A 56,565-nucleotide genomic window follows, 5' to 3' on the forward strand; every position below is an offset into this window, starting at 1 on the left:
GTGGACCACGCCGGTCCCCGGCCCCACTGAACTGGCCTACTCCTATGACGGGGCCGAGGCCCCTGCTGAACTCCCGGCCGTGTGGCGGTGCAGCTGCGGCTTCCAGCTCGACTCCCAGGTGCACCTGTCCCCGGTGCACCTGGCGGCCATAGCCTAACGGCGCACCAGCGTCCGCAGGAGCTTGAGTGCCACGGAGATCGAGTGGATGTCAGTCTGTCCGGGCCGGGTTGCTTCGGCGAACGTGTCCTTGATCCGCACGAGCTGCTCCTGATGGCCGCGTTCCCAAGCTACGATGCGCTCAACGGAATCAGCCGCGCTGAAGTCCGGACCCTGCGTCATCTCCATCACCGAGGCCGTCATGTCCGCTACGGCCGAGTACACATCATCACGCAGCGCGGCGCGGGCAAGGGCCTCCCACCGGCTCTGGCGCGGCAGGTCGGTGATGCTCAGCAGCAGGTTCGCGGCGCCGATCCGCTGGAAGACCGCGTAATACAGGTCGGCGATCGTGGCGACGGGTTCATGCACCCGCTCCGAAACGAGCGAGATGTCCAGCAGCCCGAAACTCTCCAACAGTCCCGCGGCGCGAAGGCCCAGCTCCCGGGGCATCGCGACGTCGTCCCAGTGCGCCAGCCGGTCCTGCACGCGGTCCAGGTCCGAGCCGCGAAAGTAGTCCATGGTGTGCTCGCGGAGCAGTTCCAGCGTTGGCAGGATCCTGGCCAGGGCCTCGGTCACTGGCTGGTCCCGGTGGTCGTGCGTCACGTACCACCTGGTGGCACGATCGAGGACCCTGCGCATGTGCAGGGTTGCCTGCGCAGCGTGTTCACTCGGATACGCGGCGGGGAGGTCGGCCAGCGTGTTGACGATCCACGGCAGGTCGAACGCTTCGCGTGCCACCACGAAGGCCTTGGCAACTGCGGCCGCGGTGGCTGTCGTCTCCTCGATGGCACGGAAGGCGAAGGTGATACCGCCCAGATTGATCATGTCATTGGCCACCACCGTGCAGATGATCTGGCGGCGGAGCGGGTGGGAGTCCAGATCGGCGTCGAATCGCTCGGACAGCTGCCGGGGAAAGTAGCCTCTGAGGACGCGCCGGAACCACGGGTCGTCCGCCAGATCGCTGTTGGTGAGCTCGGTGGCCAGTTGGATCTTGGCATAGGCGGCCAGCACGGACAGTTCGGGCGAGGTGAGCCCTTCTCCGGACCGCAGCCGTTCCTTGAGCTCGGCGCTGCTCGGCAGCCCTTCCAGCCGGCGGTCCAGGTCCGTGGCATTCTCGAGCCAGTCCATCATCCGTTCGAAGCCGGGACTCCACTCCCGCACCAGGTGCCGGTCGTTGAAGAGCAGGACATTCTGGTCCGCGTTGTTGGCCAGCACCAATCGGGCCACGTCATCGGTGAGGGAGTGCAGGAAAGCTGCGCGTTCCTCCGCGGGCATCTTTTCGGCGGAAATCATCCGGTCCAGGAAAATCTTGATGTTCACCTCGTGGTCCGAGCAGTCCACCCCGGCGGAGTTGTCGATGGCATCGGTGTTCAGCAGGATGCCGGACAGCGCGGCCTCGATCCGTCCGAGCTGCGTGACTCCCAGGTTCCCGCCCTCGGCGATGATCTTCGCCCGCACCTCCTTGCCGTTGACCCGGATGGGGTCGTTGGCCTTGTCGCCCACCTCTGAATGGCTCTCGGAGGAGGACTTGATGTAGGTGCCGATGCCGCCGTTGTAGAGCAGGTCCACGGGTGCCCGGAGGATGGCCTGGAGGAGGGCGTGAGGCGGCAGCGACACCGTGCCCGGGTCCAGGCCGAGAGAGTGCCTGACCTGTTCCGTAATGGGGAGGGCCTTGGTCCGGCGGGAATGAACACCGCCGCCCTCGCTGATCAGGGCGGGATTGTAGTCCGCCCAGGACGAGCGTGGCAGGGCAAAGAGCCGCCGTCGTTCCTCGAAGGACGCTTTGGCATCGGGATCCGGGTCGAGGAAGATGTGCCGGTGGTCGAACGCCGCCACCAGCCGGATGTGGCGGGAGAGGAGCATTCCGTTGCCAAAGACATCCCCGCTCATATCCCCGATGCCGGTGGCCGTGAAGTCCTCCCGCTGGCAGTCGACGCCGAGCTCGCGGAAATGGTGCTTCACCGATTCCCAGGCACCGCGGGCAGTGATGCCCATCTGTTTGTGGTCATAGCCCACGGACCCGCCCGACGCGAAGGCGTCGCCCAGCCAGAAGCCGTACTCCCGGGCCACCGCGTTGGCAGCGTCCGAAAACGCGGCGGTGCCCTTGTCAGCCGCCACCACGAGGTAGTAATCGTCGACGTCGTGACGCACCACGCGCTCCGGCGGCACCACGGTTTCGCCGTGCACAGTGGTGGTCAGGTTGTCGGTCAGGTCCAGCAGGCCGCGGACGAAAACGCGGTAGCACTCCAGGCCCTCGGCCAGCCAGGTCTCACGGTCGGCGGCAGGATCCGGCAACTGCTTGGGATAGAAACCGCCTTTGGCGCCGGTGGGCACGATCACGGAGTTCTTTACGTTCTGGGCCTTGACCAGGCCCAGGATCTCGGTGCGGAAATCCTCGCTGCGGTCGGACCAGCGCAGTCCGCCCCGGGCCAGTGCCCCGAAGCGCAGGTGGACGCCTTCCACGCGCGGCGAATAGACCCAGATTTCGTACTTCGGCCGGGGGAAGGGCGCGTTGGCGATTGCCGCGGGATTCAGTTTGAAGCTGAGGTGCGGCTTGTCCTGGAAGTAGTTGGTGCGGAGCGTGGATTCCACCAGGTTCATCAGCGTCCGCAGCAGGCGGTCGGCGTCGAGGACCGGAATGTCCTCGATCGCGGCGAGCAGTTCCTTGCGGACAGCGTCGGTGTCCCTGAACCGGTCGGGAACGTCAAGGGCGGGATCAAACTTCGCCTCGAAGAGCGCCAGGAGGGCGTGGGTGGCCCGGACATTGGCCAGCAGCGCATCCGCCATAAAGCCGTACGAGTGCGTGGTCCCCAGCTGCTGCAGATACTTGGCATAGCTGCGCAGGATGGACGCCTGCCGCCACTCGATGCCTTCCCGGAGCACCAGGCCGTCAAACCTGTCCGATTCCGTGTCCCCGCGCATGGCTGCGCTGAAGGCATCCGCCAGGAGTCCGCTGGTTCCGGCGGGGTCAATGCCCGCGGGGTACCTAACCCCGAGGTCGTACAGGAACAAGCGCCGGCCGGTCCCTCGCACCAGGTCGAACGGCCGTTGGTTCAGCACCTCCAGGCCGAGGTTGTGGAAGAACGGCAGGATCCGTGTCAGGCTCTGGGCGCTGGTGAGGTAGAGCCGGATCCGGGCGTCCCCGGCCAGTGTCGGGGACGTACCGGCGGGGAAGTACACCGCCAGCTGCGGGTCGTTCACGTCCCGGCCGCCCGCGCCGTCGAGGTCGTACTGCTCAAACCGCCTGATGTCCTCCACCGCATCCTCGACCTCGAAGTCTGCGCGGTAGCTGGCGGGGAAGGCGGCGGACCAGAGTGCCGACAGCCGGCCGGCCTCAGTGGGCGGCAGCTTGTCCCGGAGCGCTTCGTCCAGTCCTTCCGCCCACGTCCGCGTTGCGCTGACCAGGCTACGCTCCACCGCAGCGTGATCGACGTTGGGCACGCCGCTCGCGGGCAGCAGGATCCGGAAGAAGACGCGGGCCATGGGTGATTCACTCAGCCGGACCTCGAACTCCAGGGAGGAAGACTTGAAGGCCTGCTTGAGCTCCTGTTCGATCCTGAGCCGGACGACAGTGCTGTACCTGTGGCGGGGGAGGAACACCAGGGCCGACATAAAGCGGCCGTACCTGTCGGCGCGCAGGAACACCCGCGTTTGGTGATGGGCCTGCAGGAGCAGGATCTCACGCGACAGCCTCGCTAGTTCGTCCAGGTCCAGATGGAAGAGCTCATCCAGGGGGAAGGACTCAAGGACGGCCAGCAGCTGCTTGCCCGGGTGGGAGGCTTCATCGAAACCGAAGCGTTCCTGGACGGCCCGGACCTTGTCCCGGATGACCGGGATGCGGCGGACCGAGCGGCCTGTTGCACCTGGCACGAACAAACCCTGGAACCGTATTTCGCCTTGTGCCGTTCCGGCGTCGAAGATCCGGACGTGGATTTCATCCGGGTAGGCCGGGCGCGGGACGGATGACCTCAGGTCCGAGATGGAAAGCACGAACACTTCGGAGTGGGGGAGGGTGGCCGATGATTGTGCGGCCCCGGCCCCGGCCCCGTTCCCGTTCTCCCGGAGCAGGCCCAGCCCGGTTCCGGGCCGCAACTTCAGGGCCGCCGGGCCGCCATCGTCAGGACTGCCGTATTCGTAGTCGTATTCGCGGGATCCCAGGAACATGAAGTTGCCGCTGTCCAGCCAGCGCAGGAGTTCTGCTAGCTGCGCGGGAGGAGGTGAAGTGTTCCCGGCCTGTCGGCTGGCGGCCTGAGTGCCCTTTGACTGGAGGGCGTGCGCGAGCCTTTCCATCGAGCCGATGGCGTGAGCCAGCTGCGAATGCATGGCCGGGGTGTCGTCCGCCACGAGTTGCACGTCGGCCAGGACGCGCTGCACGTTGGCGATCAGTTCACGGATACCGTGTGTTCCCGGCAGGCGGCCGATCTCCGCGGCCACCCACGATTCCGACGACCAGCCCGGCGGCTCCCGGGATATGCCGGGCGGCGCAACGGCTGCTGCTCCCGCAATGCTTGGGGGCAGTCCGGATTGCGGCGAACCCGGCCGTACCTCCAGCAGCCGGTGCGTTTCCGGCTCCCGGCGGACCAGGAACGTGGGATGGACCAGCAGCCGGATGGATTCGTTTTGGCGGCCAAGCTCGGCCGTCAGCGAATGGAGCAGGTGCGGCATGGCGTCCGCGACCACCAGCAGGACACTGGCGTCACCTTCATTGAGGACGTCGACGGCGGCAGTACCGGGCGGGCGCTTGGCCGCCAGTTTTCTGTGGGCTTCGGCCCGCTGCTCCAGGTTTTCCGGGCTGTAGCTTTGCAGGTCCTCCGGCGCCACGTGCTCATAGTAGGCCGCCAGGAACGGCTGGTCGGGTCCGGGGAGGTCGGATGCCGGCACACCGTCCCTGGGTACCGCCTTGCCTGACATGCCACTGCGCCTCCACACGCAGGGAGCCACCGCACGCCGCGGCCGACAATCCTGTCCCCACGCCTGCTTTCATCATGGCTGGCTTCCGGGAAGCAGTCCAGTGCAGCGCGGCAGGCGCAGCCGCTAGGCCGGCTTGCCCGTGGGGTCTTCGGCCGTGGGGTCGGCCAGAGCCAGGCCGCCCACGGGACTGTCGTCCCAGTGGATGAGGTTCCAGCCGCCGTCGGGATCTCCTTCCAACGCCACAATGCCCGTGTTGGCGAGGACATGCCGCCTGGCAAATTCGGGTTCGATGTTGCCTGCCCGCAGCCCTGCCCACACGCGGATGGCCGCCCCGTGGCTGACCACGGCAACGGCTCCGTCGCCGTTCGCCGCGCTGTTTGCCCGTTCCACTACCTTGGTGATCGCGGCGTCGTAGCGGTTGAAGAAGTCCCGGCCGTTGGAACCGGCGGGCATCCGACGGTCCAGATCGCCGTCGGCCCAGGAAAATATGGTTCCCAGGTAACGTTTGTGCGATTCGTGGTCGGTCAGCTTCTCCAGTGCTCCGGCTTCGATCTCCTGAATGCCCTCAAGCACCTCGGTCTCGAGCCCGTGCACGCGCCCCAGGGGAGCAGCCGTGATCTGCGTACGGATCAGCGTGGAGGCGTAGAGGGCGTGGATCCGCTCATTCGCCAGCGAACGGGACAGCGCCTCGGCCTGGCGTTCGCCGAGTTCCGTCAGTCCCGGCCCCGGGTGCGCGGTGTCCAGCTGGCCCAGGACGTTGCCCGGGGTCTGGCCGTGTCGAATGAGCAGGAGCCTCATTTGAGGTGGTCCACCAGCTGGGCAGCAATGCCCGTGTACTTGCCCGGCGTCAGGGCGAGCAGGCGGGCCTCGGCGTCTGCGGAGAGTCCCAGGCCCTGCACGAATTCCTGCATGCGGGAGGAATCGACGCGCTGTCCACGGGTCAGGTCCTTGAGCCGCTCGTACGGGTTTTCCATGCCTTCCACGCCGGCGATCGCCTCGGCGCGCATCACCATCTGGATGGCCTCACCCAGGACTTCCCAGTTGGTGTCGAGGTCTTCGGCGAGGACACTCTCAGCGACGTCCAGCCGCTCCAGGCCCTTGGCAACGTTGGAGATGGCCAGCAGGGAGTGCCCGAACGCGACGCCGATGTTGCGCTGGCTGGAGGAGTCCGTAAGGTCCCGCTGCCAGCGGGACGTGACCAGGGTGGAGCCCAGCACGTCCAGCAGGCCGGAGGAGATTTCCAGGTTGGCCTCGGCGTTTTCGAAGCGGATCGGGTTGACCTTGTGCGGCATGGTGGAGGAGCCGGTGGCGCCCGCTACGGGGATCTGCGCGAAGTAGCCGATGGAGATGTAGCTCCAGATGTCGGTGCACACGTTGTGCAGGATCCGGTTGAAGCGCGCGACGTCTGCGTACAGCTCAGCTTGCCAGTCGTGGCTTTCAATCTGGGTGGTCAGCGGGTTCCAGGTCAGGCCGAGGCCCTCGACGAACGACTTCGAAACCTGCTGCCAGTCGGCGCCGGGGACGGAGGCGACGTGGGCTGCATAGGTGCCGGTGGCGCCGTTGATCTTGCCCAGGTATTCGGTCTTGGCAATGCGGTCCAGCTGTCTGTTCAGGCGGTGCGCGATGACTGCCAGTTCCTTGCCCAAAGTGGTGGGCGTGGCTGGCTGGCCGTGAGTGCGGGACAGCATGGGCACGGTGCGGTTGTCCTCGGCCATCGTGCTGATCTGGGCCACCAGGGCCTTGGCCGCGGGCAGCCAGACGTCCTCCACAGCACCCTTGACACCCAGGGCGTAGGAGAGGTTGTTGATGTCTTCGGAAGTGCAGCCGAAGTGCACCATGGCGGTCAGGCGCTCGATACCGATGGCCGGCAGCCTGCGGCCGATGTAGTACTCCACAGCCTTGACATCGTGCACTGTCACGGCCTCGATTTCGGCCAGCTCGGTGACCGAGGCGGCGTCGAATTCCGTGACTATCGCGCGGAGCTGGTCCTGCTGCTCCGGAGTGAGCGGGCCGGCACCCGGGAGGACGTTGTTGCTGGTCAGGTGGATGAGCCATTCAACTTCCACAGCCACGCGGTCCCGGTTGAGGGCCGCCTCGGACAGGTAGTCCACCAGGGGGGCGATGGCCGACTGGTACCGGCCGTCCAGGGGGCCAAGGGCGATCTTTTCCGGCGAGGCGGCTAGGGCCAGGCGTCCGGAAGGCGTACGGGTGTCAGCTGTGGCGGCAGTTTCAGGCATGTCCTGATTCTTTCACGAAGTCGCACCGCCCTTTAAGCCGGTGTCCGTGTGACTTTCCCTGCCCCGCGCCGTCCGGGGTCGCCCTCCGAATTTTCCACATAGCCGGCCCCGCTCGTTTCCCGGGGCTGTGGCGTTCCGTAGCGTCGGGAGTACTGACATGCCGGGACACACAGCCAGGGGGAAATGAGATGAGCGGCAGCATTACTGCAGCAGATGCCGACGCGTGCGGTTCGCGGAGCTTCGAAGTGCAGCAACTGGCCTGGCGGGTCGCCGACTTCGCCTACAGTGTCGATACTTCGATGCTCAGGTTCCGCCGCCTGGAGTTGGCGGAGTGGCAGTCACCGGCCGGTGAGGCCTACCGCACCGCCATCTCCTTGCAGGCCGCTGCCCTTGGACGCGCCAGGGAGCGCCTCATGGCGGCCTCCGAAGCTGTGCTTCGTCACTCCCGTGAGGTTCCGGTGTCACCGCAGAGGATGGGAGGAGGGTACTGATGGCTGAAGCCACACCCGCCGGCAGCGGCGGACCACCGGTTCCACTGGAACCGGCAACGGACGGGAACTTGCGGATCCGCGGCGGAGTGGGCGGCATCCGCTTTCAGTTTGAGGAGCTCATGGCCGGCGCGGCAGAGCTGGAGGGCTTGGCAGACGAACTCTCCGCGGTTGAAGTGGGACTCCGGCGCGTCTGGGATGAGCTTGGTCCCTATCAATACGATCCGCCGCCCAGCGGCACGGCGGCGCTCACGGCAGTAGGTGAAGGCTGCCAATCGCTGCGCGCCGTCAGGGAGCAGCTTCAGTACCTCAGCAGCCAGGTTCGGGCGAGCCACCGCGACTATGAAGTTGCAGAGTCGCGTGCAGCCGCCGGGATCCGCCCGCCCGAGGACGGCTGGATGTTTTTGCCGTCACTCTTTGTGGACCTGACCACGGATAACTACTTGAGCCGTGACGCCGCCGAGGCCGCGGCGCTGTCTGTGTCACTCGGGCTGCTGATGCAACTGGCGCCGGTGGACTTCGTACGGTTCCTCGCGGCAGAGGTGGCTGCCGGCCGGGACATCACCGCCGTCGGTCCGCTGGTTCGCAGGATCACGGAGCTGTATCTGCCGTGGCTGAAGCCGCGGCCGGTCACCGCCGTCGAGGAACTCAGCCGGGACGTCGACGTGGACACCTCGCCCGCCGGCCTCCTGGCCAGGCTGCGGGAGCTGGACGCCGACGGACACGGAAAGATCGAGGTCGTGCAGGTCGAGAACGCAGGCCGCAAGGCCTTCATCGTCATCGTCCCCGGCACTCAGCCCGCGGAGCCGCCGGGCGGTGCGAACCCGTTCGATCAGGCCGGGATCGCCGAGGCGCTCGGGTACGGCTCGGAGCAGGTGAACGCCGCCGTCCTGTCCGCACTGCAACAGGTCGGGGCGGCGAAAGGGGACGAGGTGGTGGCTGTCGGCTACAGCCAAGGCGGTGCGCACGTCATGAACCTCAGCCAGGACAAGGCCTTCCTGGCCGAATTTGATCTCAAATACGTACTGACGGCCGGATCACCGGTCGGCGGGATTACTCCGGAACCTGGGATCACGTCGCTCCATCTCGAACACCGCCAGGACTGGGTTCCCGGCAGCGACGGACTGCCGAACCCGGATACCCGCGACAGGGTTACCGTCACGCTCACCAACCGTGTGAGCACCCCTCCTGGCGGGGACCCCGGCCTCGGCCCGGGCCATAAGATCGGGGGCTACGAGGCAGGGGCGAAGGCCGTTGCGGCGAGCGAGGACCCGTCGTTGGTCGCCAACACGGCGGTCCTGGCCGGCGTTCTCGGCGCGGGCGGTGCAGGCTCAGCCACCCGCTTCGCCATGAATCGCGAGCCTCAGGCAGCGCCGGTGCGGCAGCAGGACCGGCCGCCAGCAGGTCCCGTCAGGTATGTGGGACGTTAGCCCGGCGGGGAGAACGGCAATGTACGTCAGCGTCCGCGGACGCCGGTGAGCCTGCCGGCCACGAGGGAAACCACGGTGATGATGATTGCTGCCAGGACTGCCGTCCAGAAGAAGGAGTCGATGGTGAAACGGACGGGGGTGTAGCTGCTGAGCCACGAGGTCAGGTAGAGCATTGCTGCATTAATAACGATCGTGAACAGCCCCAGCGTCAGGACCGTGATCGGCAGGGACAACAAGCTGACGATCGGCCGCACCAAGGCATTGACCAGGCCGAAGATCAGGCCAATGAACAGGTAGGCAAGGACTATACCCAACGGGTCGGCCCCTTGCGTGACCCCGCGCTGTGCAACGGCTTCCGTCGTTGCGGTGGTGGAGATGTCCAGGCCGGGCAGGATCCAGCCTGCAATCCAAAGAGCCAGACCGTTGATGAGCACCCGCACGATGAAAGAAAGCATGGCCCCATGGTTTCATACGGCGGAGGCCGGCGTCAGGAGCGGAGAAGTAGGCTAGGTGGCATGACTTCACCAGAGAACCCCGGGGGAATCAGGCCCCGCCCGGTGGTGGACAGGCTTCCCCGCTATGCCGCCGGAAAGCCTCCCGTCGCCGTCGAGGGCCTTGAAAGCTACAAGCTGTCCTCCAACGAGAACCCCTTGCCGCCCATCCCTGCGGTGCTGCAGGCAATCGCGGACCAGACCGATTTCAACCGCTACCCTGATCCCCTCAGCAGCAAACTGCGCGGTGCGTTGGCGGAGTTCCTGCATGTTCCCGCAGAAGACATCGTCACGGGTGCGGGCAGCCTGGGTGCGCTGAACCAGCTCCTGGTGACCTTCGCCGGACAGAACGACGATGGCAAGGCCGATGAGGTCATTTACGCCTGGCGGTCCTTTGAGGCCTATCCCATCTGCGTGGGCCTCGCCGGGGCGGAGAGCGTCCGGATCCCGCTGACCGCCGATGGCCGCCACGACCTCGATGCCATGGCTGCTGCCGTGACGGCGCGGACCAAAGTCATCCTGCTGTGCACGCCCAACAATCCCACCGGGCCCATCCTGGAAACGGGGGAAACCGAGCGGTTCATCCGCTCCGTCCCGGCCGACGTGGTCGTCGTCATTGATGAGGCCTACCAGGAGTTTGTGCGCGCCCAGGATGCCGTGGACGGTATCGAGATGTACCGCAAGTACCCCAACGTGGTGGTGCTGCGGACTTTCTCAAAGGCACACGGCCTTGCCGGCCTTCGAGTCGGTTACAGCATCTCCAACCCGGACCTCACCCAGCACCTTCGCGTGGCCGCCACGCCGTTCGCCGTTTCGCAGATTGCCGAACGTGCAGCCGTTACTTCCCTGCAGAACTTCGGCCAGGTTGTAGAAAGGGTACAAAGCCTGGTGGATGAGCGGGAGCGGGTCACCGCCGGGCTGCGTGACCTTGGCTGGTTCGTTCCGGCTGCCCAGGGCAACTTCGTGTGGCTCGGACTGGGCGGGGACAGTGCGGAGTTCGCTGCTCTGGCAGCGGAGCAGGCCCTCTCCGTGAGGGCGTTCGGGAATGAAGGCGTCCGGGTCAGTATCGGCGAGGTGGAAGCGAACACCCGTTTCCTCCAGCTCTGTGCGACCTATCCAAAGCCGCCACGGCGTTCCTAGCGCTTAACATAGCGCCCGCACGCCGCCTACTGCGGATAAAGTAAGGCTCAGTAAGCCAAAATATATGCCGGATCGGGAATGTATTCCTGATCGGGCATATATCCCAGCGATTGCAACGCATTAGGTGCGGCAAGCAAGGAGACGGTATGGGTGCCACACATCTGCCCGCCACCGAGTTCGACGGAACCGGGGCAGACGACCAGCTCGAGGCGGAAGCCGAGGCAGTTCTGGGCAAGCCTGCTGCCCGGATGGTCCAGCTGTTGGGGCCGGACGGCACCCTGGGCGGGGATCCCGTTTTCTCCAAGTATGCGGAGCGCCTCGACGCCGAAAAGCTGCGGGGGTTCTATGCGGACATGGCAGCCATTCGGCGGTTCGACCAGGAGGCCACCGCACTGCAGCGGCAGGGCCAGCTGGCGCTGTGGGTGCCGCTGACGGGCCAGGAGGCGGCGCAGATCGGCTCGGGACGGGCCAGCCAGCCGCAGGACTACATTTTCCCCACGTACCGTGAACACGGGGTGGCCCTGACCCGCAACGTTGACCTGGCCGAATTGCTGCGCCAGTTCCGCGGCGTGTCCAACGGCGGCTGGAACCCGAAGGACACCAACTTCCACCTCTACACCCTGGTGCTCGCCGCGCAGACCCCGCATGCTGTGGGCTATGCCATGGGGATCCAGCGCGACCAGAAGCTTGCGGCCGCCAACGCCGCGCCTGACCAGCCCCAGGAGCCCAAGGCTGCCGTGATGGTCTACTTCGGCGACGGCGCCAGCTCCGAGGGCGACGTGCACGAGTCCATGGTGTTCGCCTCGTCGTACAACGCGCCCGTGGTGTTCTTCTGCCAGAACAACCACTGGGCCATCTCCGTGCCCAGCACGGTGCAAACGCGCGTTCCGCTCGCGGACCGCGCCAAGGGCTACGGGTTCCCGGGCATCCGGGTGGACGGCAACGACGTCATCGCCGTCCACGCAGTCACGGAGTGGGCCCTGGAGCGTGCCCGGGAGGGCAAGGGCCCGGTGCTGATCGAAGCCTTCACGTACCGCGTCGGCGCGCACACCACTGCCGACGACCCCACGAAGTACCGCGGCTCCGATGAAGAGGCGCAGTGGAGGGCGAAGGACCCGCTGGAGCGGCTGGAGAAGTACCTCCGCTCCGGGGGCCTTGCGGATGAAGCCTTCTTTGCGAAGGTCAGGGCCGACGGCGATGACCTGGCCGCCTACGTCCGCAGGACCACCCATGACCTCGAAACCCCGGACATCCGGTCTGCGTTCGCCAACACGTACGCTGAGGCCCACCCGCTGGTGGCCGAGGAGCTGGCCTGGTTTGAGGAGTACAGCGCAGGATTCGCCGACGAGGCAGACGGGGCAGCCAACTGATGACCACCATGACCATCGCCAAGGCCATCAATGAAGGCCTGCGCGCAACGCTGAACAACAACCCGCGCACCCTGCTTATGGGCGAGGACATCGGCCCGCTGGGCGGCGTCTACCGGGTCACTGACGGCCTGATCGGCGAGTTCGGGGCCGACCGCGTGGTGGACACCCCGCTGGCCGAGTCGGGCATCATCGGCACGGCGATCGGACTTGCCCTCAGCGGCTACCTGCCGGTGTGCGAGATCCAGTTCGACGGCTTCGTCTTCCCGGGCTTCAACCAGATCACCACCCAGCTGGCCAAGATGCACTCGCGCAGCAACGGAAACCTCACCGTGCCTGTGGTCATCCGCATCCCGTACGGCGGCGGCATCGGCTCGATTGAACACCACTCCGAGTCCCCGGAGGCGCTGTTCGCCCATACGGCCGGCCTGCGCATCGTCACTCCGTCCAACCCGCACGATGCCTACTGGATGATCCAGCAAGCGGTCGATTGCCAGGACCCGGTGATCGTGTTTGAGCCGAAGCGCCGCTACTGGCTCAAGGGCGACGTCGATACGGAGTCACCGGGCGCCTCCGCCGACCCGTTCAAGGCGCACGTGCTGCGGGAAGGTACGGACGCGACAGTGGTGGCGTACGGCCCGCTGGTCCCGGTGGCCCTCGCGGCAGCCAACGCTGCGGCCGAGGACGGCCGCAGCGTGGAAGTGATCGACCTCCGGTCCATCTCCCCGATCGACTTCGACACCGTCACTGATTCCGTGAAGAAGACCGGCCGGCTCATCGTGGCCCATGAGGCCCCGACGTTCGGCGGCATCGGCGGCGAGATCGCGGCCCGCGTCAGCGAGCGGGCATTCCTGTCCCTGGAAGCCCCGGTGATTCGCGTGGGCGGCTTCCACATGCCCTACCCCGTGGCCAAGGTGGAAGAGGACTACCTGCCGGACATTGACCGCATCCTCGAGGCGCTGGACCGCGCCTTTGCCTACTGACGACGCCTTCCAAACCGAGGACCCCATGACTGTAAACAAGTTCAACCTGCCCGATGTGGGCGAAGGACTCACCGAGGCCGAGATCGTTTCCTGGAACGTCAAGCCCGGTGACAGCGTCGCGATCAACGACATCCTGTGCGAAATCGAAACGGCCAAGTCCCTCGTTGAACTGCCGTCACCTTTTGCCGGCACGGTCACCGAATTGCTCGTACCGGTGGGCGTGACCGTCGACGTCGGCACTCCGATCATCAGCGTGAGCGACGCCGTCTCCGGCGACCCCACGCCCGCGGATGTTCCGGCCCCGATGTATGGAAACCTCCCGGCAGGCACTGAGCCCGCTCCCGGCGGCGAAAGGTCCGATGGCGGAGCAGCAGCTGGCGGACTTGCCGCCGGTCCGCTCGTGGGTTCAGGCCCCAAGGCCGACGCCGTGAGGCGGCGCCCGCGCCGGACGCGGCCTGCGATTCCGGCAGACCCGGTCCATGGTGATCCGGAGGTCGAGCCTGCCCAACCCAGGTCTGCCGCGGCAGCGCTTTCGACCGGTGCGGACGACCGCCTGGTGTCCACAGGTTCAGCCAGCGAGGGGGTTCCTGCAGGCCCAGCCGGCGCCGAAAAACCCACCTTCGGCGGCACCATCAGCGGCATCGTCAACCGGGTCCTGGCCAAGCCTCCGGTGCGGAAGATCGCCCGGGACCTCGGGATCGACCTCGCCGACGTCGTCGCCACCGGAGCCCGCGGGGAAGTCACCCGCGAGGACCTGGTGAGCTACCAGGCCCAGCGTGACGCCGAGGTGGACAAGGCGGACACCTTCTGGGGCAAGTCCGGCCGGCCGCAGGACCAGCGCATCGAGCGCATCCCAGTCAAGGGGGTGCGCAAGGCAACGGCCAAGGCCATGGTGGAGTCGGCGTTCTCCGCTCCGCACGTCAGCATCTTTGTGGACGTCGATGCCAGCCGGACCATGGAGTTCGTCAAGCGGCTCAAGGCGTCCCGCGACTTCGAGGGTATTAAGGTCTCCCCGCTGCTGATCCTGGCCAAGGCGGTCATCTGGGCTGCGGCCCGGAACCCCTCCGTCAACGCCACCTGGGTGGACAGCACCGACGGCGATACGGCCGAGATCCACGTCAAGCACTTCATGAACCTGGGCATCGCGGCGGCCACCCCGCGCGGGCTGATGGTTCCGAACATCAAGAACGCCCAGGACCTTTCACTCAAGGAACTGGCCCTGGCACTCAATGACCTGGCCACCACTGCTCGGGCCGGGAAGACCCAGCCTGCCCAGATGCAGGGCGGCACCCTGACCGTCACCAACATCGGCGCCCTGGGCATCGACACGGGCACCCCGATCATCAACCCGGGGGAAGTGGCCATCGTGGCTTTCGGCACCATCAAGCAGAAGCCGTGGGTGCTGGACGGCGAGGTCATTCCGCGGTGGATCACCACCCTGGGCGGGTCTTTCGACCACCGCGTGGTGGACGGCGACCTCTCGGCCCGGTTCATGGCGGACGTCGCGGCGATCCTCGAGGAACCGGCGCTCCTGCTGGATTAGCTCGTGGGCGGCCTACTTGTGCGAGCCCTACTTGTCGGGGTGGCCTAGTAGGCGGGGTAGGCGGAGAGCATCTGGGCAAGGCCCGGATCGGCGGCCATTCCGCTCAGGCCGATGGCCGCTGCGATCATCGCGCCGGAGAAGCCGGTGACGCAGGCCGTAACCACGGCGAAGAACTTCCAGTCATCGCGCATGACGCTGCGGATGGTCTCCGGCAGGTCCAGGCCGGGTGCGATCAGGTTGGGGGCGGAGTCGGTGGTGCCGTCGTCGAGGAACGCAATGACGCGGTCATTGGCACGGTCCACGCGCATGGTGCTGATGTGGTTGCCGTGGCGGGCAAGAAGGATGTCGTGGCCTACGAGCTGGCGGCGCTGAAGCGTCAGCATATTGTTCCCCTGAGGTTGTTGGTACTCGGATGTCCGCACCATCGAGCACCCTCTAATTTTATCGCTGTAGACCGCGCCAATCCGCCGAAAAACAGGTGAGGCTGCCCACCCAGGGCAGTGATGCCCATCAACCCGGGAGCCCCGGATGCTTGACAGGCCGAACTAGAGTTGCACCAGCTGCCGCCGAAAATTGCCGCCAGCTGCTGAAGCGGATCAAAGGAGATGTTGCGTGTTCTCGAGCCCCTTCCCGGACGTGGTCATCCCGGACCAAAGCATTTATGAGTACCTCTTCGGCGGACTCACTGAAGCAGACCTTGACCGGACCGCCGTCGTGGACGGAACCAGTGGCGGGGAGACCAGTTACCGCCAGCTGCTGGAACAAATCGACGCCGTGGCGGGTGCGGTGTCCGCGCTGGGATTGGGACCGCACGGCGTCGCGGCGATTCTGTGCCCCAATATCCCGGCCTTCGCAGCGGTTTTCCACGGTCTGCTCCGCGCCGGTTCAACCGTCACCACCGTCAACTCCCTCTACACCGCCGATGAACTGGCGGACCAGCTTCAGGACGCCGGCGCCAGCTGGCTGTTCACGGTCTCCGCGCTGCTTCCGGGTGCGGAGGAAGCCGCGCGGCGCGTCGGAATCCCCGCGGACCGGCTGGTGGTGCTCGACGGCGCCCCGGGTCACCCCTCGCTTGGGGACCTGCTCGCTGCAGGCGCACGGGCGCCCGACGTTTCCTTTGACCCTGCGACACATGTGGCCGTGCTGCCGTACTCGTCAGGCACCACAGGGCGCCCCAAAGGCGTGATGCTCAGCCACCGCAATCTCGTGGCCAATGTGCAGCAGTCGCGCGGGCTGCTGAACGTGCGGAACCAGGACAGACTGCTCGCCCTGCTGCCCTTCTTCCACATCTACGGCCTGACTGTGCTCCTCAACATTGCCCTGCGGGAACGGGCCTGCCTCGTGACCATGCCCCGCTTCGACCTCGCCGAATTCCTGCGCATCATCCAGGACCACAAATGCACCTACCTGTTCATCGCCCCGCCGGTGGCAGTGGCCCTGGCCAAGCACCCGCTCGTGGCCGAGTACGACCTCAGTTCCGTCCACACCACCCTGTCCGGCGCCGCGCCCCTGGACGGCCAACTCGGCGCTGCGCTCGCCCAGCGGCTCCGCTGCCGAGTGCTGCAGGGGTACGGGATGACCGAGATGAGCCCGGTATCGCACCTCATCCCGGTTGACGCCACCGACGTCCCGGTCAGCTCCGTGGGGTTTACGGTGCCCAACATGGAGTGCCGGCTTGTGGACACCGAAACGGGGGAGGACATCGACCTCCCAGCGGACGGAAGCAGCGCCCCGGGTCATCTGCTCTGCCGGGGACCGAACGTCATGCTGGGCTACCTGAACCGCCCGCAGGAAACTGCCGCCACGATCGACCCGGCGGGGTTCCTGCACACCGGGGACGTCGCGACCGTCCGGTCCGACGGCGTAGTAACCATCGTGGACCGGCTCAAGGAACTCATCAAATACAAGGGGTACCAGATCGCGCCGGCCGAACTTGAAGCGCTGCTGCTGACGCATCCCGGGATCGCGGATGCTGCCGTTGTCGGGACGCCCGACGCCGACAGACAGGAAGTCCCCATGGCTTTCGTGGTGCGCCAGCCGGGCGGGCAGGGGGAGGCGCTGGACGAAGCCGGCGTGATCGAATTTGTGGCGGCCAAAGTAGCACCCTTTAAAAAGATTCGCCGGGTGGAATTCGTCGACGCTGTGCCCAAGTCCCCCTCAGGCAAGATCCTGCGCAGGCTGCTGAGGGCGGGCTAGCTGCCCAGGGCCGGCCAGCCCGCCTTTGGCGGCTACTCGGCGATGTCCGTCTTGGCGATATACACATCGCACGGCGCATTGTGCGCCACACTGTTGGCCACGCTGCCGAGGACGCGGCCAAGGCCCCGCATGCGGCGGTTGCCCACCACGATCATGCGCGCGTCGAAACGCTCGGCTTCCTTGATGAGGGCTTCCGCCGGCTTGCCGCGCGCGGAGGAATAGGTGACCTTGAGGCCCGGCGTGCCCAGCCGCGCCGCCACTCCCTTGGCCACCTCTTCGGCGTACCCGGCGTCGGAGACAATCCAGCGGTCGCTGCCGCTGCCATAGACTTCGGTGCGGTCGGTGTCGAAGGCCGTCACCACGTGGAGCGTCGCCTCCAGGGATACGGCCAGACCCTGCGCAGTTTCCGCCGCCCTCATTGCAGTCTCGCTGCCGTCAACGCCGACGACAATAATTCCGGTCATGATCCTGCTCCTAAGGGGTCGGTCAACCTGGTGAAGATGCCCAGCTACAGGCAGTGAGATTCAGGCTACAGTGCCGCGATGGCATCACGCAGTACCGGTGCCAGCCGCCGCACGCCCTCGGCGATGGCTTCAGGGGGAACGGCGCTGAACGCCAGCCGCAGCTTGTTGGACGGTTCATCCGAATGCGTGAAGGCCGCCCCCGGGATGAAGACCACACCCGCGTCGATGGCCTTCTGCAGCAGCGGATAGGTGTCCACGCCCGCGGGCAGCGTCACCCAGACGAAGAAGCCGCCTTCAGGCCGGGTCCAGCTCAGCCCCTCCGGCATGTGTTCCTCCAAGGCCGCGAGCATGGCCTGGCACCGCTCCGAATAAAGCCCCCGGTACGTCTCGATCTGCCCTTTCCAGTCGTACTCCCGCAGGTACGCCGAGGCCAGCATCTGGTTCAGGGTCGGGGGGCAGAGCGTGACGGCTTCCGACGCCAGGTAGTAGCGGCGCTGGAGGTGGGCCGGCACCAGGGCCCAGCCCAGCCTCAGCCCCGGAGCGAAGATCTTGGAGAATGACCCCATGTAAATGACGTCGTCGGGGTTGGCGGCCCGGAGCGGGGCCAGCGGCTTGCCCTCGAATCGCAGCAACCCGTAGGGGTTGTCCTCAAGCACCAGAATATTCGCCCTGCGGCATATATCGACGACTTCCTGCCGCCGGTCCCCTGCCAGGGTGATCCCGGACGGGTTGTTGAAGTTGGGGATCGTGTACAGGAACTTGATGTTCTTTCCGGCCGTCTGCAAGGCGGCGATCCTGGCTTCCAGGAGATCCGGGACCAGGCCGTGCTCATCCATGGGGACGGTGGCCACCTCCACCTGGTAGGCCTCGAACGTATTCAGGGCGCCTACATAGGTCGGGTCTTCCACCAGCACCACGTCCCCCGGGTCGCAGAACACCTTGGTCGCGACGTCCTGAGCGGACTGCGAGCCCGCAGTGACAACCACGTTCCGGGGATCCGCATCGAGGATTCCCTCTGCCGCCATCACTTCGCAGATCTGGGTACGGAGTTCCTCAGTTCCCTGGCCGGTGCCGTACTGCAAGGCAGTCAGGCCCTGTTCGGAGATGATTTTGGCCGCTGTTTGGCCCAGCCGTTCCAGCGGCAGCGATTGAAGGTACGGACTGCCGCCGGCCAGCGACACCAGGCCGGGCCGCAGGGAGATATCAAAGACGTCGCGGACGGCGGACTGCTTGATGTTGGCTGCTCGCTCCGAGAAAAGTTCATCATGGCGGTGGGCGGACGTAGCCGCGCGTTCAATAGCGTCAATGGCTTCGGCGGGGAGGACAGCGGTCGCGGCATCGAGTGTTTCGTGGGTCACACTGACAGGATACAGCCAGTTGTTATCCGTTATGCAACGTTTGTTGACTGCTTTTCCCGCGAGGCGCACACTGGGCGCGGGGCACTCCACCTGCAGCACTCCACCTGCGGTGCTTTACCTAGCGGCCCGCAGGGCATGGAATAGACAAATGACAACGCACAGTCACCTCGCACCCTTGGCCGCCTCCTTCCACGCCCTTCACTCGAACGGGGCCCCGCTGGTCCTGGTGAACGTTTGGGATGTGGCGTCGTCACGCCTGGTGGAGGAGGCCGGAGCCGCGGCGCTTGCCACCTCCAGTTCAGCAGTGTCGTGGAGCCTGGGCTTTCCTGACGGCAACCAGCTGCCGCGGGAACTCGCCATGGCGGCGCTGCAACGGATCGCTTCGTCGACTGCGCTGCCGGTTACGGCGGATATCGAAACCGGGTACGCGGGCGCTGCTGGCGCCTTCCAGGATGGCGAGCTGCGGGAAACCATCCGCAGTGTACTGGCGGCCGGGGCGGTCGGCATCAATTTCGAGGACTCCGGCGATGAGCCGCTGACGGAGGTCGACGAGCAGGCGCGCCGCATCGCCGTCGTCCGGCGTGCAGCGGAGGACGAAGGCGTGGACTTGTTCATCAACGCGCGAACCGACACCTACCTGTCCGGCCGGTTTCCGGACACCGCGTTCACTGACACCCTTCGCCGTGCCGAAGCGTACGTTGCTGCGGGCGCGAACGGCATCTTCGTGCCGGGGGTGCAGGATCTGCACGTGCTCCATGATTTGTCCCGGCGGATCGCCGCGCCCCTGAACGCACTCGCCGGGCTGGGCGCGCCTTCCGTGGGGGAACTGCACGACGCCGGTGTCCGCCGGATCAGCATCGGCGGCAACACTGCGAAGGCCGCCTATGCCACTGTGTCCCGCGTGGCCGAGGACGTCCTTGGCGACGGCAACTGGTCCGAGCTGGCCGGTTCCCGCAGCCATGCGGCCATGGATGAGCTGTTCCGCCGCAGCTGACCGGCCCGGCTGACCAGTCCGCGCGTCAGGCGCACGCGGCCGGCCCGCCTTTACCGGAGGCTAAGGACGTCCGCCAGCCGCCGCCCGTCCACGTAGATTTCCGCCCGTGCCGCGCCGACGGCGGAAACTGCGGTGTGCGTGAGCTGGGCTTCCAGGCGCGGGATGTCACAGGTGCCTCCCGGCCGGACGGTGCCGGTGAGGTTCACCACCACTGTGGTGCCGTCGAAGTAAGCGGAAACGTACTGCAGTGAGGAGCCGTGCAGTGAGTTGTACAACCCGTTGGGTGGCTCGCCGCCGCCCAGCAGGATGCCGAGGGCGGCATGGAGCGGTTCCTCCGCCCCGGCGGGGCTGTGGAAAACCGCTACCAGGCTGTCGTTGCAGCCGAACCGCACTCCGGTGCTGCCGCCGTCGTCCAGTGCAACGAAGTACACGGGGGTTCCGCCCTGCACTTGGCCGGGCGGTGCGGCCTGACCGCCTGCTGCTGGTTCCTCCGGAACGGTGAAGCTCCCCGAACCCGAGCTGCCGGTTCCGGAATTGCCCGAACTGCCTGCAGCGGGGCTGCCTGCTCCGGAACCCGCCATCCCGCCGGGAAGTTTTCCGCCGTCGGAACCGTCCGTCGTTGCGGTGCCCGCTGCGGCGTCCGCATCCGCGCCGGCCTGGGGCGCGGGGCTTCCGGCCATTCCGGGGGTCGCGGGCAGTCCGGGTCCGCCCGGGCCGGGTGCGGCCGTCGGCGGGAGTCCCGCGTCGGCATCAGCGGGGACGGTGGCCGGGAACGGTGCCGGCAAAGGCTGTGGCTCCGGCAGTTGACCGGCCCCCGCCGCCGAACCTTCGGGTGACCTGGCGCCAGGCAGCGAGCACGATCCGAGCCACAGCGGAAGCATCAGACCGGCCGCTGCCGCAGCTGCCCGGACCCCAAGCGTGAACCTCATGAACGCACCGCACTTCCAGCTCTCGCACGTCCCCGTCTCCACGTTACGGCTGTGCCGGTGCGGGCGGAATATGTGCCGAGTGACGGTTCTGCGTCAGCTCCATCACGGAATGGTGACGCGCAAAAAACGCCCCCGGCGGCTGCCGGGGGCGTTTTGGTGGAATCAGGCTGCTTCGGCTGCGCTGCCTGCGTTAGCCAGGACGCTGAAGAGGCCCTTGATCTGCTCCACGACTTCGGCGTCGTCCTTGGGGTGGACTTCGGCAAAGCGGACCATGGAACCGGGGACTGCCAGCTTGGCATCCTCGAGGACCCGGGCGCCGGCGATGCCGACGGCCTTGCGGGCTTCGTCCTGGGCCCAGACCCCGCCGTACTGGCCGAACGCGGTGCCGACGACGGCGGTCGGCTTGCCGCTGAGGGCGCCGGCGCCGAAGGGGCGGGACAGCCAGTCGATGGCGTTCTTGAGCGAGGCGGGCACGGTTCCGTTGTGCTCGGGAGTGACCAGCAGCAGGGCGTCGGCCTCGTTGGCGGCCGCGCGCAGTGCTGCGGCGGCGGCCGGGACCTGGCCCTCGACGTCGATGTCCTCGTTGTAGAACGGGATGTTGCCCAGGCTTTCATGGATGACCACCTCGACCTGCTCCGGGGCGTTCAGCTGGATGGCTTCGGCGAGCTTCTGGTTGGTGGATTCGGCGCGCAGGCTGCCGACCAATGTGAGTACGGTGCTCTTGGACATGTGAACTCCTAGTGTCTGGCCGCGGAAGGTCCGCCGGCTGGTTGGTCGCGGAGGCTTGTTGATGCCTTCACTCTGCTAAACGGACTACGGTCCGAATGTTATTCCCGGGGCTAGAATATTTCTTGTGAGCCTCATTCCAATACGCTCCGGCTCGCCGCCGGGCGGGGAGACGGAACGCAGCGACGCCGCCCGCAACCGGGAGCTGCTGCTCCGGGCTGCCCGCGAACTCATTGAGGAGCGCGGGGCGGATGGCCTCACGATGGACCGGCTCGCCGAGCGCGCCGGCGTGGGCAAAGGCACCGTCTTCCGGAGGTTCGGATCCAGGGCCGGGCTCATGATGACGCTGCTCAGCGACTCGGAGGCCGCTTTTCAGGGCCGGTTCATGTTCGGACCGCCGCCCCTGGGGCCGGGCGCACCGCCGCTGGACCGGCTGGGGGCGTTCGGTGCGGAGCGGATCGCCTACGTCATGGAGTTCGGTGAACTGGCCCGGGCCGCGGACGCGTCCGCCCACAACCGCTTCGATGTGCCCGCCGCCGTGCTCTGGCACCGTCACATCGAAATGCTTCTCCGCACGGCCGGGGTCACCGCGGACCCGTGGCTTATGGCGATGTCGCTGAGCTCCACCCTGGATCCGGAGCGGCTGCTTCATGCGGTCCGGGTGCACCATGTGACTCCGGAGCGGCTGGCGGAGTCGTGGCGGGAGCTTGTCACCCGCGTGGTCAGCTGTCCCGGCGGTGCCGCCGGTCCGCCGGAGAGGGCATAATCCCCGTAAAACCGTCCAGTATGTGGTAGTTTGCTCTGGAATGTGACCCGCAGCGTGGGGGACGACGGAAGGATCGACGGGAGACATGTTCCGCTACCTCGCCAAACGAACCGCCACGTACCTGCTTATGATCTTCCTGACCACTTCCGCGGGATATTTCCTCGCTGTCAGCACGCTTCAGCCGGCCCTCCTGGAGCAGGAACGCATTCCGCGGCCCACGCCCGAGCAGGTGGCCAACTCCTTCCGGCTTAAGGGCCTTGACCCGACGCTCAGTCCCTGGGAGCGGTACATCGACTGGCTCACGGCGATTGTCACGCGCTGGGACTGGGGGCGAAGTCCCAACGGAGCGCTTATCAACGCGGAGTTCGGCGACCGGGTGTGGATCTCCACGCGGCTGTTCCTGGCCGCCGTCGTGCTGACACTGATCATCGGTGTGGCACTTGGCGTGTACACCGCCGCCCGGCAGTACAAATTCCAGGACCGCGTTATTACCTCCTATAGCTACCTCGCATACATCATTCCGGCGCCGATTGCGTACTTCCTGGTGCAGCTCGGGGCCATCAACCTCAACGACACCGTCGGCGAACGGATCTTCTTCGTCACCGGCATTTCAACTCCCGGACTGGACGGCGGCGCCTGGGTCCGGTTCGTCGACATGCTGGCCCACTACGCAGTCCCCACGCTGGCCATCACCCTGGTGGGCTGGGGCACCTACCAGATCGCCCAGCGCCAGTACCTGCTGGACAATGTCAACGCCGACTTCGTCCGCACAGCCCGGGCCAAAGGGCTCACGCGCAACCAGGCCATCACCCGCCACGCGCTGCGTGTCTCGTTCATCCCGGTGGCGCAAAGTATCGCGTTCACCATCCCCGCCATCTTCGCCGGGGGCTTCTTCGCGGAGAAGATCTTCGCCTGGCCGGGTGTCGGTTCGTGGAGCATCGACGCCATCGCCCTGCAGGATGTCAATGCCGCCACCGCCACCCTGGCGTACGGGTCCGTGATCTTTGCGATCGGGGCCATCCTCGCGGACTTCGCCACGACCCTCGTCGACCCGAGGGTGCGGGTCCAGTAGCCATGACGAACCTGAATGCCATCGACCCGGCCGCCGTCGCGGAGGAAGCACGCATCGAGAACGACGACGTCGTGATGGCCAAGTCCGCAATCATCCTGCGGCGCTTCCTGCGGAACAAGACAGCCGTGGCCGGCCTGGTGCTCTTCCTCGCCCTGACGGTCTTCTCCTTTGCCGGCGGTTTCTTCTCCGCTTGGGACAAGGAAACCATCGACCCCTTCAACATCGGCATGCCGCCCTCCGCCGAGCACCTGCTGGGCACATCGCAGGCGGGCATCGACCTGTACGCCCTCACGGTGGAAGGCACCAGGATCTCCATTCTCATCGGCCTGGTGGTGGGCCTCGTTTCGGTGCTGATCGCCGCGGTCTACGGCTGCACCATGGCCTACTTCGGCGGCAAGGTGGACAAGGTCATGCTGTTCGTCCTGGAGGCCCTCATCATGATGCCGGCCCTCCTGGTGGTTGCCGTGGCCACCAGCGGCGGAGGAGACGGACTGCGGGAGAATGTTCCGAGCTGGCTGCTGCTGATCATTGTGCTCCTGGTCTTCAGCTGGATGGGCAGCGCCCGGCTGATCCGCTCCCTCGCGATGTCCCTTATGCAGCGCGATTTCGTCAAGGCTGCCCGGTACATGGGGGTCCCCGCGCGCCGGATCGTCTGGCGGCACTTGGTCCCGAACATCGGCTCCTTGCTGGTCCTGGACATCACCCGCGGCGTCACGGGCGCCGTCCTGGCCGAGGTGGCGTTCTCGTTCGTAGGGATCGGCATCAAGGTCCCGGACGTGAGCCTGGGCGTCCTCATCAACCAGGCGACCTCGCAGGTCCAGACGTTCCCGTGGATGTTCTGGGTCCCGCTCGTGGTGATGTTCCTGCTGACGGGTTCGCTGGCCATGATGAACGACGGCCTGCGCGATGCGTTCGACCCCGGGTCCGGCTCCGTCGGCCGCGCCAGGAGGAAGGGCAAATGAGCGGGGGCGCGAGCAATGCCGTCCTGTCCGTCCGAGACCTGAATGTCCGGTTCAATTCGGAGGACGGCGTGGTGCACGCGGTCCGGGGCTGCGGCTTCGACATCCTGCCCGGCAAGACGCTCGGCATCGTGGGCGAGTCCGGCTCGGGGAAGTCCGTGACAGCCCTGGCCGCCATGGGGCTGCTGCCCGAAACGGCCGAGGTCACCGGCTCGGTGCGGCTGGACGGCAAGGAACTGCTGGGCCTCAGCGACAAGGCCATGTGCCGGCACCGCGGCAACGACATCGCCATGGTCTTCCAGGATCCGCTCTCCTCCCTGACCCCCGTGTACTCCGTGGGCCAGCAGATCATCGAGGCGCTCAGGATCCACCATCCCGGGATGAGCAAACAGGCCATGGCGGCCCGCGCCGTCGAACTTCTCTCCATGGTGGGAGTCCCCGGTCCGAGGGACAGGCTGAAAGCCTTCCCGCACGAGTTCTCCGGCGGCATGCGCCAGCGCGTCCTGATCGCCATCGCGATGGCCAACAACCCACGCGTGCTGATCGCGGATGAGCCGACGACGGCGCTGGATGTTACCATCCAGGCCCAGGTCCTGGAAGTGCTGCACACCGCTCAGGACGAGACGGGCGCCGCCGTCGTGATGATCACCCACGACCTTGGTGTGGTGGCCGGCATGGCGGACGACGTGGTGGTGATGTACGCGGGAAAGCCGGTGGAAACCGGCAGTGCGGAGGACATCTACTACAACCCGAGGATGCCTTACACGATGGGCTTGCTGGGGGCCGTGCCCCGCGTGGACGTTGCGGATAAGGCGTCGCTGGTCCCCATTGACGGCATCCCCCCGAACCTGGTCCGCCCGCCCGCTGGCTGCTCCTTTGCGCCGCGGTGTCCGCTGGCGGAGGAGGCATGCCTGCAGGGGGAACCGGAGCTGCTGCCCGTCGGCGGGCCGGAGGAATCGGGCGCGCTGCCCGGCAGCGGAGCCCACCAAGCCGCGTGCATCAGGACGGACGCCGTGGGCCCCGGCGTGGACGTCCACGAGCTCTTCCATGCGCCGCCGGTTCCGGTCTCCTGCTTCGACGCCGTTCCCCGGCAGGAGCGCCGGACGGTCCTGGAGCTGCGCGACGTCCGCAAGCACTTCCCGTTGACCAAGGGGTCACTCATCAAGCGCCGGATCGGGACGGTGAGGGCGGTGGACGGGCTGAGCTTCGATATCCGCGAGGGGGAGTGCTTTTCGATTGTGGGCGAGTCCGGCTGCGGGAAGACCACCACGCTTCTGGAAATCATGGAGTTCAACAAGGACCAGGACGGTGAGGTGGCCATCGGCGGGCTGAGCAACAAGGCCGCCTCGGACGCCAGGACCAGGGGCGCCATGCGCCGGGAACTCCAGATGGTGTTCCAGGACCCCACGGGGGCGCTGGATCCGCGCTTCACGGTTTTTGAAGTGCTGTCGGAGCCGCTTGAAAACGCGGGCATGGCCAAGCCCGCGGTCCGGAAGCGGATTATGGAACTGATGGAGCTGGTGGGCCTCCAGCCGGACCACGTCAACCGGTTCCCCAACCAGTTCTCCGGCGGTCAGCGCCAGCGCATCGGCATTGCCCGCGCCCTGGCCGTCAACCCCAGGCTGGTGGTCCTCGATGAACCCGTGTCCGCGCTGGACGTCTCGGTCCAGGCTGGCATTATCAACCTGCTGGACAAGCTCCGCGCAGAGCTCGGCCTGAGCTACCTCATGGTGGCCCACGACCTGTCCGTGGTGCGCCATATCTCCAACCGTGTGGCTGTCATGTACGCGGGCAAGATCGTGGAAATCGGCCACGTGGACACCGTCTTTGACCATCCCCGCCACCCCTACACCCGGGCGCTCCTCTCCGCGATCCCGGTGCCGGACCCCCGGCTGGAGCGGACCCGCGAACGCATCATCCTGCGCGGGGACCTGCCCTCCCCGCTGGATGCGCCCAGGGGCTGCAACTTCGCCACCCGCTGCCCGGTATTCGCAGCACTGCCGGCGGCCAAACAGGAGAAGTGCCTCACCGCGGTGCCGCCGCTCGGACCCGAGGCGGGCCTGCAGGCCGGAGAACGGGCGGCCGGGCCGGACCAGCAGTTCGCCTGCTTCTTTCCGGACGGCGAAATCGACGCTGACATGCTTGTTTTCCACGAGGCCTCTGACTTGCCCGATCTCCGAAGCACCACACCCCGCACCGAAAAAATGAAGGGAACACCATGAAGAACCTGACCAAAATTGGCGGGGTGGTTGCCGCCATGGCGGCGCTTGCGCTCACCGGCTGCGGCGGAGGCGGCCCCTCCGGCCCGGAAGCCGGCAAAGGCCAGGAAGCCGGCAGCGACCTCACCAAGCTGATCAGCATCAACGCCAAGGACGCGAAGGACCTGGAGCCGGGCGGCACGGTGACACTCCCGCTCGGCAGCATCGGACCGGACTTCAACGGTTTTTCCAGGACCGGCATCAGCGGCGACAACACCGCACTTCACCGTCCCATCGACGCTGCCGGCACCTGGGGCTGCTGGAACTTCGACTTCGACGGCACGGCGACGCCGAACAAGGACTTCTGCGAGGACGTCAAGAGCGAGGTCAAGGACGGAAAGCAGACCATCACCATCAAGGTGAATGAGAAAGCCACGTACAACGACGGCACGCCCATCGACGTCAAGGCCTTCCAAAACACCTGGAACATGCTCAAGGGCGAAAACAAGGACATAGACGCGGTTTCCTCCGGTGCCTACGAGTTCGTCGATTCCGTGAAGGCCGGTTCCAGCGACAAGGAAGTCGTGGTGACCACGACCCAGCCCGTGTATCCGCTGGATGCGCTCTTCGCGGGCCTGATCCATCCCGCCGTCAACACGCCGGAGCTCTTCAACACCGGCTTCACCGGTGACCTGCACCCCGAGTGGATGGCGGGACCGTTCAAGGTGGACCAGTACGACAGCGCCGCAAAGACCGTAACGCTGGCGCAGAACGAGAAGTGGTGGGGCGCCAAGCCGGTTCTGGACAAGGTCGTCTTCCGCCAGCTGGAAACCAGCGCTGCAATTGCCGCCTTCAAGAACGGCGAGATCGACGCCGTATCCGCCAACACCATCACGCCGTACAAGCAGCTTGAGGGAACCAAGAACTCCGAGATCCGCCGCGGCCAGCGGTTGTTCGCCGGCGGCCTGAACCTCAACGCCCAAAAGGCTCCGATGTCCGACGTCGCCGTCCGCAAGGCCGTGTTCACCGCCGTGGACCGCGAGGCACTCCGCAAGGTCCGCTTTAACGGGCTGAACTGGGAGGAGCCGAGCTCCGGCTCCATGATGCTGCTGCCGTTCTCCAAGTATTACCAGGACAACTACCCCGCCACGGAAACCGGTCCGGAGGCAGCCAGGAAGGTACTGACCGATGCGGGCTACACGCCCAACGCGGCCGGCATCATGGAAAAGGACGGCCAGCCGGCAGCCTTTACAATCAGCAACTTCGGCGACGACCCGGTCACCTTGGCGTTCTCCCAGACCCTGCAGAAGCAGCTCCAGGCCGGCGGCATGGACGTGGGCATCGACCAGCGGGCTTCCGCAGACTTCGGCAAAGTCATGGGCACCCGCGACTTCTTCCTGAGCGTTTCCGGCTACGGCGTGGGTCCCGACGCCACGGACGCGGTCAAGCAGTTCTACGACTCCAGGACGAACGAGAACGGACTCGGCGACGCCGAGCTGGACGCGGAGATCAAGAGGCTCAGCACCATCGAGGACAATGCCGAGCGCAACAAGGCAGCCATGGAAGTCGAAAAGAAGCACATGGCCAAGTACTTCTCCATGGGCATCGTGATGAACGGGCCGCAGATCTCCTTCGTCCGCACCGGCCTGGCCAACTACGGTCCGTCCCTGTTCAAGAGCCCCTCCCATGTTCCCGACTGGACCACCATCGGCTGGGAAAAGAAGTAACAACCCGCCTCCGGCCCGCCGGACGCTCTCTCACTTCCTGCCGGTTTTTCCTGAACCCTCTCGCAGGAGCGAGGGAGCGTTGCCCCGAAAGGTGCAGGAAGTGAGAGAGGGTCCGGGGGTAGCGTTGGACCATGAGCACAGAAGCAACCCGCGGCGCCGCCCTGAGCAAGCCCCCGATCCGCACGGCCGTCGCCGGCTACGGACTCTCCGGCCGCGTTTTCCACACTCCGCTTATCGCCACCAATCCGGCCTACTCGCTGGACGTCATTGCAACGTCCGACGCCGGGCGGCAGGCCGACGCGGCCGCCAGCCACCCTGCGGCGCGGCTCGTAAGCACCCCTGACGACATCCTGGCGCTCGCCGGCGAGCTTGACCTGATGGTCCTCGGGACGCCGCCGGCCACCCACTACCCCCTGGCGAAGGCCGCGCTCGAGGCGGGGCTCGACGTCGTCATCGACAAGCCTTTTGCGGTGCGCAGCGCCGAAGGGCGGGAACTGGCGGACATCGCCGTCAGGCTGGGCCGCGTGCTGACCGTCTTCCAGAACCGCCGCTGGGACGGCGACTACCTCACCGTGAAGGGCCTGGTGGAAGGCGGGGTGCTGGGCACCGTGACCCGCTTCGAATCGCGGTTCGAGCGCTGGTCGCCGGAGGTTTCCAAGGCGTGGAAGGCGGACGCTACCGCGGACGACGGCGGCGGGGTCCTGTTCGACCTCGGAACGCACCTCATGGACCAGTCGCTGCAGCTGTTCGGCCCCGCCACGGTGACCCACGCGGAACTCCGGGCGCGGCGGCCCGGAGAAAAGACCGATGACGACGTTTTCGTGGCCCTCCAGCATGACTCGGGCGTGGTCAGCCACCTCTGGATGAACATGCTTTGCGCCCAGCAAGGACCCCGCTACCGGCTGCTGGGCTCCGACGGCGGTTTCACCAAGCATGGCGTCGATCCGCAGGAGCCGTACATTGTGGCCGGCGGCAGCCCGCTCGATGCCGAGTACGGCGTTGAGGACAGGGACTGGGCAGGCCTGCTGGGCCGCGACGGCCACCTGGACCGCCTGCCCACCGAGCACGGGGCCTACCCGGAGTTCTACCGGATCCTCGCGGAAAAGATCCACGACGATGGGGCGGCCTCGTCCCTGCCCCTGCCAGTAGACCCCGCCGGCCCGGTCGAGGTCCTCAAACTAATAGAACAGGCACGGGAACTGGCCTCGGCGCAGGCTTAAACGCAGACCGCGCTGAACGAACTAAGGGTTACGCAGAGACCAGTTCGTGCCAGTCAGCTACGAGCGGCAGGTCGTGTGCCTCGGAGACCGAGTGGTGTGCCACGTGGCCGGCGGCGATGTTGAGGCCGGCCGCGAGGGCCGGGTCCTTTTCGAACGCGGCCTTTACGCCAAGGTTGGCCAGGGCCACGCCGTAGCGCAGGGTCACGTTGGTGAGTGCGTAGGTGGAGGTGTTCGGGACGGCGCCGGGCATGTTGGCCACGCAGTAGAAGATGGTGTTGTGCACCTTGTACGTAGGTTCCTGGTGCGTGGTGGGGCGGGTGTCCTCGAAGCAGCCGCCCTGGTCCACTGCGATGTCCACCAGCACGGAGCCGGGCTTCATCCGCGACACCAGCTCGTTGGTGACCAGCTTGGGGGCCTTGGCGCCCGGGATAAGCACGGAGCCGATCACCAGGTCCGCGTCCACGACGGACTTTTCGATCTCGTACTTGTTGGACGCGACGGTCTTGAGCCGGCCCTGATACTGGGCGTCGAGCTCGCGCAGGCGGTTGATGTTGATGTCCAGGATGGTGACGTCGGCGCCGAGGCCCAGGGCCATGGCGGCGGCGTTGGTGCCGGCCACGCCGGCGCCCAGGACAACAACCTTGGCGGGGCGGACCCCCGGAACACCGCCAAGCAGCACGCCCTTGCCGCCGGCAGGGGCCATCAGGGAGGTGGCACCGACCTGGACGGACAGGCGGCCGGCGACCTCGGACATGGGGGCCAGCAGGGGCAGGGTGCGGCCTTCCTGGACGGTCTCGTAGGCGATGGCGGTGACGCCGGAGTTGATGAGCTCCCGGGTCAGTTCCGGTTCCGCAGCGAGGTGGAGGTAGGTGAAGAGGATCAGGCCCTTGCGGAAGCGGTGGTACTCCGCGGCGATGGGCTCCTTGACCTTCATGACCATGTCCGCGCGGGCCCAGACGTGGTCGGCTTCGGCCACGATTTCGGCGCCGGCAATGGCGTATTCCTCGTCAGTGATGCCCGAGCCCAGGCCTGCGCCGCGTTCCACGAGGACAGTGTGGCCCTGGGTGCGGAATTCGTGGACACCGGCGGCGGTGATGGCCACGCGGAATTCGTTGTTCTTGATCTCTTTGGGGACGCCGATGATCATTTTGGCTCCATCGTTGGTGGGCTTTGCGGGCCGGATGTGCGGGGGAATCTGTACTTCCAGAATAAATCCGGGTGTGAGGTACCTGACAGGATTTCGACTGCTCGTGCGCAGGGACTTCCGCTTGTTTCCGGGCTTTTTGGCTTTCCCGTCTAGACATCTGTCGAGCCGTGAAGCGTCAGGTGTCGCCTGCTGTCCGTTCACGTCCCTGTGCCGTCGGGCAGTAAGGTGGCAACCATGCAGCAGCAGGATGTGGAACAGCTCGTTGAGCAGGTGGCGCTAAAGCTCGGCCGCGGGCTTTCGCTCGAGGACCTCGACGGCGTTCTGCTTGCCTACAGCTCCAACCAGTCGCACGCGGACCGGGTCCGGGTGAACTTCCTCCTCAGCAAACGCGTGCCGGCGGACGTGAAGGCGTGGCAGCTGTCGCACGGGATCGCCACCGCGGTGCGTCCCGTCGTCGTACCGGCGAACGAAGAGCTGGGCATGCTGGGCCGCGTCTGCGTGCCGCTGCTGGTGCGCGGTTTCCGCGTCGGCTACCTGTGGGTGCAGCAGGACATCGACGATCAAAGCGCGACCGCCATCCTCACCCAGCTGTCCGGCGTCCGGGACGAGCTCGAGCTGCTGTCCGGACTGCTCCTGGAATCGAACACCGCAGAATCGGAGTTCCGGCGCCGCCGGGAACAGGAGTTCCTGGCCGCCTGCCGGGGCGAGGCCAACGCCGTCGCCGCCGTGGCCGGCTGGAAGGAGGTGCAGGGGCGCGGTCCGTGGCAACTGGTCACCGTGCTCGACGCCGACGGATGGGCCGAGGGCTCCGACCCCATCGCCTCAACACTGATTCACCGCTCGTCGGCGCTGCAGGCCACCATCGGGGTGGATGCGGCCCTCTTCAGCGCCGGTACGGAAACCCATGCCGTGATCCTGTTCCGGGAATCGACCGGGCGGGCGGCCCACGCCCAGGTGCTGGTCCACTACCAACTGGAACTCGCCAAGCGGTCCGGCCGGCCGGTGCACCGGATCATTCTCGGAACAAGCGAAGGATTCGCCAAGCCGCGCCAGCTGGCGGACGCCTACCGGGAGTCGAAGCAGGCTGCCCAGGCAGCCGCGGTGGATCCCCAGCTGGGGGAACTGGTGGACTGCCGGGCCACGGGAATGTACCAGTTGCTCGCCTCCGCAGGCGGCGGGGCCGGTGCCTGGGCCGACGCCGGCTCGGTGTATTCGCGGATCCTGGAAGACCATGACCGGAACGGTGAGCTCCTGCCCGTGCTGGAACTCCTCTATGACAACGACGGCTCCGTGCAGGACGTCGCCACCAAGCTGCACCTGCACCGGAGCAGCATCTACAACCGGCTGGGCCGCATCCGGCAGGTGCTGGGCGTCGACCCGCTGAAGGGCATGGTCCGGCTGGAACTGCACGCGGCGCTCAAGGCCCGTCGCTGGTCCGGCCGGCCGCGGATCTAGCGGATCCCGCCGGGCCTCCAGGCCTACCCGCCGAAGAGCTACCGCCTCCAGGCCTACTCGCCGAAGACTTTCCGGGCGAGGAATTCGTTGCGGAATTTGTGCTCCGGGTCCATCCGCTCCGCGAGGTCCTTGAAGTCGTCGAACCGCGGGTACAGGCCGGCGACGGAGCGGGCGTCGGCGTGGAACAGCTTGCCCCAGTGCGGCCGTGCATCCAGCGGTGCCAGCGCCTCCTCAATCACCGGAAGCAGTTCCTCCACCTCATCCTGCAATTGCTTCCAGGTGAAGTGGAAGCCCACGGAGTCCTGGCCGTAGGCGGTGCTGAGCCAGAGCTGGTCGGCAGCCACGGTCCGGATTTCGGAGATGTGAAGCAAGGGAGTGATGCGGTGCGAGAGCGCCCGGAGCTCCGCAATGGCGGCCACGGCGTGCTCGCGCCGGACGAAGAACTCGCTCTGCAGTTCATCGCCGCTGCTGGGCGTGAAGGCCATCCGGAAGTGGGCCAGGCGCTCGGACCACGGTCCCGGGACTCCGAGCTGCTCGGTGCAGTTCTCGGCCGAGACGCCGGGCAGTGGGTGCCGTGCGGCCGTGGCGCGCGTGCCGCCGAAGAAGGTGTCGACGTCGAACGCGGCTTCCGGGGCGGCGGTGCCGGCGAGTGGAAGGCGGCTCTTGAGCCAGGACTGTGCGACGGCGTCCCCGCTCCAGTCCGTAAACAGGCTGACGCTGTAGGCGCTGGACGTGGCGGCGTCGAAGCTCTCCAGCACCGTCTGCCAGGGAAGCCCTTCGAAGACGTCCTGGCGCACCGCGAACGTGGGTTCGATGTCCAGGGTCACCTTGGTGACCACGCCCAGAGCACCGAGGCCGACGACGGCGCCGTCAAAGTCGGGCGAGTTGCCGCGGCTGAGGTGGTGGATGGTTCCGTCCGCAGCCACGATTTGCAGCGCGGCGACGGACGTTGCCAGGTTTCCGTTCGCGTCGCCGGAGCCGTGGGTTGCGGTGGCGATGGCGCCGGCCACGGAGATGTGCGGCAGGGAAGCCAGGTTGGGCAGCGCGTAGCCGTTGGCCTGCAGCTTCTCGGCAAGGGTCCCGTAGCGGGTTCCGCCCGAGACCGTGACGGTGCGGGCTGCCGCGTCGATGCGGATGGCGGGGTCCAGGCTTTCCAGCGAAATCAGGGCCCCGGGGGAGTCTGCGATGGAATTGAAGGAGTGCCGTGAGCCGAGCGCGCGGATTTTCGGGGCGGCGGCCACAACTTCCTGGACTTCCGCGAGGGTGCGCGGACGGTGGATCACCGGTGCGGTGTAGCGGTAATTTCCGGCCCAGTTGAGTTCGGCCGCAGCACCGGCGCCTTCCGTGGAGTCCGGCGCCAAAAGGCCGCCGCGTCCTGTTTGGCCGTCCAGTCCGGGCATTTCGCTGACCTCAGTGCTCATGGCATCCCTTCCGCGCCGGACCAACGGGCCATCGGCAGTCTTGTTATCGCTAACAAGACTGGGGAGGCCCTGGCCGTGTGTCAATGGCCATCCACGCATCAGACGGCCGCTCCTGCGGAAAGGCGTTACGCCCGGCGGTCCCGCTCGGCAGCTTCCCGGCGGCGGCGGGCAAAGTGGCTTTCCAGGCCTTTGGACACCGCCACAAAGGCCACGCAACTGGCCATAAAAGCGGCGGTGTTGGTCAAACCCATTGCCGTTCCAAGGGCGGCAGTCAGCAGCATTGCAGCGAAACCCGCTACGATGTGCCACCCTCTGAACTTACCCACGCATAAAGGGTAACCCCGCCCTTTGGGGCGTTTTGGCGCTCCACGGGGATCGTTGCTTGATCCTTATCACTGCTTCATAAATCGCGCAGACGGCTACATCAAGCGCTAGCTTTCGGCGTCGGCCGCCTTGGACTTCTTCTGCGCCTCCAGCCATTCCATAATGGCCGCCAGCCGGATCCGCCGGTGTGTGCCGCGGTATTCCACCGGAATTTCGCCGCGGTCCGTCATATTGCGAAGGTACGTGTGAGATATTCCGGCAAGTTCCGCCGCCTGGGAAGTGGTAAGCAGTTCTTCAACGCTGCTGACCGTCACCGCTTCACCGCGGCTGAAGCGGCCCAGCAGATCCACGACGGCGTCCCGCGCCTGGGGCGGCAGGCGGTGTACCGTGCCGTCCACAAAGACCGTGATGTCGTGGCTGCCGGCCAGGGCTTGCTTCAGTTTCTGGGCTTCATCGCCGGGGAGCCCGGCCGTCACGCGGGGAGCAATCAATGCCATGCGGAAATCCTAGCGCCCGCACGGCCGGAAGCTGCCCGCACGCCGGCGGCACGCATCGCGCCGCTATTCGGCGTCGAGATCCGTCTCCAGGAGCGTGACCAGCGCATCCAGGGCCTGGTCCGCGCCGTCGCCGTCGGCGCGCAGCACTACAACGTCCCCCTTCGCCGCCCCGAGGGTCATCAGCGAAAGGATGCTGGCGGCGTCGAGCGCCTCGTCGGCCGGTTCACCCTGCATGGAAATCGTGACGTCAACGCCGGCATTGCCGGCCGCTTCGGCGAACAGCGCGGCAGGGCGGGCGTGGAGGCCGGAGCGGCTGGCGATGGTTGCAGTACGTTCGGGCATTGCTTCTCCTGATGAATCTCGTTGATGGGCGGCTTGTTACAGGCCGAGTTCGTGGAGCACGGGCAGCTTCTCGCGAACCCAGGCCCGGGCTTCAGTGGCGCTCGGTGCGGACAGCGCCAGCTTGGCCAGCTGCTGCGCTTCCTCCAGCGTGACCGTCTTGAGCACGGCGGCCACGGCGGCCAGGGACCGAGCTGTCATGGACAGCGTGGAAACACCCAGCCCGGTCAGCACGACGGCGAGGGCCGGGTCCGCCGCCGCCTCGCCGCACACGCCCACCGGTTTGTTGTGGCCCTCCGCGCGTGAACCTTCAACAGTCAGGCCGACAAGGCGCAGCACGGCCGGCTGCCAGGGAGTGTTCAGTGCGGCCAGGGGGCCGAGCTGCCTGTCGGCGGCCATGGCGTACTGGGTGAGGTCGTTCGTGCCCAGGCTGGCGAAGCCCACCTCGCGCAGGATGGACTCGGCCGTGAGCGCGGCTGAGGGGACTTCCACCATCACGCCGGGGGTCTTGATGCCGGCCTCGGAGCACATGGAGGCAAAGCGGGCGGCCTCCTCGGCGGTCGAGATCATCGGGGCCATGACCCACACGTCGGCTTCGGACTGCTTCTCGGCCAGGGCGATCGCTTCCAGCTGGCGTTCCAGGACGCCGGGCGTGGTGAAGTCCGTGCGGTACCCGCGAACGCCCAGGGCGGGGTTGGGCTCGGTGGAGTCGGTCAGGAAAGGGAGCGGCTTGTCGGCGCCGGCGTCGAGTGTGCGCAGCACAACCTTCTTGCCGGGGAAGGCGTCAAAAACACTCTTGTAGGCCGCTGCCTGCTCTTCCACGGTGGGCTCGGTGTCCCGCTCGAGGAAGCAGAATTCAGTGCGGAACAGCCCCACGCCCTGGGCGCCCAGTTTGGCTGCGGCCTCCGCGTCCTTGCCGCCGCCAACGTTGGCGAGGAGCGGTACCAGGTGACCGTCCGACGTCGTGCCCGTGCCGCTGAAGTCAGCGAGCAGGGAGGCCGTGGCCGCCCATGCCTCGGCTGCGGCGCGCAGTGAGTCGTCGGGCTCGGCCGTGATGGCGCCGGCGGCGCCGTCCACATACACTTCGATGCCGTCCGGAAGTTCATCCACTCCGACGGCGGCAACCACGGCGGGCAGGCCAAGGGACCGGGCGATGATGGCTGTGTGCGACTGCGGCCCGCCGCCTGCGGTCACCAGCGCGAGGACCTTGTTCGGATCCAGCGTTGCCGTGTCCGCCGGCGCAAGGTCTTCGGCCACCAGCACGAACGGCGTATTGGAGGACGGGATGCCAGGCGCAGGCACGCCGCGCAGTTCGGCCACGATCCGGGCGCGGACGTCCAGGACATCCGTGGCGCGCTCGGCCATGTAGCCGCCCAGGTTGTGCAGCATTTCCGAGACGGAGGAGCCGGATTCCCAGATGGCGCGCTCGCTGGAGACACCGCGGGCAACCAGCTTGGCCGCGCCCTTGAGCAGCATGGTGTCCTTCGCCATCAGCGCCGTGGCCTCCAGGACTGCCTTGCCGTCGCCGGTGGCGTGGGCGGCACGCGCCTTCAGCTCGTCGTGGACGGCCTGGGCTGCGGCCTTGAGGCCTGCGGTTGCATCCTCAGGCGTGACGCCGGCGGGCAGTTGCTGGCCTGCTGGCGGTTCGCTGATGGGTTTGGGCATTTGGCGGATGGTGCCGATGATGCGGCCGGGGCTGACGCCTACTCCTGGGAAGTTCTGCACTGAAGGTCCTCGTTCTCTGCCGTAAGCAGGCCCCGCCGTTCGTTGCCTGGGCGATTGCCCAGACCGTCGCGACGGCTACGTCCGACGGCATTTGCGGTGCCTGAAAAAATTGTATGTGATGCACTTCATATAGCGTTGCTATAGGTGCTAGGGTAGCGGTTATGAGTTTCGATGGCCAGCTCCCGCCCAAAACACGGCTGTTGCGCGCAGCAGCCGAGTTGCTGGCCAAATCCGGTGGAGCGCCGGTTTCCACCCGCCAGATCACGCAGCTGGCGGGGGTCACGGCACCCACGCTCTATCACCACTTCGGTGACAAGGAAGGGCTGTTCGACGCCGTTGTCGCGGCGGGTTTTGAAGAGTACGTGGCCGGCGAACGCGACTTCGCGCCGTCCGGGCATCCGCTGGAAGACATCCGCCGGATGTGGGATAACCACGTCCAGTTCGGGCTAAAACAGCCGGAACTGTACCTGGTCATGTTTGGCAACATTCGCCCTGAGAGCCGCCCGGCCATCGTTGCCGATGCCGAGGCCCTCATGGAGGAAATGCTGAACAAGGCCGCAGTGGCAGGCCAGCTGAACGTCCAGCCGCGTGAGGCGGCCAGAAGCATCCTGGCAGCAAACGTGGGTGTGACCCTCATGCTGATCGCGGAGCCTGCCGCGGACCGCAACCTTGAACTGTCCACCATGACCCGGGACGCCATGATTTTCGCGGTGGCCGCCGAACAGGCCAACGGCGCCGGACCGGAAGCTGCCGGGAAGTCGTCGGTGGTGGTGGCGGCGATCGCCTTGAACGCCGCGCTCCAAGCATCGCACTCGGACCAGCTTTCCAGCTCGGAACTCAAGCTCTTTCTCGAATGGCTCCACCGGATCTCCACCAGTTCCAACAGCTAGTCGTCGAAAATATCGGACCATCCTGCGGTGCAGCAGGAATCACGGTTAGGAAATCACATGGCAACAGAGACAGTTGCAAAACCCCGTACCAGCATGCGCGTTGGCGTCCAGAAGTTTGGGACATTCCTGTCCGGCATGATCATGCCCAACATCGGGGCCTTTATCGCCTGGGGGCTTATCACGGCCCTCTTTATCAAGACAGGTTGGCTGCCCATTCCCGAGCTCGGTGGCTTTGGCACCAACGCTGCGGGCACCGCGAACGTGGGCCTTGTGGGCCCCATGATCACCTATCTGTTGCCACTCCTGATTGCCTACACCGGCGGCCGGATGGTTTATGACGTCCGCGGCGGCGTTGTGGGCGCCATCGGCACCATGGGCGTGATCGTCGGCGCCGGCATCCCGATGTTCATCGGCGCCATGATCATGGGTCCCCTGGGCGGCTGGACCATGAAGAAGCTCGACGCAATCTGGCACGGGAAGATCCGTCCCGGCTTCGAAATGCTGGTGAACAATTTCTCCGCCGGTATCTGGGGCGCCCTCCTTGCACTTCTTGGCTTCTACGGCATCTCTCCTGTGGTTACGGCCTTCAGCACAGCGGCCGGCAATTTCGTCCAGTTCCTGGTCAGAAACGGACTGCTGCCACTGACCAGCATCTTCATCGAACCGGCCAAGGTGCTGTTCCTCAACAACGCCATCAACCACGGCGTGCTGACGCCACTCGGCATTCAGCAGTCGCTTGAGCAGGGCAAGTCCATCCTCTTCCTGCTTGAAGCCAATCCCGGGCCGGGCCTCGGTATCCTGCTCGCCTACATGTTCTTCGGCAAGGGCCTGGCCAAGGCATCGGCCCCCGGCGCCGCGATCATCCAGTTCCTTGGCGGCATCCACGAGATCTACTTCCCCTACGTGCTGATGAAGCCGATCCTCATCCTCGCCTCGATCGGTGGAGGCATGACCGGGATCGCGACACTTGCCCTCACCAACTCCGGCCTCGTGGCTCCGGCAGCGCCAGGGTCCATCTTCGCGGTGATCGCCCAGACCGCCCGTGACAGCTATTTCGGCGTGGTCCTTTCGGTCCTGCTCGCCACCACGGTTTCCTTCCTGATCGCTTCGGTAATCCTGAAGGCCAGCAAGACCCCCGTGGGTGAAACCGAGGAGGACAGCCTTAGCGCCGCCACCTCCCGCATGGAATCCATGAAGGGCAAGAAGAGCTCCGTTTCCTCAGCCCTGATGGGTGCGGGCGGCACTGCAGTGATGGCCGGCCCCATCAAGAACATCGTGTTCGCGTGCGACGCCGGCATGGGTTCCAGCGCCATGGGCGCATCCGTGCTGCGCAATAAGATCAAGGCTGCCGGTTTCCCGGAGGTCAACGTCACCAATGCGTCCATCGCGAACCTTACGGATACCTATGACATTGTGATCACACACCAGGACCTCACCGAGCGCGCCAAGCCGGCCACATCGAGCGCGGTGCATGTCTCCGTGGACAACTTCATGAACAGCCCGCGGTACGACGAGGTCGTGGAATTGGTCCAGCACAGCAATGCAGAAGCAACCGCCGGCGACGGTATGGCCGCCGCCGCTGCGGGCCCTGCAGCCGCGGCACCTGCTGAGGCCGCTCCGCCGTCGGACATCCTGGCCCGTGAGAGCGTTGTCCTCAACGGTTCGGCCACGACGCGGGATGCGGCCATCGACGAAGCCGGCAGGCTCCTGCTGGACCGTGGTGCCGTGGACAGCGGCTATGTCGATGCCATGCATGAACGCGAGGAGTCGGTGTCCACGTATATGGGCAGCTTCCTGGCGATCCCGCACGGCACCAATGCCGCCAAGGACCACATCATGAAGTCCGCCGTCTCCGTGGTGCGCTACCCGAACGGCATCGACTGGAACGGCAAGGAGGTCAAGTTCGTCGTGGGCGTGGCCGGCATCAACAACGAGCACCTGCACATCCTGTCCTCCATCGCGAAGGTCTTCACCAACAAGGCCCAGGTGGCCCAGCTTGAGGCGGCAACCTCCGTGGACGAAGTCCTGGAACTCTTTGGAAAGGTCAACGCATAGTGAAGGCTGTTCATTTTGGGGCCGGGAACATCGGCCGCGGCTTCGTGGGACTGCTGCTGCACCAGGCAGGCTACGAGCTCGTGTTTGCCGACGTTGCGGAAGAGCTCATCACGCAGCTCGCCGCCGCAGACAGCTACAACGTCCACGAGGTGGGCGAGAACCCTACCGTCCGCACCGTGGACAACTTCCGGGCGCTGAACTCCGGCACCCAGGAAGCGGAGGTCGTGGCGGAAATCGCGACGGCGGACGTCGTCACCACCGCGGTGGGCCCGCACATCCTGAAGTTCGTGGCACCGGTGATCGCCAAGGGCCTCGCCGGGCGGGATGCCGGGCTGGCGCCGCTTCAGGTGATGGCCTGCGAGAACGCCATCAATGCCACGGACATGCTGCGGGACGAAGTGGCTGCAAACTGGGATCCGGCTTCCGGACCGCTGGAGTCCGTGGCCGTGTTCGCCAACACTGCCGTGGACCGGATCGTCCCCAACCAGGAGCCGGGCAAGGGCCTGGATGTCACGGTGGAGACGTTCTACGAGTGGGTCATCGACCGCACGCCGTTCGGTGATTCCGCACCCGTCATTCCCGGGGCCACGTTCGTGGACAACCTGGAGCCGTACATTGAGCGGAAGCTCTTCACGGTGAACACGGGGCACGCCGCCGCGGCCTACTTCGGTTTCGAAGCGGGCCTGGGCAAGATCTCCGAGGCCATGGCGGACCAGGACGTGGCCGCCGACGTGCGCGCCGTCCTGGATGAGACCAAGGAGCTGCTGATCCACAAGCACGGCTTCAACCGCGAGGAGCAGGAGGCCTATGTCGACAAGATTCTGGGCCGATTCACCAACCCGCACCTGCCGGATACCGTGAACCGCGTGGGCCGGGCGCCGCTGCGCAAACTCAGCAGGCACGAACGCTTCATCGGCCCGGCGGCGGAGCTGGCCGAACTTGGCATCGTGCCCGAGGCGCTACTGGGGGCCATTGCGGCAGCCCTGCGCTTCAACGACCCCGCCGATGCCGAAGCAACCGAGCTGGCGCAGATCGTGGCTTCGTCCACGGCCGCGGAGGCCACGGAGAAGGTGACCGGACTGACCGCCGGGCACCCGCTGTTCGCAGCCGTCCAGTCACTCATGGAAGAGGCCAAAGCCGAGGTCAAGGCCTAGGACACCCCTCAAGCCGGACGCTCTCTCACCCCGGACGCTCTCTCACTACCTGCCGGAAAAACACAAACCCTCCTTCACCTTCATCAGGTGAGGGAGGGTTTGTGCTTTTCTTGCGTTAAGTGAGAGAGCGTTGGTGCCCCGCGGCCGCGCAAGCGGTGCCGAAGTGCCTAGACCTTGACGGTCCCCTTCGGCACGAACAGCGTCTCCGCCTGCTCCAGGGACATGCCGTTGGTCTCGGGCACCTTGAACATCACAAAGAAGAACGACGCCGCCGCGAACGCCGCGTACATGGCGTACGTCAGGGGCAGCGAGCCTGCCGCCATGACGGGGAAGCTCAGGGTGATGGCGAAGTTCGCGATCCACTGCGCCGCCGCGGCCAGGCCCAGGGCGCGGGCACGGATCCGGGAGGGGAAGATTTCGCCCAGCAGGACCCACACCAGCGGACCCCAGGAGGCGCCGAAGCTGATGACGAAGACGTTCGCGGCCGCCAGGGCCACAGGACCCCAGGCGCCAGGCAGTGAAATCCCGTCGCCGGAGCCGGTGGCGGAGGCAAAGGCCAGGGCCATGGCTGCCAGCGAAACAGCCATGCCGATGGAGCCGGCCAGCAGGATGGGGCGGCGGCCGATGCGGTCCACCAGGGCGATGGCGACGAGCGTGACCAGGATGTTGGTGATGGAGGTGGCCACCGAAATGGTGAGTGAGTCCTTCTCCTGGAAGCCCACGGCCTTCCACAGCGTGGTGGAGTAGTAGAAGATCACGTTGATGCCGACGAACTGCTGCAGCACGGACAGGGTGATGCCGATCCACACCACGCCCTGCAGGCCGAAAACCTTGCCGCGGAGCGAGCCCTTCTGGCCGGCGAGCTGGTCTTCCTCGATCGCGGCCTGGATTTCGCGGATGTGGCGGTCGGTGTCCTCGGACGGGGCAATCGCTTCAAACACCTTGCGTGCTTGGTCCTCCTTGCCCTTGAAGACCAGGAAGCGCGGGGATTCGGGCAGGGTATAGGCGATCCAGCCGTAGACGACGGCAGGCACGGCGCCGGCGAGGAACATCCACCGCCAGGCCTCGATGCCGAGCCAGAGCGGCTCGTCGGCGCCGCCTGCGGAGTTGGCAAACACGGCGTCGGAGAGGAGGGCGGCGAAAATACCGGTGGTGATGGCAAGCTGCTGGAGTGACGCGAGCCGGCCGCGTACGTGCCGCGGCGAGATCTCGGAGATGTATGCCGGCGCGATGACGGAGGCCAGGCCGATGCCGAGCCCGCCCACCAGGCGCCAGAAGATGAGGTCCCAGACGCCGAACGCGAAGCCCGTGCCGAGCGCACTGATCAGGAACAGGATGGCGCCGAGCTTCATGGCCGGGATGCGGCCGTACTTGTCGGCCACTTTGCCCGCCAGGTAGGCGCCCGCGGCGCAGCCCAGGAGTGCGACGGCAACAGCGAAACCGGTGACGGCCTCGCTCAGGGCGAACTCGTCCTTGATGGCGTCGACGGCGCCGTTGACAACGGAGGAATCAAAGCCGAAGAGGAACCCGCCCACCGCTCCCGCGATTGCGAGGCCGATCACCTTGCGGGGAACGCCGGGACGGCCTTCAGTGCTGGATGTGGACATGGATCTCCCTTGGGATTTTGATGCGTTGGATTTTTAGCTGTGCGGACATCGTTGACCACGGAACCAGCCCTCTTGGCCGGCGCACACGCGCTAAACAGTGTGCCACTTCACGCTGTGAGGTTCCACTTGTTGACGGACGACGACGGCGGGGTGCCGCCGTCGTCGTGTTCGCCGGGGAACAACAACGGGAGGCAGCCTAAAAGACTGCCTCCCGTGACGTGCGCCCGAACGCGGTGACTTAGTGCGCAGCCACCGGTTCTGATCCCGCTCTCTGAGCAGTGGCCTTCGGGTCCGTGAGCTTCTTGTTCGGCAGTGCGAAGCTGACCAGGAAGGCGATCCCGGTGAGCACGGCGGCGGTGAGCATCACGGCGTCGATCGACTGCGCGAAGCCCTCGGTGATGGGCCGGGTGAGCGCCGGGTTGGCCGAGTGCAGCCAGCTGGTGTCATTCAGGGAATCGTTGCTGGCCCCGTTTTGGAAGAACTCGTAGAGCTTGGCATTGGCGGGATCTGAAGCCACAGCAGGGTCCTTCAGGACCGCCAGGTAGTCGGCGTTCTGCATCGCGTCCTTCATGCCGGCGGCAATGCGGTCCGCCGCCATGCTGAAGAGCAGCGAGATGAAGACGGCGGTTCCCACCGCGCCGCCCATGGACCGGAAGAACGCGGCCGAGGAGGTTCCCACGCCCATGTCCTTCGCCGGGACGGAGACCTGCATGGCCAGCGTGAGCGGCTGCATGCAGAAGCCCAGGCCCAGGCCGAAGAACACGGCGATGACGCCGGGCACCCAGAGTCCGGTGTCCACGCCCAGCGAGAAGCCCATCACGACGGCGGCGGCGGTCAGTACCGCGGTGCCCATGATCGGAAAGATCCGGTATGTGCCCGACGCCGAAATGGTCCGTCCGGCGGTGATGGAACCGGTCAGGATGCCCACTGTGAAGGTGATCATCATCAGGCCGGCTTCGGTGGGGGTCAGGCCCTTGACCAGCTGGAGGTACATCGGGAGCATCGCGATGGCACCGAACATCCCGATGCCGATGATGAAGTTCAGCAGCGAGGACAGCCCAAAGGTGAGGTTGCTGAAGAGGCGCAGCGGGATCAGGGCGTAGTCGCCGGCGCGCTTCTCCGCCAGCAGGAACGCGATGATGCCCACGACGCCCAGCCCGATGCACAGGAGGGACGCTGCCGAGGTCCAGCCCCAGCTGCGGCCCTGTTCGGCCACCAGGAGCAGCGGAACGATGGCCAGGGTGATGGCCGCGGCGCCCCAATAGTCGATTTTTTGCTTCACGTGCTTGGCGGGCAGGTGCAGGTAAATGAACACGACGGCCAGTGCGGCCAGGCCTATGGGCAGGTTGATGAAGAACACCCAGCGCCAGCCGTCGAAGCCCAGGATGTTCGAGGACCCGGCGAAGGCCCCGCCCACCACGGGCCCCAGTACGGAGGAGATCCCGAAGACGGACATGAAGTAGCCCTGGAACTTCGCCCGGTCCTTCAGGGCAACAATGTCTCCGATGATGGTCAGGGCGAGGGCCAGCAGGCCTCCGGCACCCATGCCCTGGACGCCGCGGGCGATCGCCAGTTCGGTCATGGAGTGGACGGAGCCGGCGTACAGGGAGCCGGCCAGGAAGATCACAATCGCGGCCAGGTAAAGCGGGCGCCGGCCGAAGATGTCGCTGAGCTTGCCGTACAGCGGCGTGCTCACCGTGGAGGTGATGAGGTACGCCGTGGTGGCCCAGGCCTGCAGGGACAGTCCGTCGAGGTCGTTGGCGATGGTGTAGATCGAGGTGGACACGATGGTCTGGTCCAGTGATGACAGGAACATGCCGAGCATGAGACCCACCATCACTGTGATGGTCTGACGCTTCGTCAGGACGTCCCCGGCTGCGGGCCCGGCGGCGGTTTTGGACATGACTGCTCCATATACAAAGAAAAGGGGATCAAGCTTGATAGTTGCTTTCAGTAACTATCGTACGGTGGGATTTGTTCCCCTGCCTCCGCGAAACGAGAAATTTACCTCAGCGCTCCACGAGGATTCCGTCCGGATCGCACCAGATCATGGCGCCCGGCCGCACCCTCACCCCGTCGATCTCCAGCTCAACATCGGTCTCGCCGGCGCCGGCCTTTGCGCTCTTGCGCGGGTTGCTGCCCAGTGCCTTGACGCCAAGCGGCAGGTCGGCCAGGACCTCGCGATCCCGTATCGCGCCGTTAATGACGACGCCGGCCCAGCCGTTCGCCACGGCACTCGCCGCGATCATGTCCCCCATCAGCGCTGTCCGCAGCGAACCGGCGCCGTCCACCACCAGCACGGCGCCGTTGCCCGGAGTCCCCAACGTGCTTTTGACCAGCCCGTTGTCCTCAAGGCAGCGGATGGTCCGGACGGGACCGCTGAAGTGGGACAGCCCGCCGAGCGACTGGAACTGGAGCGCGATGGAATCAAGTTCCTCGCCCCGTTCGTCGTAGAGGTCCGCGGTGCTGACCGGGCGGCTCGGAACGTCCGCGGCGGGAACACCCGTGCTGGCGGGAAGATCCGTGTTTTTGGGAACATTCGTGTTGCCTGGGGTGTCTGCGGGGGAAGCGGTCATTGGTCCTCCTAGGAATGGCTGCAACCCGGGTCCGGGCCGTGATGCTCACGATAGTCTGAAACCACACCGATCATCAGTTCCTGGGGAGCCGCAATGAGCCTGTCCGACCTGCCGGGGAACGTCCCGGATCCTTCCGTTGTGGCCGCACCTCCGGGAGGACGTTCGACGGCGGCGCTCGCCGAGCCGGAGCGGCGGGTCCGGCCGCTGTGGACCACCGGGGTGGTGCTGGTCAATGTGGGCATCAACGCGGCATTCTTCGGTCCCATCCAGGTGCTGCTCGGCCAGCAGGCCGCGCACTTCAGCGAAGGGGACAAGGAGGCCATCCTGGCACTCGTCACTGGCGCCGGCGCCGCTGTCTCCCTCGTCGCGAATCCCCTGTTCGGCGCGTTCAGCGACCGCACCACATCAGGGCTGGGCCGCCGGGTTCCCTGGGTTGTCTTCGGGGCCGTCCTCGGAGCAGCGGCCCTCATCGCCCTGGCCGGCGCCCCGAACATCGCCGTCATGACCATCCTCTGGTGCCTCGTCCAGGCCGGCTGCAACGGCGCCTATGCCGCCATCACCGCGGCCATCCCGGACCGGGTGCCGGTGCCGCAGCGCGGCGCCGTGGGCGGGCTTGCTGCCATGGGGCAGACGGTGGGAATCCTGCTCGGCGCGGTGATCGCCGCCGTCGTCAGCGGGAATTTCGGCCTGGGATACCTGGTGTGTGCGGCCGCGCTGGTTGCCGGCGTCGCCCTGTACTTCTTCAAGAGCGACGACGTGCCGCTTCCCGCAGCGGCCCGTCCGCCGTTCAGCCTGGCCGGCTTCGCAAAGGGGTTCTGGATCTCGCCGATTCGATATCCGGACTTCGCCTGGGCCTGGTTGACCCGGCTGCTGGTGAACATCGGCAACCACATGGTCACCCTGTACCTGCTGTTCTTCCTCACGGATACGGTCCACCTGGAGGAGACGCAGGGGATCGAGCCGGCCTTCGGCGTGCTGATCCTTACCGGCCTGTACGCGGTGATGGTGATCATCACCAGCGTGATCGGCGGGCCGCTCAGTGACCGGATGGGGAAGCGGAAGCCGCTGGTGATCGCTTCCTCGGCCATCATTGCCGTCGCTTCGCTGATCCTCGCCTTTGCTCCCAACTGGGCTGGCGCCATCACCGGTGCCACAGTGCTGGGAATCGGCTTTGGCGCCTACCTCGCGGTCGACTTTGCCCTGATCACGCAGGTCCTTCCGAGCGCACTGGACCGCGGCAAGGACCTGGGCGTTATCAACATCGCCAGCTCGCTGCCGCAGGTCCTGGCGCCCCTCATCGCTTTCCCGTTCGTCACCCTCTGGGGCGGCTACGTTTCGCTGTACATTGCGGCCGCGGTGATCGGGCTGCTGGGGGCGGTTTTCGTGGTCAAGATCAAGGGCGTGGACTGAAGGCGGAGGGCTTTGGGGGCCCGCGGGCCCACACCGTTTTTACTAATGGGCGCTTAAACGGGTGCCGTATAGTGGACTCGAATTGCTGCGGCAGTGCTGTGATGGGGATCCGCCTGACCGCTGTACGAAACCCACTCCCGGAACGCTGCTGATGCTCGAACTCAATTCAAATCTTCCACCCATGGCTGCGCCGCCCACCCTGCCCAGACAGCAGATCCGCTATGCCCGGATCCTGGATGCCGCTGCGGGGTTCGCCCGGAAAGGGCTCGATTCGGTAAGCCTCTCCGAAGTCTCCGCCAAGGCCAATGTTCCGCTGGGGACCCTGTACCGGTATTTCCCTTCTCCCACCCACCTGATGCTGGGGCTGTACCGGAAACAGCTCGGCGAGCTGCAGGTGGGAAGCTGGCCGGAAACGCGCGGCAGTCGTCTTCCTTCCCTGGCCGGCGTGGTGATGGAGATTTTCCACATGCGGCTGATGCAGCCGGCCGTGGAGCAGTGCCTGAGCCAGGGCGTGTACACGAAGGACAAGGACACCACCCTTCTGCTGCGGGAGATCGACGTTCTGGCCGAACAGGCCGTCACGGTGGCAAGCGGCGACGCCGCCAAGTCGCGTGTGCTGTTGCTGACCGTCGCCGGCCTGGTGCAGGCAGTCCGCTGCCGCCGGCTCTCGCTCTTTGAGGCCGAGGAAGACCTGAAGAAAGCGTGTTCGCTGCTGACGCGGTGCTAGCTGCGCTGCGCAGGAAGGGATGGTCTAGTCCAGTTGGTGCATATCGGGGACATCTTTCGGTGATGTGGGCCGCTGGTCTATATGAAGAATCGTTTTTTCAGGCGAGCGACCTAGACCAGTGTAATTTGGCCGCCCCGGACCCGGTTACCATTGCTAGACCGGAGTGGCTAGCTGCCCGTACCTTGCAGGAGTTTCACCGCGGCCCCGCCATCCCTTGGGTCGCAGAATTTCCCGCCTGACCATCTTGAGCCCCGTATGTGCTTGAGCCCTTTGCGCCGTGCGCCCACGCTTAGCCCCAGGAGACAACGTCGTGTCCACTGAAACAATCACTCCCGCTGACGGCATTTCCGCCGCTGGTGCTTCCGCTGAGGAAGCCACCGTGCTGACCGACCAGGAGATCTTCGAAGCCCATCAGGGCGGCAAGCTGTCCATCTCCAGCACCGTCCCGCTCGCCAGCAAGCGCGATCTTTCCATCGCCTACACGCCCGGTGTTGCACAGGTCAGCCGAGCCATCCACGCAGAACCGGAACTGGCGAAGACCCTCACCTGGGCCCAGCGGCTGGTTGTTGTGGTCAGCGACGGCACCGCCGTACTGGGCCTCGGCAACATCGGTGCCAGCGCCTCCCTGCCCGTCATGGAAGGCAAGTCCGCCCTCTTCAAGTCCTTCGGCGACCTTGATTCCATTCCGCTGGTCCTCAACACCACCGACGTGGACGAAATTGTGGAGACGCTGGTCCGCCTGCGCCCCAGCTTCGGCGCCGTGAACCTCGAAGACATCTCGGCCCCGCGCTGCTTCGAGCTTGAGGAAAAGCTCATCGAAGCCCTGGACTGCCCCGTCATGCACGATGACCAGCACGGCACCGCCGTCGTTGCCCTCGCCGCCCTGACCGGCGCAGCCAAGGTGACCGGCCGGGAACTTGACGGACTCCGCGTGGTGGTTTCCGGCGCAGGTGCTGCCGGCATCGCCGTCGCCGAGATCCTGCTCACCGCCGGCATCCAGGACGTTGTCCTGCTCGACTCGCGCGGCGTCATCAACAAGGACCGTACGGACATCGCCGCGGACCCAGCCAGCAAGAAGGCGCAGATGGCGCAGCGCAGCAACCCGCGCGGCATCTCCGGCGGACCCGGCGAAGCGCTCCTCGGTGCAGACGTGTTCATCGGCGTCTCCTCTTCCCAGCTGGCCGAGGAGCACCTGAAGCTGATGAACCACAGCTCCATCGTGTTCGCCCTGTCCAACCCGGACCCCGAAGTCCTGCCGGAGGTCGCCTCCCGCTACGCCGCCATCGTGGCCACCGGACGGAGCGACTTCCCCAACCAGATCAACAACGTGCTGGCGTTCCCGGGAATCTTCCGCGGCGCGCTTGACGCCGGCGCCCGCCGGATCACGCCCGCCATGAAGCTTGCCGCCGCCCGCGCCATCGCCGAACTGGCAGAGCCCGAGCTGTCCGCCGACTACATCGTGCCCAGCCCGCTGGACCCGCGCGTCGCGCCGGCCGTTTCCGCGGCCGTGGCCGCAGCGGTCGAAGCGGAGTAACTGCGGAGCTCCTTCCGCTTGGTAGCCCGACGGCGGCGCCTCCCGTGCTGGGGAGGCGCCGCCGTCGTCGTTCTCGGGTGTCGTCTTTTGGGTGATGAGGCCGTTTGCGACGGGATGCAGGCCGAACCCTAGACTGAGGGGCATGAACCCCGAGATCCTCGTGACCGTCCTCTGCGGCCTGGCCATCCTGGTGGGCGTGGCCGGCACCGTCATCCCCGTCCTTCCCGGTAGCATCCTCATCGGACTCAGCCTGCTGGCCTGGGCCATCTGGGGCGGCGCAGGAACCGCCGGCTGGGTGGTCTTCGGCGTGGGGTTCGCCTTCGTCCTGGCCGGGATGGCCGCCAGCGCCGTGCTCACAGGACGCAAACTTAGGGAACACCGGATCCCCAGCCGCAGCGTGGTGGTTGGACTCGTCTTTGGTGTGGTGGGCATGTTCCTCATCCCCGTGGTGGGCCTCTTTGTCGGATTCGCCGCAGGCCTGCTGCTCAGCGAATCCCACCGCACACGTGATTTCAGGACGGCCGTGACCACCAGTTGGGCGGCCCTGAAAGCCACGGGGATCGGCATGCTGGTGGAGTTCGGCCTGGCCTGCCTTGCCGCGAGCACCTGGGTGATCGGCGTCTGGGTGGCCGCGGCCAGCTAGCCCTCCAACAGCTGCCAAGCGGGCACTACTAGCATGGAAGGATGAGCGCCGGACAGACCTCAGGACCGATCTACCGTGATAACCGCGACCTCACTCCCTTCGGCGGCGCGCAGGTCCGTACCCCGGTGCGTGAGATCGCCGACGGCGTGGGCGGGATGCTGCAGACCGCTTTGGGCGGCCGGAATAGTGCCCTTATCAGCGTGGACGGCCCCATCCCCCGCCTTAAGCGGATGCCGGGGAAGGCAGCCAAGACCGTGTACGACGCGATCTTCCACAACCCGGATCCGAACCGGCTGATCGCCGTCGGACGGGAGTATCCGGGGTGGGCCGGGCTGTGCTACGTGATGGCCGGGCTGCTCGCCTACAAGCAGGGCGGCTACCTGCGCGCCTCGGAACTGCTGCAGCGGGGCCTCACCACCAGGAACGACGACGACGCCAACCAGTTCGCGTCGGCCTACTTGACCCGAGTGGTCACCCGGGTTGAAGTCGCCGAACGCATTGAGGTTCCGGTGCTGTTCAGCGAGGAAGCGGTGTTCCTGGCCCTTTCCCACTCGCTGCGCGAGACCGGCCACCTCGAGGCGGCACTGGAAACCGTTGCCTCGCTGCCGCCGTCGCTGCCTGCGGCCCTGGCCCGGTGTTGGCTGGCACACGCCCTGGGCAGGGATAAGGAAGTGGCTGTCTGGACCGAAGGGCTGCTCAACGCCGACGACCTCTCGGCAGCGCTGCTGCTGGTCCGTGCCCGTTCGCTCCGGCGGCTGCGTGCCAACACCTCGGCGCAGGCGGCCCTGAAGGAAGTTCTGCGGCGCCGGAAAACCCACTTGGCGCTGCGGAACGACGCGTTGACCGATCGCGCCCTGCTGCTCCTCGACAGTGGCCGGAAATCCCTGAATCCGCGGGACTGGCTGCGGGGCCGGCCGGCCGAACTCGAAACCTTTGAGGTCATCCGCAAGGACGTCGAAGCGCGCAGGGTCTGGGAACAGGAATGGAAGCAGCTGGACCGGGAGTGACCCTCCCTTGTGGGCAATGGCCGCCCGCGGTACAACGGACGCATGACCGATGACATCAGGAACTGGATGGAAAAATATATCGCGGCATGGACCACCAACGAGCCGGATGACATCCGGGCGCTCTTCACCGAGGATGCCGTTTACGCCACCCACCCTTACGACCCGGACGCGTGGCGCGGACACGAACAGATCGTGGAGCGCTGGCTCAAGTCGGCGGACGAGCCCGACGAGTGGACCTTCGATTGGTCCCCGCTCGGCTCGGACGGTGACCTGCATTTCGTCCAGGGGCGCACCACCTACCTGGGGGACCGGCCCAGCTACGAGAACCTCTGGGTTGTCCGGCTGGGGCCGGACGGCCGCGCGACGGCCTTTACAGAATGGTTCATGGAGCGCAGGTCCTAGTTCCAGCTGATCCCGGCCACCACGGGAATCAGCTGCTCGGACAACAGAACCATGCCCAGCGCCACCATGATGATTCCGCTGGCCAGGGTCACGCGCCGGGCGGCACCGGGGCGCGAGTGCAGCAGCTTCCTGGCGAGCAGCGCCACGCAGGTGTACACAATGCCCGCCAGCAGGACGAACGTCAGGCCGAGCAGTCCTGACTGCACGGGAACCGGCAGCGAGGCCTCGGGGCTGACAAACTGGGGAACCAGGGCCACGTAGAACAGCAGGCCCTTGGGGTTGATTCCGCTGGTGCCCATGCCCTGGAGGAAGGACCGGAACTGGTTTGAGGACGCGGCTGCCATCTCTGCGCCGGCGCTGAAGGTGGCGGTGCGCCAGGACCGGATGGTGCCGTAGCCCAGCCATAACAGGTAACTTGCGCCGGCCACCGTCAGCCAGCCGAGCACACCCGGCAGTCCGGCAAGCAGGGCAGCCAGTCCGGCAACCATCAGCACCGTGTGCAGGACATAGCCGCCGCACAGGCCCGCCACCGCAGGTAGGAAACTGCGCTGCTTCAGTCCGGCCGCAATGGAGTAGGCCCAGTCGACGCCGGGAGTGCAGGCAAGAGCGCCGGCAACCACCAGGAATGCGAGGAACAACTGGGAATTCATGGCGGCCTCCTACGGTCTGCTGATAGGAGAAACTCTAGGGAAAAACCAGCCATAAGTGTTCCCTTTTTTACTCAGGAAACAGGCCATCAGGGTAAAATAAGTGCGTGATAGACCACATCGACAGAAATATTTTGCGCCACCTCAAGGAGGACGGGCGGATGACTGCCACGGCCCTCGCTTTAGAGGTGGGATTGACTGTCGCTCCATGCCACCGGAGGCTGCGCGATCTCGAGTCGTCCGGCGTCATCCGCGGATACCGCGCGGACATCGACCCCGCCGCCGTCGGGCTCGGCTTTGAAGCGATAGTTTTTGTCACCCTGCGGCAGGTGGACCGGCCCACCATGGAGATCTTCGAAAACCGCGTGGCGGACAACCCCAACATCGTGGAGGCGCAGCGGCTCTTCGGCTCGCCGGACTACCTCCTGAAGGTCATCGCCGAGGACCTGCCGGCATACCAGCGCTTCTACGACGCCGAACTGACCTCCCTGCCCGGCGTGGAGCGGCTGACGTCAACGCTGGTGATGAAAAACCTGAAGTCGAACGCGGGGCCGCCCGTTTAGGCTTCCGGACTGACGTGCACGATGATCACCTGGGTGTCCTTGGCGCCGTCGTACCGGAGGTCGTAGTTGACCTCAAGGCCGGTGCTGGTGCCGGAGGTGATGGAGAAGTCGCTTTTGTCGCCCGGGTCCGCTTCGGCGGAGGAAATCCAGCGTTCGGCGGAGGCGCCGTCGATTCCGTAGCGCTGCACGCCGTCGCGGATCAGGCCGAAGTACTCGTCTGCCGAATCGGCGGTGAGGAAGTACGTCACTTCGCTGAAGTCCGGGCGGGAAGCGGTGGTTTTGAAGCGGATGCGGTCGGTTTCGCCCGTGATTTCGCCGTTGGGTGCGGCAATTGTCAATGCGATCTTGCCCGAGTCGCGGGTGTTGATTTCCGGTCCGAAACTGTCCTCAGTAACCCGCACGTCGGACTTCTTCAGCAAGCCGGACCTCATATCCAGCCGTGCGGTCCTGGTAGCGCGGATCTGGTCCACTCCGGCGGCGTCGAGGGTGGAAAATTCGGAGGTGCTCACGGTGCTCCCTGCAGAAGATGATGCGGCGGACGTCGGTTCAGTGGGGCCGGGGCTGCTGATCCGGCAGCCGGCGAGGGCCAGGCTTCCGGCCAGGGCAAGGAGGACGACGGCGGCCTGCCGCCGAACGCGCGTGGGCCGTGTCACTGGTGCACCTCCGCGTCGAAGCCGGAGACGAAGCGGTCCATGATGCCCGGGATGTTGTTGGTGGGCCGGTACTGGTCCACGCGGCTGTTGAAATCGGAGCCAATGATCTGCTGGGCCCGTGCGGGGTCCGTGGCCAGCAGGTCCTGGTAGGCCGGCAGGGTGTCCTGCTCGATGAGCGCCCAGCGCTGGTCCGCGTTGGCGATGTTGCCGTCCGGAAAGCCTGTGGTGAAGTCGGTGCGGAACTGGGTGGGGTTGTCCCAGTTGGTGAAGGGCACATTCTCCGGGCCCGGACTCTCCACGCTGAATTCGTACGGAAACACCTCGGGGTAGCTCTTGGCGCCGGGGATGGACGGTTCGCCGGCCAGGGTGACCATGTAGGTTACGGCCTCACCGCCGGGGTGGCTGCGCATGTTGTCGTAGTCGTCGGCGATGATTTCGTTCTGCTCGCGGTAGAGAAGCTCGGTGTTGCCTTCCTGGACCTGGGAGGGGTCGCCGGAATCGATCTTCGCCCAGGACCGGGCAGTCTCGGGGTCGATGGCGCCGGAGTCGCGGAGCCGGTTGATTTCGTCCAGGCCGCCGTTCATGTAGGCCTGGTGCTGCCGGGCCTGGTCCAGGAAGATCTCCTTGTTCATGTCCAGCATGCTGGTTTCGTAGAACTTGATCTCCTGGTCGGTCATGCTCGCCAGTTGCTCGATCTGGTCCAGCACTGGCAGCGGAATGTCCGACGCCGGGTTGTTGGCGATCTGCCGGGCGAGGTCCCGCATCACGGCCATGTCCTTGAACCCGCCGGCGAACGAGGGGCCGATCATGTTGGCCATCCCGGCCCACTGCAGTTCCGGGTTGGACAAGTAGGCCTGGCCATAGAAGTCGTAGACCTTCTTGATGGTCTCCCAGTTGTACTCCGTGCCCTTGGAAGTATCCCAGTCGGCCGGGTCGATCCCCATGTCACGCATGGCTTGCTGGTTCCAGTAGTCGGTAAGGAAATCCGAATACTCAGGCGAATTCTTATCGATCATTCCGGAGTCGGCGGCCGCGTCCAGCGACGCCTTCGCGGCTTCCGGGTGGTCCAGCGCCCACTGCTTGAATTCGTCGCTCTTCAGGTAGGCCGCACGTTCGGCGGGCGTCATGCCGGCGAGTTCGTCCGTCAGCTCCTGGGCGGCGGCGTCAGTCGGAGAGCTTCCGCTTCCGCCGCCGGTGCCGCCTGCGCCGCCCGTGCCGCCGGTGGAACCAGCGCTGGCCCGGTCCTGCTGCTCGGCATTTTGCAGCAGTGCTTTGGAGGCCTGCTGGATGCCGGCGGCGGCTGCGCGGAGAACCTTGGCGTGGGAGCCGTTCCAGTCGCTGCGGAAGCGGTCGCCGTCGTTGCCCTTCCACGGGCTGGAAGCGATGGAGCTGCCCAACTGCCGGCCCAGCTGATCCAGCCGGCTGGCGCCGTTCGCCAGATCCTTGGCGAGCTGGCGCAGCTGTGCGACGTCCGCACCGTAAAAGTTCCCCGCCACGATTTCCCCCTGGTTGAAGTCCACGGCCAGCCTAACGGCTTTGGCCGGAGGCAGCGATGGGGAGAAGTCCCCGGCTCAGGCGCCCAGCAGCCCGGTTGTCCGGTACGGGATCACCTCCCGCAGGAACATGCTGGTGGACGTCCGGACGATGCCGGGGCAGAGCCGGATTTCCTCCGACACCCGGTACAGGTCGTCCGGGCTTGTGGCCACCACCCGGATCAGGAGGTCGGTGTCGCCGGCCGGCGCGTGGCATTCCAGGACCTCGGGGATCTCGCGGAGCGCAGCGATGGCTTCGTTCAGGTGGCTCTGGTCCAGCTCTGCGCTCACCGACGCGGCCACGCCCCGGCCGAGCGCCGCGGGGAGGACCCGGCTGCTGTTGGGACGCAGGGCGCCCGACGACGCCATCCGCTCCAGGCGCGTCTGGACAGTTCCGCGCGCCAGGCCCAGCTTCTGCGCGAGCACCATGATGGGTACGCGAGGGTCGTCGTCCAGTGCGGCAAGGATTCGCCGGTCGGTGGGATCGAGTTCCTGCAATCTGATCATTTCCTGCCTGGCCGACGCCGCTTGATTGATCAGTTTGACCAGGAAAGCATCGGCTCGTTGCGCCTACTGTAGGGCTTCTGTTGAAATGGTGGCAACAACGGACACCGGCTACCGCCGGATCCCGCAGGCTACAGGAACCCGGAACACCTCCCGGCCCCTGGACCAGGCTCCCGCAAGGAGACCGCCGCTGATTGACACTTGTTCACGCATCGTCATTCCGCAAAGCAGTGCTACGGGCCCGGAGCTACGCTCCCGACCCCGCACGGCAAGAGCCCCTGAGCCACCGACCCCGGTTTACCGGAGAGTTCGGTAGCTGAGGGGCTCTTGTGTTGATGCAAATGTATTCGCAGGCGGGCGGTGGCTGACCCTAGGCTGGTGCCATGACGTCTGCCGGCCGCTTCGCACCCAGCCCGTCCGGCGAACTCCATGTCGGAAACCTCCGGACGGCAATCCTCGCCTGGCTGTTCGCCCGCTCCACCGGCCGCCGGTTCCTGATGCGGGTGGAGGACCTGGACCGGGCCCGCGCCGGCGCCGAAGCGGAGCAGCTCCGCGACCTGGCGGCCATCGGCGTCACTTGGGACGGCGGCGTCGTGCGCCAGACCGAGCGCGGGCCGCTGTACACCGAAACGGTCAGGCGGCTGGCCGCCGCGGGCCTGACTTATGAATGCTTCTGCACCAGGCGGGAAATCCAGGAGGCTCCGTCCGCGCCGCACGCCCCGCAGGGCGCCTATCCGGGCACCTGCCGGAACCTCGATCAGGCCGAAATAGAATTCAAGCGGACCATTCGGCCGGCCGCGGTCCGGCTCCGGGCCGCCGTCGCGGACTGGACCGTGCATGACTTGCTGCACGGAACATATACGGGCGTGGTGGATGACTTCGTACTCCGCCGCAACGACGGCGTCACGGCCTATAACCTCGCCGTGGTGGTGGACGACGCCGCGCAGGGGATTGACCAGGTGGTCCGCGGTGATGACCTCCTGGCTTCCACGCCCCGCCAGGCCTATCTTGCTTCGCTCTTGCATATTCCAGTTCCGGAATATGCCCATGTCCCGTTGGTGGTGAATTCCGACGGCGTCCGGCTGGCCAAGCGGGATGGCGCTGTCACGCTGTCCGACCTGGCTGCTGCCGGGCTGGATGCCGGCCGCGTGCGTGACATCATCCTGGACTCGCTGGGGCTGCCGGCAGGACCGCTGCCAACCGCGCTGGCGGTGTTCGATCCCGCCAGGTTACCGCGCGACGCCTGGGTGTGGCCGGGGACGGTGCGGGCAGGCGCGTAGGCTGGAACCATGCCAGAAACCGGAACCCCTGACGCAAGCCCGCCCCAGCCTCGATTCACTGTGGAGACGGCCAGGGTGCTCGCTGAAGTGGCACACAACCGCCAGAAGGACAAGCTCAAGCGGCCCTACCGGGAACACGTGCTCGCCGTGGGCGATGCCTTGGAAGATTTCGACGACGACATCCAAATCGCCGGGTACCTGCATGACATTGCCGAGGACACGCCAATGACGCGGCAGGCGCTCCTGGACATGGGCGTTTCGGAGCGCGCGGTGGCCATCATCGAGCGGGTCACCAAGCGGCTGCACGACAACCCGGACGACTACCAGGACGGCATCCGCTTCATCGCCGAAGACCACGACGCCACGCTGGTGAAGATCGCGGACAACGCCCACAACTCATTGCCCGAGCGCGTGCAGGCCCTGGCCGAAAAGTGGCCGGACAAGCCGCCCGTCACCCGCTATGACGAGGCCCGCCCGGTACTCTATGAGGCCGTTCCTGCCGAGGAGGTCAGGAAGATCCTGGCGCGGGTCAACCCCTGGCTGCTTGAGGAACTGGACGCCATGGACGATCACCCCGGGGAATCCCCGGTGGCCGAGCCCGGCGCTAAGCCGGACGCGGGGTCTTAGCCGTCCGCTCCAGATGCTCCAAGGCGGCGCTCAGCCGCTTGGTGCCGCGCTTCTCATCGATGACGATTGAGACGGCCAGTGCCAGCACAATCACCAGCATGCAGACCGGCACTGAGACTCCGGCGGCCGCAAGACCCACGCTGCCGCCCAGGACCAGGAGGACGCCCGCTGCAACGGCGACCACGGTCCTGTCGTAGCAGACCATGATGCTGAACATCGCAGTGAGGGAGGCTTTGAACACGGCCACGGGGATGGCGATGCTTGCCACCGCCACGGCGGCGCTGATATGTGCGGTGTGGTCGATGTAATACGCCGCCACGTGCAGCCCGGCCCCGGTGGCGGCAATCGCGACGAAGATCGGCACGTGCCCGTAGCCGAAAAAGTATGAGCGGTGCCTGCGGAGGTGGAGCACGCGGCCGGCGGGGAGGATGAAGTATATCCACCACATGCCGAACGCCAAAGCAGTGCCGCCGAAGCCCACCAGCGCTGCG

51 protein-coding genes (2 of these 51 running past the window's edge) are annotated in these 56,565 nt (G+C 66.2%); 28 read left to right on the forward strand and 23 right to left on the reverse strand.

Annotated features, from left to right (window positions below; all coding sequences use genetic code 11):
- On the forward strand, window positions 1-157 hold the 3' portion of the coding sequence (locus J7I92_RS19625) for a hypothetical protein (RefSeq protein WP_214843218.1). 110 nt of this gene lie to the left of the window's left edge; 157 of the gene's 267 nt are visible here — the last part of the coding sequence; its start codon lies beyond the left edge, outside the window; it ends in the stop codon at window positions 155-157.
- On the opposite strand, the gene J7I92_RS19630 is transcribed toward J7I92_RS19625, so the two are convergent.
- From J7I92_RS19630 to purB, 3 genes are all read right to left on the reverse strand, one after another.
- Window positions 154-5,067, reverse strand: a complete 4,914-nt coding sequence (locus tag J7I92_RS19630; RefSeq protein ID WP_214843219.1) for an NAD-glutamate dehydrogenase — start codon at window positions 5,065-5,067, stop codon at window positions 154-156. The genes J7I92_RS19625 and J7I92_RS19630 overlap by 4 nt on opposite strands.
- A gap of 123 nt (window positions 5,068-5,190) precedes the next feature.
- Window positions 5,191-5,865, reverse strand: coding sequence for a histidine phosphatase family protein (locus J7I92_RS19635; RefSeq protein WP_214843220.1), 675 nt, complete (start codon window positions 5,863-5,865; stop codon window positions 5,191-5,193).
- Window positions 5,862-7,304 (reverse strand): adenylosuccinate lyase, encoded by a 1,443-nt coding sequence (gene purB, locus J7I92_RS19640; protein ID WP_214843221.1) that lies wholly within the window; start codon window positions 7,302-7,304, stop codon window positions 5,862-5,864. The genes J7I92_RS19635 and purB overlap by 4 nt, the downstream gene beginning before the upstream one ends.
- Window positions 7,305-7,492: 188 nt before the next feature.
- Here purB and J7I92_RS19645 point away from each other — a divergent pair, with 188 nt between their 5' ends.
- Window positions 7,493-7,795: a hypothetical protein gene (locus tag J7I92_RS19645; protein WP_214843223.1), complete on the forward strand. Its 303-nt coding sequence runs from the start codon at window positions 7,493-7,495 to the stop codon at window positions 7,793-7,795.
- Window positions 7,795-9,222: a hypothetical protein gene (locus tag J7I92_RS19650; RefSeq protein WP_214843225.1), complete on the forward strand. Its 1,428-nt coding sequence runs from the start codon at window positions 7,795-7,797 to the stop codon at window positions 9,220-9,222. Before J7I92_RS19645 ends, J7I92_RS19650 begins: the two co-directional genes overlap by 1 nt.
- 26 nt (window positions 9,223-9,248) lie before the next feature.
- Here J7I92_RS19650 and J7I92_RS19655 read toward each other — a convergent pair whose 3' ends face one another.
- Window positions 9,249-9,677 (reverse strand): phage holin family protein, encoded by a 429-nt coding sequence (locus tag J7I92_RS19655; RefSeq protein ID WP_214843227.1) that lies wholly within the window; start codon window positions 9,675-9,677, stop codon window positions 9,249-9,251.
- 60 nt (window positions 9,678-9,737) lie between these two features.
- On the opposite strand from J7I92_RS19655, the gene J7I92_RS19660 reads away from it, so the two are divergent.
- The 4 genes from J7I92_RS19660 (at window position 9,738) to J7I92_RS19675 (ending at window position 14,746) form a co-directional block, all read left to right on the forward strand.
- Entirely contained in the window at window positions 9,738-10,853 is a 1,116-nt protein-coding gene (locus J7I92_RS19660; RefSeq protein ID WP_214843229.1) for a histidinol-phosphate transaminase, read from the forward strand.
- Between the two features lie 146 nt (window positions 10,854-10,999).
- Window positions 11,000-12,223, forward strand: a complete 1,224-nt coding sequence (gene pdhA, locus J7I92_RS19665) for a pyruvate dehydrogenase (acetyl-transferring) E1 component subunit alpha (RefSeq protein WP_214843231.1) — start codon at window positions 11,000-11,002, stop codon at window positions 12,221-12,223.
- Window positions 12,223-13,203 carry an alpha-ketoacid dehydrogenase subunit beta gene (locus tag J7I92_RS19670; RefSeq protein ID WP_214843233.1) on the forward strand — a complete coding sequence of 327 codons (981 nt, stop codon included), beginning with the start codon at window positions 12,223-12,225 and terminating at the stop codon, window positions 13,201-13,203. Before pdhA ends, J7I92_RS19670 begins: the two co-directional genes overlap by 1 nt.
- 25 nt (window positions 13,204-13,228) lie before the next feature.
- Window positions 13,229-14,746 (forward strand): dihydrolipoamide acetyltransferase family protein, encoded by a 1,518-nt coding sequence (locus tag J7I92_RS19675; protein ID WP_214843235.1) that lies wholly within the window; start codon window positions 13,229-13,231, stop codon window positions 14,744-14,746.
- Window positions 14,747-14,790: 44 nt separating this feature from the next.
- Here the strand turns inward: J7I92_RS19675 and J7I92_RS19680 are convergent, their stop codons facing one another.
- Entirely contained in the window at window positions 14,791-15,129 is a 339-nt protein-coding gene (locus tag J7I92_RS19680; protein WP_214843237.1) for a hypothetical protein, read from the reverse strand.
- A gap of 229 nt (window positions 15,130-15,358) precedes the next feature.
- On the opposite strand from J7I92_RS19680, the gene J7I92_RS19685 reads away from it, so the two are divergent.
- Window positions 15,359-16,942, forward strand: coding sequence for an AMP-binding protein (locus J7I92_RS19685; RefSeq protein WP_214843239.1), 1,584 nt, complete (start codon window positions 15,359-15,361; stop codon window positions 16,940-16,942).
- A 32-nt stretch (window positions 16,943-16,974) separates the two neighbouring features.
- Here J7I92_RS19685 and J7I92_RS19690 read toward each other — a convergent pair whose 3' ends face one another.
- A complete protein-coding gene (locus tag J7I92_RS19690) occupies window positions 16,975-17,406 on the reverse strand; it encodes a universal stress protein (RefSeq protein ID WP_214843241.1) in 432 nt (143 codons plus the stop codon).
- A 65-nt stretch (window positions 17,407-17,471) separates the two neighbouring features.
- Window positions 17,472-18,764 carry a PLP-dependent aminotransferase family protein gene (locus J7I92_RS19695; RefSeq protein ID WP_214843243.1) on the reverse strand — a complete coding sequence of 431 codons (1,293 nt, stop codon included), beginning with the start codon at window positions 18,762-18,764 and terminating at the stop codon, window positions 17,472-17,474.
- A gap of 148 nt (window positions 18,765-18,912) precedes the next feature.
- Between J7I92_RS19695 and J7I92_RS19700 the strand changes: the two genes are divergently transcribed.
- Window positions 18,913-19,758 carry an isocitrate lyase/phosphoenolpyruvate mutase family protein gene (locus J7I92_RS19700; RefSeq protein ID WP_214843245.1) on the forward strand — a complete coding sequence of 282 codons (846 nt, stop codon included), beginning with the start codon at window positions 18,913-18,915 and terminating at the stop codon, window positions 19,756-19,758.
- A 50-nt stretch (window positions 19,759-19,808) separates the two neighbouring features.
- Here J7I92_RS19700 and J7I92_RS24050 read toward each other — a convergent pair whose 3' ends face one another.
- Both J7I92_RS24050 and J7I92_RS19710 read right to left on the reverse strand, forming a co-directional pair.
- Window positions 19,809-20,687 (reverse strand): GerMN domain-containing protein, encoded by an 879-nt coding sequence (locus tag J7I92_RS24050; RefSeq protein WP_251040176.1) that lies wholly within the window; start codon window positions 20,685-20,687, stop codon window positions 19,809-19,811.
- Between the two features lie 162 nt (window positions 20,688-20,849).
- Window positions 20,850-21,416, reverse strand: coding sequence for an NAD(P)H-dependent oxidoreductase (locus tag J7I92_RS19710; protein ID WP_214843247.1), 567 nt, complete (start codon window positions 21,414-21,416; stop codon window positions 20,850-20,852).
- A 124-nt stretch (window positions 21,417-21,540) separates the two neighbouring features.
- On the opposite strand from J7I92_RS19710, the gene J7I92_RS19715 reads away from it, so the two are divergent.
- The 6 genes from J7I92_RS19715 (at window position 21,541) to J7I92_RS19740 (ending at window position 29,355) form a co-directional block, all read left to right on the forward strand.
- Window positions 21,541-22,179: a TetR/AcrR family transcriptional regulator gene (locus J7I92_RS19715; protein ID WP_214843250.1), complete on the forward strand. Its 639-nt coding sequence runs from the start codon at window positions 21,541-21,543 to the stop codon at window positions 22,177-22,179.
- An 85-nt stretch (window positions 22,180-22,264) separates the two neighbouring features.
- Window positions 22,265-23,251 carry an ABC transporter permease gene (locus tag J7I92_RS19720; protein WP_214843252.1) on the forward strand — a complete coding sequence of 329 codons (987 nt, stop codon included), beginning with the start codon at window positions 22,265-22,267 and terminating at the stop codon, window positions 23,249-23,251.
- Between the two features lie 2 nt (window positions 23,252-23,253).
- Entirely contained in the window at window positions 23,254-24,213 is a 960-nt protein-coding gene (locus tag J7I92_RS19725; protein WP_214843254.1) for an ABC transporter permease, read from the forward strand.
- Window positions 24,210-26,432, forward strand: coding sequence for an ABC transporter ATP-binding protein (locus J7I92_RS19730; RefSeq protein ID WP_214843256.1), 2,223 nt, complete (start codon window positions 24,210-24,212; stop codon window positions 26,430-26,432). Before J7I92_RS19725 ends, J7I92_RS19730 begins: the two co-directional genes overlap by 4 nt.
- On the forward strand, window positions 26,429-28,135 hold the full coding sequence (locus J7I92_RS19735) for an ABC transporter family substrate-binding protein (RefSeq protein ID WP_214843258.1): 1,707 nt from the start codon (window positions 26,429-26,431) through the stop codon (window positions 28,133-28,135). The genes J7I92_RS19730 and J7I92_RS19735 overlap by 4 nt, the downstream gene beginning before the upstream one ends.
- A 131-nt stretch (window positions 28,136-28,266) precedes the next feature.
- On the forward strand, window positions 28,267-29,355 hold the full coding sequence (locus J7I92_RS19740) for a Gfo/Idh/MocA family oxidoreductase (RefSeq protein ID WP_214843260.1): 1,089 nt from the start codon (window positions 28,267-28,269) through the stop codon (window positions 29,353-29,355).
- Between the two features lie 28 nt (window positions 29,356-29,383).
- On the opposite strand, the gene ald is transcribed toward J7I92_RS19740, so the two are convergent.
- Window positions 29,384-30,502 carry an alanine dehydrogenase gene (gene ald / locus J7I92_RS19745; RefSeq protein WP_214843261.1) on the reverse strand — a complete coding sequence of 373 codons (1,119 nt, stop codon included), beginning with the start codon at window positions 30,500-30,502 and terminating at the stop codon, window positions 29,384-29,386.
- A 234-nt stretch (window positions 30,503-30,736) separates the two neighbouring features.
- Between ald and J7I92_RS19750 the strand changes: the two genes are divergently transcribed.
- A complete protein-coding gene (locus tag J7I92_RS19750) occupies window positions 30,737-31,957 on the forward strand; it encodes a CdaR family transcriptional regulator (protein WP_214843263.1) in 1,221 nt (406 codons plus the stop codon).
- A gap of 53 nt (window positions 31,958-32,010) precedes the next feature.
- Here J7I92_RS19750 and J7I92_RS19755 read toward each other — a convergent pair whose 3' ends face one another.
- The 5 genes from J7I92_RS19755 to ptsP form a co-directional block, all read right to left on the reverse strand.
- Window positions 32,011-33,378 carry an FAD-binding protein gene (locus tag J7I92_RS19755; RefSeq protein WP_214843265.1) on the reverse strand — a complete coding sequence of 456 codons (1,368 nt, stop codon included), beginning with the start codon at window positions 33,376-33,378 and terminating at the stop codon, window positions 32,011-32,013.
- Between the two features lie 125 nt (window positions 33,379-33,503).
- On the reverse strand, window positions 33,504-33,704 hold the full coding sequence (locus J7I92_RS19760) for a hypothetical protein (protein ID WP_214843267.1): 201 nt from the start codon (window positions 33,702-33,704) through the stop codon (window positions 33,504-33,506).
- Window positions 33,705-33,809: 105 nt separating this feature from the next.
- A complete protein-coding gene (locus J7I92_RS19765; protein ID WP_214843270.1) occupies window positions 33,810-34,199 on the reverse strand; it encodes a helix-turn-helix domain-containing protein in 390 nt (129 codons plus the stop codon).
- Window positions 34,200-34,262: 63 nt separating this feature from the next.
- Complete coding sequence (locus tag J7I92_RS19770; RefSeq protein WP_137324447.1) at window positions 34,263-34,541, reverse strand: HPr family phosphocarrier protein; 279 nt, start codon at window positions 34,539-34,541, stop codon at window positions 34,263-34,265.
- 36 nt (window positions 34,542-34,577) lie between these two features.
- A complete protein-coding gene (ptsP, locus tag J7I92_RS19775) occupies window positions 34,578-36,263 on the reverse strand; it encodes a phosphoenolpyruvate--protein phosphotransferase (protein WP_214843272.1) in 1,686 nt (561 codons plus the stop codon).
- Window positions 36,264-36,424: 161 nt separating this feature from the next.
- Between ptsP and J7I92_RS19780 the strand changes: the two genes are divergently transcribed.
- The 3 genes from J7I92_RS19780 to J7I92_RS19790 are packed head-to-tail and all read left to right on the forward strand — an operon-like array spanning window position 36,425 to window position 40,362.
- Entirely contained in the window at window positions 36,425-37,153 is a 729-nt protein-coding gene (locus J7I92_RS19780; RefSeq protein ID WP_214843274.1) for a TetR/AcrR family transcriptional regulator, read from the forward strand.
- A gap of 57 nt (window positions 37,154-37,210) precedes the next feature.
- Window positions 37,211-39,208, forward strand: a complete 1,998-nt coding sequence (locus J7I92_RS19785) for a PTS mannitol transporter subunit IICBA (RefSeq protein WP_214843276.1) — start codon at window positions 37,211-37,213, stop codon at window positions 39,206-39,208.
- Window positions 39,208-40,362 carry a mannitol-1-phosphate 5-dehydrogenase gene (locus J7I92_RS19790; RefSeq protein WP_214843278.1) on the forward strand — a complete coding sequence of 385 codons (1,155 nt, stop codon included), beginning with the start codon at window positions 39,208-39,210 and terminating at the stop codon, window positions 40,360-40,362. The genes J7I92_RS19785 and J7I92_RS19790 overlap by 1 nt, the downstream gene beginning before the upstream one ends.
- A 167-nt stretch (window positions 40,363-40,529) precedes the next feature.
- On the opposite strand, the gene J7I92_RS19795 is transcribed toward J7I92_RS19790, so the two are convergent.
- The 3 genes from J7I92_RS19795 to rraA form a co-directional block, all read right to left on the reverse strand.
- A complete protein-coding gene (locus tag J7I92_RS19795; protein WP_214843279.1) occupies window positions 40,530-41,969 on the reverse strand; it encodes a sugar porter family MFS transporter in 1,440 nt (479 codons plus the stop codon).
- Between the two features lie 238 nt (window positions 41,970-42,207).
- Window positions 42,208-43,872, reverse strand: a complete 1,665-nt coding sequence (locus J7I92_RS19800) for an MDR family MFS transporter (RefSeq protein ID WP_214843281.1) — start codon at window positions 43,870-43,872, stop codon at window positions 42,208-42,210.
- 106 nt (window positions 43,873-43,978) lie between these two features.
- Entirely contained in the window at window positions 43,979-44,545 is a 567-nt protein-coding gene (rraA, locus tag J7I92_RS19805; RefSeq protein ID WP_214843283.1) for a ribonuclease E activity regulator RraA, read from the reverse strand.
- 93 nt (window positions 44,546-44,638) lie between these two features.
- Between rraA and J7I92_RS19810 the strand changes: the two genes are divergently transcribed.
- The 6 genes from J7I92_RS19810 to J7I92_RS19835 all read left to right on the forward strand — a co-directional run bounded on the left by J7I92_RS19810 (window position 44,639) and on the right by J7I92_RS19835 (window position 50,268).
- Window positions 44,639-45,955: an MFS transporter gene (locus J7I92_RS19810; RefSeq protein ID WP_214843285.1), complete on the forward strand. Its 1,317-nt coding sequence runs from the start codon at window positions 44,639-44,641 to the stop codon at window positions 45,953-45,955.
- Between the two features lie 151 nt (window positions 45,956-46,106).
- Window positions 46,107-46,682 carry a TetR/AcrR family transcriptional regulator gene (locus J7I92_RS19815; RefSeq protein WP_214843286.1) on the forward strand — a complete coding sequence of 192 codons (576 nt, stop codon included), beginning with the start codon at window positions 46,107-46,109 and terminating at the stop codon, window positions 46,680-46,682.
- Window positions 46,683-47,025: 343 nt separating this feature from the next.
- Entirely contained in the window at window positions 47,026-48,216 is a 1,191-nt protein-coding gene (locus J7I92_RS19820; RefSeq protein ID WP_396020429.1) for an NADP-dependent malic enzyme, read from the forward strand.
- Window positions 48,217-48,358: 142 nt separating this feature from the next.
- Window positions 48,359-48,859 carry a DUF456 domain-containing protein gene (locus J7I92_RS19825; RefSeq protein ID WP_214843288.1) on the forward strand — a complete coding sequence of 167 codons (501 nt, stop codon included), beginning with the start codon at window positions 48,359-48,361 and terminating at the stop codon, window positions 48,857-48,859.
- Window positions 48,860-48,900: 41 nt separating this feature from the next.
- Window positions 48,901-49,866, forward strand: coding sequence for a hypothetical protein (locus J7I92_RS19830; RefSeq protein WP_214843289.1), 966 nt, complete (start codon window positions 48,901-48,903; stop codon window positions 49,864-49,866).
- A 42-nt stretch (window positions 49,867-49,908) separates the two neighbouring features.
- A complete protein-coding gene (locus tag J7I92_RS19835) occupies window positions 49,909-50,268 on the forward strand; it encodes a nuclear transport factor 2 family protein (RefSeq protein WP_214843290.1) in 360 nt (119 codons plus the stop codon).
- On the opposite strand, the gene J7I92_RS19840 is transcribed toward J7I92_RS19835, so the two are convergent.
- Window positions 50,265-50,918: a LysE family translocator gene (locus J7I92_RS19840; RefSeq protein WP_214843291.1), complete on the reverse strand. Its 654-nt coding sequence runs from the start codon at window positions 50,916-50,918 to the stop codon at window positions 50,265-50,267. The two genes, J7I92_RS19835 and J7I92_RS19840, sit on opposite strands and share 4 nt — an antisense overlap.
- A gap of 104 nt (window positions 50,919-51,022) precedes the next feature.
- Here J7I92_RS19840 and J7I92_RS19845 point away from each other — a divergent pair, with 104 nt between their 5' ends.
- On the forward strand, window positions 51,023-51,478 hold the full coding sequence (locus J7I92_RS19845) for an Lrp/AsnC family transcriptional regulator (protein ID WP_214843292.1): 456 nt from the start codon (window positions 51,023-51,025) through the stop codon (window positions 51,476-51,478).
- Here J7I92_RS19845 and J7I92_RS19850 read toward each other — a convergent pair.
- Genes J7I92_RS19850 through J7I92_RS19860 form a run of 3 tightly spaced genes read right to left on the reverse strand, consistent with a single transcriptional unit; the run spans window position 51,475 to window position 54,170 of the window.
- Entirely contained in the window at window positions 51,475-52,131 is a 657-nt protein-coding gene (locus J7I92_RS19850) for a hypothetical protein (protein ID WP_214843293.1), read from the reverse strand. The two genes, J7I92_RS19845 and J7I92_RS19850, sit on opposite strands and share 4 nt — an antisense overlap.
- The gene (locus J7I92_RS19855) at window positions 52,128-53,651 is read right to left on the reverse strand and encodes a WXG100 family type VII secretion target (RefSeq protein WP_311380444.1); all 1,524 of its coding nucleotides are present in this window, start codon (window positions 53,649-53,651) and stop codon (window positions 52,128-52,130) included. Before J7I92_RS19855 ends, J7I92_RS19850 begins: the two co-directional genes overlap by 4 nt.
- A gap of 51 nt (window positions 53,652-53,702) precedes the next feature.
- Complete coding sequence (locus J7I92_RS19860; RefSeq protein ID WP_214843295.1) at window positions 53,703-54,170, reverse strand: Lrp/AsnC family transcriptional regulator; 468 nt, start codon at window positions 54,168-54,170, stop codon at window positions 53,703-53,705.
- A gap of 380 nt (window positions 54,171-54,550) precedes the next feature.
- Here J7I92_RS19860 and gluQRS point away from each other — a divergent pair, with 380 nt between their 5' ends.
- Both gluQRS and J7I92_RS19870 read left to right on the forward strand, forming a co-directional pair.
- Window positions 54,551-55,447, forward strand: coding sequence for a tRNA glutamyl-Q(34) synthetase GluQRS (gene gluQRS, locus J7I92_RS19865; protein ID WP_214843297.1), 897 nt, complete (start codon window positions 54,551-54,553; stop codon window positions 55,445-55,447).
- A 9-nt stretch (window positions 55,448-55,456) separates the two neighbouring features.
- Window positions 55,457-56,074 (forward strand): HD domain-containing protein, encoded by a 618-nt coding sequence (locus tag J7I92_RS19870; RefSeq protein WP_214843299.1) that lies wholly within the window; start codon window positions 55,457-55,459, stop codon window positions 56,072-56,074.
- Here the strand turns inward: J7I92_RS19870 and J7I92_RS19875 are convergent.
- Window positions 56,052-56,565, reverse strand: partial view of a low temperature requirement protein A gene (locus tag J7I92_RS19875; RefSeq protein WP_214843301.1) — the 3' end only. The gene runs 746 nt beyond the window's last position; the window shows 514 of its 1,260 coding nt (coding positions 747-1,260); its start codon lies beyond the right edge, outside the window; its stop codon occupies window positions 56,052-56,054. The genes J7I92_RS19870 and J7I92_RS19875 overlap by 23 nt on opposite strands.

The organism is Arthrobacter sp. ISL-72 (assembly GCF_018613755.1).
Classification (GTDB): domain Bacteria; phylum Actinomycetota; class Actinomycetes; order Actinomycetales; family Micrococcaceae; genus Arthrobacter.

Bases quoted from the DNA above. Each gene is read 5' to 3' on its own strand.
- J7I92_RS19630 (WP_214843219.1), bottom strand. From the start codon at position 5,067: ATGTCAGGCAAGGCGGTACCCAGGGACGGTGTGCCGGCATCCGACCTC.
- J7I92_RS19635 (WP_214843220.1), bottom strand. From the start codon at position 5,865: ATGAGGCTCCTGCTCATTCGACACGGCCAGACCCCGGGCAACGTCCTG.
- purB (WP_214843221.1), bottom strand. From the start codon at position 7,304: ATGCCTGAAACTGCCGCCACAGCTGACACCCGTACGCCTTCCGGACGC.
- J7I92_RS19645 (WP_214843223.1), top strand. From the start codon at position 7,493: ATGAGCGGCAGCATTACTGCAGCAGATGCCGACGCGTGCGGTTCGCGG.
- J7I92_RS19650 (WP_214843225.1), top strand. From the start codon at position 7,795: ATGGCTGAAGCCACACCCGCCGGCAGCGGCGGACCACCGGTTCCACTG.
- J7I92_RS19655 (WP_214843227.1), bottom strand. From the start codon at position 9,677: ATGCTTTCTTTCATCGTGCGGGTGCTCATCAACGGTCTGGCTCTTTGG.
- J7I92_RS19660 (WP_214843229.1), top strand. From the start codon at position 9,738: ATGACTTCACCAGAGAACCCCGGGGGAATCAGGCCCCGCCCGGTGGTG.
- pdhA (WP_214843231.1), top strand. From the start codon at position 11,000: ATGGGTGCCACACATCTGCCCGCCACCGAGTTCGACGGAACCGGGGCA.
- J7I92_RS19670 (WP_214843233.1), top strand. From the start codon at position 12,223: ATGACCACCATGACCATCGCCAAGGCCATCAATGAAGGCCTGCGCGCA.
- J7I92_RS19675 (WP_214843235.1), top strand. From the start codon at position 13,229: ATGACTGTAAACAAGTTCAACCTGCCCGATGTGGGCGAAGGACTCACC.
- J7I92_RS19680 (WP_214843237.1), bottom strand. From the start codon at position 15,129: ATGCTGACGCTTCAGCGCCGCCAGCTCGTAGGCCACGACATCCTTCTT.
- J7I92_RS19690 (WP_214843241.1), bottom strand. From the start codon at position 17,406: ATGACCGGAATTATTGTCGTCGGCGTTGACGGCAGCGAGACTGCAATG.
- J7I92_RS19700 (WP_214843245.1), top strand. From the start codon at position 18,913: ATGACAACGCACAGTCACCTCGCACCCTTGGCCGCCTCCTTCCACGCC.
- J7I92_RS24050 (WP_251040176.1), bottom strand. From the start codon at position 20,687: ATGAGGTTCACGCTTGGGGTCCGGGCAGCTGCGGCAGCGGCCGGTCTG.
- J7I92_RS19710 (WP_214843247.1), bottom strand. From the start codon at position 21,416: ATGTCCAAGAGCACCGTACTCACATTGGTCGGCAGCCTGCGCGCCGAA.
- J7I92_RS19720 (WP_214843252.1), top strand. From the start codon at position 22,265: ATGTTCCGCTACCTCGCCAAACGAACCGCCACGTACCTGCTTATGATC.
- J7I92_RS19725 (WP_214843254.1), top strand. From the start codon at position 23,254: ATGACGAACCTGAATGCCATCGACCCGGCCGCCGTCGCGGAGGAAGCA.
- J7I92_RS19730 (WP_214843256.1), top strand. From the start codon at position 24,210: ATGAGCGGGGGCGCGAGCAATGCCGTCCTGTCCGTCCGAGACCTGAAT.
- J7I92_RS19735 (WP_214843258.1), top strand. From the start codon at position 26,429: ATGAAGAACCTGACCAAAATTGGCGGGGTGGTTGCCGCCATGGCGGCG.
- J7I92_RS19740 (WP_214843260.1), top strand. From the start codon at position 28,267: ATGAGCACAGAAGCAACCCGCGGCGCCGCCCTGAGCAAGCCCCCGATC.
- ald (WP_214843261.1), bottom strand. From the start codon at position 30,502: ATGATCATCGGCGTCCCCAAAGAGATCAAGAACAACGAATTCCGCGTG.
- J7I92_RS19750 (WP_214843263.1), top strand. From the start codon at position 30,737: ATGCAGCAGCAGGATGTGGAACAGCTCGTTGAGCAGGTGGCGCTAAAG.
- J7I92_RS19755 (WP_214843265.1), bottom strand. From the start codon at position 33,378: ATGAGCACTGAGGTCAGCGAAATGCCCGGACTGGACGGCCAAACAGGA.
- J7I92_RS19765 (WP_214843270.1), bottom strand. From the start codon at position 34,199: ATGGCATTGATTGCTCCCCGCGTGACGGCCGGGCTCCCCGGCGATGAA.
- J7I92_RS19770 (WP_137324447.1), bottom strand. From the start codon at position 34,541: ATGCCCGAACGTACTGCAACCATCGCCAGCCGCTCCGGCCTCCACGCC.
- J7I92_RS19780 (WP_214843274.1), top strand. From the start codon at position 36,425: ATGAGTTTCGATGGCCAGCTCCCGCCCAAAACACGGCTGTTGCGCGCA.
- J7I92_RS19785 (WP_214843276.1), top strand. From the start codon at position 37,211: ATGGCAACAGAGACAGTTGCAAAACCCCGTACCAGCATGCGCGTTGGC.
- J7I92_RS19795 (WP_214843279.1), bottom strand. From the start codon at position 41,969: ATGTCCACATCCAGCACTGAAGGCCGTCCCGGCGTTCCCCGCAAGGTG.
- J7I92_RS19800 (WP_214843281.1), bottom strand. From the start codon at position 43,872: ATGTCCAAAACCGCCGCCGGGCCCGCAGCCGGGGACGTCCTGACGAAG.
- rraA (WP_214843283.1), bottom strand. From the start codon at position 44,545: ATGACCGCTTCCCCCGCAGACACCCCAGGCAACACGAATGTTCCCAAA.
- J7I92_RS19810 (WP_214843285.1), top strand. From the start codon at position 44,639: ATGAGCCTGTCCGACCTGCCGGGGAACGTCCCGGATCCTTCCGTTGTG.
- J7I92_RS19815 (WP_214843286.1), top strand. From the start codon at position 46,107: ATGCTCGAACTCAATTCAAATCTTCCACCCATGGCTGCGCCGCCCACC.
- J7I92_RS19825 (WP_214843288.1), top strand. From the start codon at position 48,359: ATGAACCCCGAGATCCTCGTGACCGTCCTCTGCGGCCTGGCCATCCTG.
- J7I92_RS19830 (WP_214843289.1), top strand. From the start codon at position 48,901: ATGAGCGCCGGACAGACCTCAGGACCGATCTACCGTGATAACCGCGAC.
- J7I92_RS19835 (WP_214843290.1), top strand. From the start codon at position 49,909: ATGACCGATGACATCAGGAACTGGATGGAAAAATATATCGCGGCATGG.
- J7I92_RS19840 (WP_214843291.1), bottom strand. From the start codon at position 50,918: ATGAATTCCCAGTTGTTCCTCGCATTCCTGGTGGTTGCCGGCGCTCTT.
- J7I92_RS19860 (WP_214843295.1), bottom strand. From the start codon at position 54,170: ATGATCAGATTGCAGGAACTCGATCCCACCGACCGGCGAATCCTTGCC.
- gluQRS (WP_214843297.1), top strand. From the start codon at position 54,551: ATGACGTCTGCCGGCCGCTTCGCACCCAGCCCGTCCGGCGAACTCCAT.
- J7I92_RS19870 (WP_214843299.1), top strand. From the start codon at position 55,457: ATGCCAGAAACCGGAACCCCTGACGCAAGCCCGCCCCAGCCTCGATTC.